Raw genomic sequence first — 57208 nt, forward strand, 5'->3', positions numbered from 1 at the left:
TGCGGCTTCAGCCATGTCGAGTCGACTCAGACGGTCTCGGACGAAGATGTCTCGGCGTCCAACACACTTGAACATCAGGACCCGGTGGTCCCGCACCCGAACGTGACCACCCGGATCGAAGACTCGGTCCTCCGCGTCACGCTCCCCCCCGTGTCCTGGACTGCCATCAAGTTGGTGTGAGGCGAGGCCCGGTACCGAGCGAACGCAGACGAACGTCGTGCCACTGTTGCGACAGACCGAGTCGGCCTATGCGGCGAAGCGGTTTCTTGTCGACCGTGCTTCCAAGGTCACCATCGCACGCGAACTGGGGATGTCCCGGTTCCGCGTCGCCAGGCTCATCGACGAGGCCTACGAGAACGGGCTCGTCGACGTGAAGATCAGCATGCCGGGCGACGTTGATTGGGAACTCTCCAGTGCGATTCAGGAACAATTCGGCCTGGCCTCGGCCTCGGTCGTGCAAGTGACGGCTCAGGACGCAAAGACGGTCCGGAGAGCCCTCGGGCCAGTGGCTGCGCAAGTTCTGCGGGACGAACTCCGAGACGGCGACCTTCTCGGCGTGTCCGTGGGGAGATCGATGCTCGACGTCGCTCTGTCCGCCCGCGGCCTTCCTCATTGCGATGTGGTCCAGCTCACGGGCATCGCCGCCCCCAATCTTGCGTCGGGTCAAGCGATACCGGACATTATGGCGCGAGCCTCCGGAGGCTCTGCCCATCTGCTGCACTCACCGCTGACCCTCCCGGACCCGACAATCGCGGCCGCGATGCGCAACCGCCCGATCAACCGCCGGAGCCTCGCGAAGTTGGATCATCTCGATATCGCCATCGTCACCATCGGCAGCTGGGATCCTCCCCAATCCCAGCTGTTCGAGACTCTGGCCGATGAGGAGTTGCGCCGACGCATCTTGCAAACCGGAGTGCTCGGGGAGGTGGGCGCGACGCTTTTTCTTGGCGATGGCCGACTCTCGGAGGACCTGGCGCCGGTCGCGATCGCCGTGTCCGTTGCACAGCTCGCTCGCGCGCGCTCGGTCATCGCGGTCGCGGGCGGGCCGGGGAAGGCGCGCGCCATCAGGGCGGCCTTGCTGTCGGACATGGTGTCCTCGCTTGTGACCGACGGCCCGACGGCCCGCGAACTTCTCCGACAGCCGCTCACCTGAGCGGTGACAAACCCCGGTCCGGCGAACCGCCCTACCGTGTGGAACGCACACTCGACGAAATGGAAACCACATGACCGACCAGGTAGGTACGAAGGAGCACGAAGTAAGGCGGATGCGCGCAAGCGTGCTGACTGGACCGCGACAGCTGGAGGTTCACGAAGTCCGTGTCCCAGACGTCGGCTCCCGGGACGTACTCGTGCGAGTGGAAGCAGTCGGAGTTTGCGGGTCCGATACTCACTTCTATCAGGCCGGACGGATCGGTGATCTGGTTGTCGAGGGACCGATCATTCTCGGTCACGAGACTGCGGGGGTGATCGTCGACGTCGGTGTTGAGGTTGATCGAGCCAGGATCGGGGAACGGGTGTCCATCGAGCCGCAGCGACCGTGTCGTCGTTGCGATCATTGCCGGAACGGCGATTACAACCAATGCTCGGACATCGAGTTCTACGGCGCCTACCCGATCCACGGCTCGTTCGCCGAGTTCGCTGTCATTCCCGATGATTTCGCATACCGCCTCCCCGATGCCATGACGCTCGAAGAGGGCGCCTTGCTCGAGCCGCTCTCGGTGGCGATCTATGCATGCCGCACTGGACGAATCACGGCTGGCTCGAGGGTACTCATCGCTGGCGCTGGACCGATCGGGTTGCTCATCGCGCAGGTCGCTTTCGCATTCGGAGCAGCCGAGGTGTCGGTGACAGACCCCCAGCGGAGCCGCCGAGATTTCGCGGAGGAGTACGCCGAGGTCCGCGGTATGGTCCCCGCCGCGCTCGAGGGAGTGCCGCCCTTCGCAGATGTCTTCATTGATGCATCCGGAGCTCCATCGGCGATCGTCAGCGGGGTGCTAGCGGTGCACCCGCGCGGAAGGGTGGTCCTCGTTGGGATGGGGATGGACGATGTCACGCTCCCGGTGTCGGTGATCCAGCATCGAGAGCTCATGGTGACCGGAACGTTCCGCTATGCACACACCTGGCCGCTCGCTATAGAACTCGCTTCGACCGGGAAGGTGCGACTTGCGCCGCTGGTGACGAGCAGGCATTCGCTCGACGACGTCGAGAGCGCTCTTCTAGCGGCCTCGACAGATCCATCCAGCATCAAGTCGGTCGTCGTCCCCACTGCGATGAAGGAGTGACTCACGGAACGGGCTCGGGCTCGGGCTCGGCATGTTCGCTGCTGAGCCCGGCCGTCAGAGCTTTCGGGTCGAACCCCGCACGATCAGGGAGCCGAGGAGCGCGGTGCGGGCAGGGCTGACGACTTCTCCGGCGCTGTCCTCAGAACGCTCGATGAGGAAGCGCATCGTCCGAGCGGCTGCTCGACCGAGGTCGAACGTCGGGATGTGATAAGTCGTGAGTGGGGGCGACATGAGCTGACTCTGGTGGACATCATCGGTCGCGACGATCGAGATGTCCTCTGGAATGCGCAGTCCTGCTTCTGCGATCGCCTGATACGCACCAAAGGCGCTCTTGTCGCTCACGGCATAGATGGCAGTCGGCGGTTCAGACAACGCCAAGAGCTGCACGGTCTGGCGATAGCCCTTGAGGACGTCACCCGGTTCTTGACGAGGCATGAGCCCAGGGTCGGGAGTCAAGCCGGCATCTGAAAGCGCCGCCTGATATCCGTACATCCGGTCTCGGAGGCTCACATATCGTCTGGATCCGAGGAGCATTCCGATACGGCGATGGCCGAGATCCAGCAGGTGGGACGTGCTCAGGTGACCCGCCGTGAAGTTGTCGGCCGTCACGGCATGCGTGCTGGCGTCGTCCTCGAGGTAGTTCTCCAGAAGTACGACGGGTATCGAACTCCGAACGACGCGCCTGACCACATCGCCGTCGACATCACCTCCGTTGGCCAGGATGACGCCGTCGAGGCCGCCTCCGGACATCGAAGCGAGGTCGCGGATCGGATCGTCGCCGACGCGACAGAGTTGAAGCAACATCCGCATGCCGTGCTCTCTGAGTCCCTGCTCGACGCCTGAGACGACCTGCGCCATGAAGCCGTCCTTCGCCGCCTCCGGAGAGATAGCTTCCATGACGAGGCCGACCGTGAGCTTCCGCGCCGCCTCACGCGGCCGCTGCACGTGGACGTATCCGATCTCCTCTATGGCTTGCAGGATCGCCGAACGACGTCGATCGGAGACGCCGCCCTTGCCATTGAGGACCAGAGACACCGCTGAAACGCTCGTGCCGGCCCGCGCTGCCACATCACGCATCGTCGCAACGCTCGCGGCGCCAGCAGTTTTGGCCGGATTCAGGTTCGACATGTGGCTCTTCTCGGTCGAAAGGTGTCCCTCATCTAAACACGCCGTCCAAAAAAAACAAACAAGAACAGGACGCTTTGTTGCGGCATGTTCCATCACGCCCATAGAGTGCTGCCATCAGTCCCGTCGATGCGGACGGGCTCACAGAATCAGGAGAACTTCATCGATGACCACTTCAGCGCGAGCCGACATCAGCCTGGCGTCAACTCCGACGACGTACTCCCGGGACATCTTCGGGCACTTCATCGAACACTTCCACCGGCAGGTCTACGGAGGGATCTTCGAACCGGGCTCGCAGCTGACCGACGAGCGCGGATTCCGCCTCGATGTCATCGAGGCGATGCGCGAGTTGCGGCCCTCGGTCGTTCGCTGGCCCGGAGGCTGCTTCGTGTCCGGATACCACTGGGTCGACGGAGTGGGACCGGACCGCGTGCCCTTCTACGATAAGGCGTGGCGCGTCACCGACCCCAACACCTTCGGAACGAAGGAGTTCATCGCGTGGTGCGAGGCCATCGGTGCTGCACCCTACATCTGCACCAACGCTGGAACCGGCACGGCCGAGCAGATGAGCGACTGGGTCGAATACACGAACCTCCCGGCCGGGTCCGGGAAGTGGTCAGATCTCCGAGCAGCACATGGCGACCAGCGCCCCTTCGATGTGCGCTACTGGAGTATCGGCAACGAAAACTACGGTGACTGGGAGATCGGGGCCAAGGACGCTCACGAGTGGTCGCGGCTGGTTGCGGAGTCAGCAAAGATGATGCGCCACGTGGACGAGGACCTCATTCTCCTCACCGCCGCTCGAGCCGACCTGGACTGGATGCTTCCGCTACTCAACGAAGCGGGTCAGTTCCTCGACACTCTGTCGATCCACGGCTACTGGGACAAGTTGTCCCAGGTCGACGAGCCCTCCGACTACCTGACCTCGATCGCACAGTCTGTCGCTCCGCAGGACGACATTCAGCGCACTCGCGAGATCATCGGGGCCGCCGGCCTCACGGGGAAGATCTCAATCGCGTTCGACGAGTGGAACCTTCGAGGATGGCATCACCCGAACGGCAACTCACCCGAGAAGCTCGCAGCACGAGACCGCAACGACCTGAACTCGACCTACACGGTTGCCGACGCCCTCTTCTCGGCAAGCTTCTTCAACACGTGTCTTCGTAACGCGGACATCGTGTCAATGGCGAACATCGCGCCCAGTGTGAACACTCGAGGTCCCCTGTACGTCCATGCCGATGGCGTCGTGCGCCGCACGACATTCCATGTGATGGCCATGTATGCCACTCTCCTCGGCGATCGCGCTCTGACCAGTAGCGCTCAGTCCCGAGAGCTCCCGGGAACCGACATCCCGGTCTTCGATCACCTTGCAACGATCGACGAAGCGACCGGTCAGCTGTCGATCGTGCTCATCAACCGTGAGCCTGTCGAAGACCTGCAGGTCACCCTTTCGATCGGGGGAGTCCCCGTGGACGGCACCTTCCCATCCACCGTCCTGTCGGGTCCCGACGTCGACGCCTTCAATGATGTCGACCGGCCGGACGCGGTCGTCCCTATCGAGCGCCAGCTTGGCTTCCACCAGGGCGTCGTCACCCTCGAACCCCACTCCGTGACGATCTGCCAGATCGCACTGCCACTCGCCCATGGAGCAGGCGCCGTCGAAACGCCGGCGCCTGGGCTCGCTTGGGAGCTCGACGGTCGACTCTGGCACCGCAACGCAACCGCTTGACCCGTCATTCGAACCACCATCGATCAAAGGAGATTTCATGGACATCATCACTGGCGGCCCGGTTATCAGCCGGGCGACGCTGCTCCGGGGGATGGGCGCCGCGGCGCTCCTCTCCGTCACCGGCGTTTCCTTGGCAGCATGTGCCCCAGGAGCCGGCCCGAGCGGCCCAACCTCGGGCAAGCTGGTCTTCGTCGTCTACGGAGACGCGGAGGCTCAGAAGACGTACAACCGTCTTTTCGCGGCGTTCTCGAAGCAATATCCGGGCATTCAACTTCAAGCGCTGGCGATCGCGGCCGACACGTGGGCGGACTTCCTCAACACCGTCTCGACACGGATTGCCGGCGGGCAGCAGATCGATGTCATCCAGGTCGCAACCGAGGGGCAGCGGCTGTTCGCATCACGAGATGTCCTCGAGCCACTCGACTCGTTCATCCGCAAGGACCAGTCGCTGGTCGACGAGTACTACGCCGACACGCCGCCGCAGCTTCGTGAATGGTTGAACACCTACGGCTCGCCCGACGGTCGCACCTACTACATGCCGACCGGCTACAACACGATGGCGCTGCAGGTGAGTACGAAGGTGCTCGCGCAGGCCGGAATCGAACTTCCGGACGCCGGCTGGACGTGGGACGAGTTCCGCGCCGCCGGGCAGACGCTGAAGAGTAAAAACGGTGCGTTCATCGGCACTGCCGGAAGCGGATACTTCATCGATGTCATGCCCTGGCTCGTCAACAACGGTGCCAGCACCATGGACGCGGACTGGACGAAGCCGACCTTCTACACCCCGCAGGCTGTGGAGGCGCTCGAGTTCGTCCGGTCTCTGGTCGTCGACCAACTCGTGCCGAAGCCCGGCGGCACCTTCGACGCCGCATCGCAGATGCAGAAGGGCAAGCTGGCCACGTTTGGTGGCGGACGCTGGCCGACTGCCGCCTTCCAGGACTTGAAGATGTCAGACCAGGTCACCCTGCGTCCCTGGCCTCGGAACCAGGCTGAAGGGACAGTCGTCGGCTGGGAGGGTTGGCCGATCCTGAAGGGGTCGAAGAACAAGGAGGCGGCGTGGACCTTGATCAAGTTCCTCATGTCGAAGGAGTACGGGGAGGCGATCACGACAGGAGGTGCTTCCTTCGTCCCTGCCCGCGTCTCGATCACCACGGGCCCGCTTTTCACGAAGGACGCACCTTCCAACTCCACGCTGCTGTACGAACAGCTGCCCACCGCGGTGCCGCTCCCCGCGCCGGATCGCTCCACCGAGTTTGCTCGCATCGTCGAGGAGGCTTGGTCACAGGGGGTGACCGGCGCGAAGTCGGCTGACACAGCTCTCCGTGACGCTCAGAAGAAGCTGGAGGGGCTGGTGTCGTGAGCGCTTCTCCAGCTGCCGTACGGGTGGGGACTCCCTCATCTCCACCCGTACGGCGTCACCGCCGACGCAACGGCTGGACCGCGGCCGCCTTCATCGGGCCCGCGATGCTGCTGTTCCTGGTGTTCATCCTCGGGCCACTCATCGCGGCGTTCATCCTGAGCTTCTTCCACTACGACCTCCTGACTCCGCCCGAATACGCGGGTCTGGAGAACTTTCAGGCCCTCGCCACAGATCCGCTCCTCCTCCGCGCGTTAGGGAACACCTTCCTCTTCAGCCTCGGTTCGATGGTGACCCACCTCGTCGGCGGCCTGCTCCTCGCACTCGCCGTGAACTCCGGCATCAACAAAGTGCTCGGATACCTTGTGCGCTCTGCAGTCTTCTTCCCGTTCCTCATCTCCTGGGCAGCAGTCGCGCTCATCTGGCAGTTCGTCCTGGACCCGGCCTTCGGACTCCTCAACCACTACCTCGGAACGATCGGGATCTCAGCACCGAACTGGTTCGCGGATCCTGCCTGGGCGTTGCCCGCGATCATCGGAATCGACTTCTGGCATACCATCGGATACACGTTCCTGATCATGCTCGCTGGCCTTCAGACCATCCCTCGTGAGATCAATGAAGCCGCAACCGTCGATGGGGCCTCTGCCGTCCAGCGGTTCTTCCACATCACGCTGCCACTCATGTCACCGACGCTGTTCTTCGCGACCATCGTGACGTTCATCGGCGCTTTCCAGATCTTCGATCCCATTCAGATCATCACCAAGGGCGGCCCGGACGATGCGACTTTGTCCGCCGTCATGTATCTCTACCGAACCGGCTTCCAAGCGTTCGAAATTGGCTACGCCTCGTCAGTCGCGTTGGTGATCTTCGTGGTCATCATGCTCGTCACACTGGTGCAGTTCATCGGACTTCGCAGATGGGTTGACCAAACATGACATCCTCCACAGATCAGACCGGTATCCCGCGGGGCGCCGACGCCCGTGCGACCCGACCCTCTCGGACACGTCGGCGAACGCCCGGTCAACGCGCAGTACGGTGGCTGCTCAACCTGGGTCTCTGCCTCATCATCGTGCTCATGGCAGCACCTCTCGTCTGGCTTGTGTCGTCGAGCCTGACCGCTCCTGAAGCAGCCTTCCAGCTGCCGCCCAACTGGATTCCGATCCCGTTCACCCTGGACAACTTCGTGGCGGTCTTCACCGTCGTTCCTCTCGGACGCATGGCGCTGAACAGCCTCATCGTCGCGGTCATCAGTGTCGGCGGATCGCTGATCATCGCGTCTCTAGCAGCGTATGCGTTCTCACGCCTGCAATTCCGTGGCAAGGAAGCGGTCTTCGTCGTCCTCCTCTCGGCTCTGATGATCCCCGGCCAGCTCACGCTCATTCCCGTGTTCATCCTGATGCGCAACATCGGCCTCATCGACTCGCTGGCCGCCCTCTGGCTCCCTGCCCTCATCAACGTCTTCGCGATCTTCTTCCTCCGTCAGTACTTCAATTCCATTCCCCGCGACCTGGACGAAGCCGCTCGGATCGATGGTGCCGGACACGTGCGTATCCTGTTCCAGATCATGCTGCCGTTGGCCACACCGGCGCTCTCTGCGCTCGCCATCCTCGGCTTCGAAGCATCGTGGAACAGCTACTTCGGACCACTGGTCTTCTTGAACACGCCTGAGAACATGACGCTCCCGATCGGCCTGGTGTCCCTCTCCTCGGGGCTGGGCTCGGCACAACCGACGGTCGTCTTCGCCGGAATCACCCTGGTGGTCCTGCCGATGCTCGTGCTCTTCCTTCTGCTGCAACGGACCTTTGTAGAAAGCGTGGCGGCGGTGGGGGTGCGCGGGTGACGTACAACGCCCTCGCTTCGGTGCCCCGCAACCCCCTCACGAGAGCGGCGGCGGCGATCTGGACGGACCTCCCTGTCCAACTGCTCCTCGGCACCGCTGCCGCCGCTGCGTGGTCCCTTGCGCGCTACTCTGTTCTGTTCACCTTCATTGCACTGCTCATCGTGGTTCCCATTCTCGGACTGCAACTCGCCGTATTCACCGCGTCCTACGACGGTCGGGCAGTCCGGCTGTCTGCGACGTTGGCGCTACTCCCCCGCGCAGCCCTGTCTGCCTGGCTGTTGAGCGGTCCGGGAGTCGCTGCGTTCGCGCTCACCGTCGCGGCGTTCCAGATCTTCGCCGTGAGCGGCCACTCCTGGATGCTCCTGAGCGGGGGTGCCGGCCTCGCCGTCACGGTCGTCCTGACTGCCATCGGTCTCATGGCGGTACCACCGACGTTGGCCGGAAAGCAACCGCGTAGGTCGGCTTGGGCCGATGCATTCATCCAGTTCGTTTCGAGGCCAGCGTCAGGACTTGCTACCGTCTCGGTGTTCGGTCTCGCCGGTTGGGCCAGTTCCGTGTTGGCTTTCCCTCTCCTCATTCTGTTGTCCCTGCCGCTCGTCGCCCTGTGGCACGCCACCACTCGGCCGCTCACGAACTGACGTTCAGGAGCGAGAGGAGAAGTGGGATGGTCACACAAGCGAGGACCGTCTGGACACCGGTGATGGACGCCATCAGCCGCGCGTCTCCGCCCATGCGGGACGCGAGTACATAGGCCGACGGCGCCGTAGGGACGGCCGTGATGAGTAGGATGCTCGTCAGGGTCGGTCCGGTGATCCCGAAGGTGAAGGCGATGGCGACTGCGCCGAGCGGGAGCGCGATGAGCTTCACGATGGCCGTGATGCCGATATCGAGAATGTCTCGTCGGGAGAATGACCAGCGAAGCGCCGCACCGGAGATGAGCGTGCCGCAGACGAGGGCCGGAGCTGCGAGAAGCATGATCGTCGAGGAGACCGGGCCAGGCAGTGATACCCCGGAGAGATTGACGATGAGGCCGAGGGCGACGCCCTGGATGAGTGGGTTCACGAGCATCTCTTTCCACAGTGGCGGTTTGCGGCTGTCTCCTAAGCGGTCACCGAACCTGGACAGCGCACTGACGGAGATCACGTTGACGAGGGGCACGACGACCGCGCTGGCCAGAGCAAAGGTCGCCGTCCCCTCTGCCCCGTGGAGCGACGAGGCGAAGACGAGCCCGATATAGGTATTGATCCGGATCGAGCCTTGCACGAGTGACGTCAGCTGTGGACCGCCCGCGCGCAGCGGCCGCCGGAGAACGACGATCACTCCTGTTGCGACGAGGATGGGCGCAGCGACGCTCACAGCAAGCGGTCCGAGGGGGACCGATCCGAGGTCCGTCGACGCCACAGAGGTGACGAACAGGGCAGGGGTGAAGACCCGGTAACTCATCCACTCGAGGCCGCGCCAGAAGCTCGGGTCGCTGACGAAACAACGTCGGATGGCCGCCCCACCTCCCAAGAGCAGGAGTATCGGGACGATCGCCGTTGCCACACCAGTCATGAGAACCGACTGTGGTGCAATGGGTCAGTGCAGTTCAACCATGACAATATGACCGGCGCCTTCCTCGCCGCGGACCTCGTGAACTTGGCCCATCGACACTGGTCGCGATCAGCCCTCCTCGACGTGCTCACCACGCACGAGATACGTCGTCGCGAGGTCACCGAATCAGGTTCGATGTCTCTTCGGGACTGGACCGGTCGCCTGCGACGAGTGTTCGACAGCGGCGAGGCCGACACACGGTGCACGGCAATCAATGATGTTCTCGATGCGGCGGTCTCCCGTGTCTACGTCACCACCCACAACGAGTTGCGCCCGCACCTGCACTTCGTCTCGGACGAGCTAGATGTCGTCGCGCGTGTCAGAGCCGTCACCGCCGGCGGCCTCGCCATGTTCCTGGTCGAAGCGGGAGGCGAACGCCTCGGTCGCTGCGGCCGTGACGGCTGCGGTCTGGTTTTTGTGGACACCAGCAGAAACGGCCGGAGAGCCTACTGCTCGGCGCGCTGCGGGAATGCAGTCGCAGTCGCTCGTCATCGTGGCCGGGTCGTGCCGAAGGCTGAGACCGAGTCGGAACGACAAACACGCGCGAATCCGGGTTGGCCCTCGAGTCCGGTGAGTGATGACTGCACGCGACGGTAGGCAATGTGGACGGAGCTCTTGACGTGCGAACCCACACTCGGGCACTCTCCAACTGCGCGTTGTTAACGCTCACATTTTCTCAATGACGAGGAGTGCCCCAGATGGCGATACACAGAATCAAGCGCAGGACGAGCCCCGTGGATGGAAGTCATGCGGACCGCGGAGCCGACCCCCGGTCCGATCGAACACGGTCTTCGACGCGTGCGCGGCGTCGCGTCTACAGCATCCTGTGCATGATCGTCGCTCTCGTGGCGTCGCTGGTCGGACCACTCGCCGTCTCGTCCTCTCCGGCCGAGGCCGTCGGAGAGCCGACGTTCAGGAACCCGCTGGTGAGTGGCGCGGATCCCACGATCGAATACGCCGACGGCAACTACTACATGGCCACCACGACCTACGTCAACCGCGTCACCATCCGCAAGGCTCCTACGCTCGCAGCGCTTGCAACGGCGGTGCCTGCGACGGTCTACTCGGACACCGTGCCGGGACGGAACGGGACCATGTGGGCGCCGGAACTCATGCGGCTGCAGGGCCCGAACGGTTGGCGCTGGTACATCATGTACACGATCGGGGCGACGAACACGTTCGCCCAGCAGCACCTCCACGTGTTGGAGAGCGCTGGCGACGACCCGATGGGGCCGTACACCTACCGAGGCCGGCCGGTCCCCACCGACGAGTTCAACATCGACGGTTCGTACCTGGAGCTGGGCGGGCAGCTGTACATGATGTGGTCGGAGGTCAAGCCTGGCTCGCAGAACAACTACATCGCACGCATGTCGAATCCTTGGACCCTGTCGACGGCGCCGGCGATCTTGTCGCAGCCGACCGAGGATTGGGAGCGCGTCGGCTCGCCCGTCAACGAGGGTCCGGTGGCTCTCCAACGGAACGGGCAGACCTACGTGGTCTACTCGGCGAGCTTCTGCGGGACAGAGGACTACAAGTTGGGCATGCTGACCTACGGCGGCGGAGATCCTCTGGTCGCCGCGTCCTGGACCAAGAGTGGACCGGTCTTCTCGAAGGCGAATGGCGTGTTCGGGCCAGGCCACAACGACTTCTTCACCTCTCCCGACGGGACCGAGGTGTGGAACATGTACCACGGGAACGCGGGGCCGAACGACGGCTGCGGCACCGGTCGCACGAGTCGCGCCCAGCCCGTGTCGTTCGCTGCCTCCGGCGTACCGGCGTTCGGACAGCCCGTGTCCACAACCACCGATGTGGCTGTCCCGAGCGGTGAGCGCAGTGGCCGCACGCAGGCCGTCAGAGGTGCGTCGATGGAGCTCGTGAATCGCAACAGTGGACTCTGCGCAGTCATCACCGGTGGGAGTCCCGCTGATGGGGCACTCCTCCAACAGGGTCCGTGCACCGGAGAAGCATCCACGCGGTGGACATGGGATTCGACCGGCGACGGCTTCTTCCGACTGGTGAATGCCTCCTCCGGAAAGTCACTCGACTCTGCCAACTGCGGAACCGCCAATGGCACCGCCGCCCGACAGTGGTCATGGCTCGCCAATGCCTGCCAGCAATGGAGCGCCTCGCCCTCCAACGGAGGCTATTCGGTCATCACGAACCGCGCCAACGGTCGCGTCCTCGACGCCGCGAACTGCAGCACGGCGCCCGGATCGGCAGTCCGTCAGTGGGCGGCGCTCGGAAACGCCTGCCAGGACTGGACGCTCCGACCCGTCGGAGACGTCGCGGTGACCTCGACGGCGAGCGGCAAGTCGGTCGATCTCCCGAACTGCTCGACGGCGGTCGGTGCGGTTCTGCAGCAGTTCGACTGGCAGGCGAGCCCATGTCAGCGCTGGTCGTTCACTGCGGCGCCGGGTGGCGGTGTGCAGATCCATGCCGCTTCAGCACCCGAACTCTGCCTCGCAGTCGCAGGAGGAAGCACGTCCGACGGAGCGGATGTCGCCCAAACCACTTGTGGATCGCCGGGGAGCTCCTGGAGGGTGGATCCTGCATCGGACGGCGCGGTTCGCTTCGTCGCGCTCCACAGCGGGAAAGCCCTCGACCTCGGGAACTGCCGGCTGGACAATGGCGCTCGCATCGGCCAGTGGACAGATCTCGGGAATCAGTGCCAGCGATTCCGTCTGGCTAGCTGACCACCGGTGTGCTGACGGCGGGGTCGTCCGATCGCACTCGGACGGCCTCGCCTTGCGCCATTCCCCGCACGGCGGTGACAGACGGCTTGAGCGGCGAGCACCCGTCCAGACTCCCTACCGGGAGGATCTCAACGGGCAGCGCGGAGCTACCTCAGGTGCAAGGCATCGCGTGAAACCAAGCGATGGGTCGATTCCGTGCCGACGGCGGCACAACGCAGCCTTGGGTGCGGTCCGCAAGACCGCACCCAAGGCTGCGTGCAAAGCCCTACTGGACCGTCGGAACGGTGAACTCATTCACTCCGAAGCGCGAAGGATCGTGGGAGGTCGAGAAGACCCCCGCATCTGGCGCCGTCGCCAGCCCAGGCAGCGTGATGGCACCGCCCACAGCCGCAAAGTTGGATCCATCCGTCGAGTAGTAGCCGGTGACCTGGTTTCCCGACCGAGTCAGCTTCAGCCAGATGGGTCGGCTGGTCGTCAAAGCGACTTTGGACTCGGAGTCGATGTATCCGTCTCCGTCTGAGTCCCACTCGAGGACGACGCCGTTCGACGGGGTGACCGCCAGGACCGCGTAGCCGGGAGAATACCCAGGACTGGAGATCGAATTCTTCACCATGAGGCCCGACTTGGCCCATGCGCTGCTCTCGGCTTGCGAGACCACCTTGGTCGTCACAGACTTCCCGGTCGTCAGCCCGCCAGGAACGTAGACAGCGCCGTAGCCATCGTCGAACTGGGCGCCTCCCTTGAACACATCGTTTCCGTTCGCACCCAGCAGGAGCTGGGTTCCGCTCTGTGCGGCTTCACCTCCGCCGGTCATGAACGAAGACAGTGGAGCGGCAACGCCTGTACTGACCTGCAGGTCGCTGATGAAGTTGGTGGAAGCCCGTGTCGCATCGTGGGATGTGCTGAAGATGCCGCCGTCTGCCGCTCCCGCGATACCCGTCAACGTGACCGCGGAACCGATCTGGCGGTACGAGCTCCCGTCGATGGAGTAGAAGGCTGTGACCTGAGTGCCTGACCGCACCAGGCGGAGCGAGATCGGACGCTGTGTCTCCACAGCAACCTTGGACTCCTTGTCCAGATAGCCGTCTGCGTTCGAGTCCCATTCCAGTACGACACCGTTGGCTGGCGTGACCGCGAGGATCGCGTAACCGGGCGAGGAGCTGGCCTTCGTCATGTCGTTGCGGATCATGAGCCCGGTCTTCGCCCAGGGGTTCGTGTCGTTCTGCGCATCGACCCGAGCCGACAGCGTGGTGCCCGATCGGACGACCCCGTCCTGATAGACAGCGCCGAAGGCATCGTCGGTCTGCGCCCCACCGCGCCACACATCGGCACCCGCCGCGGAGATCGAGAACTGATCGCCGCCCTCCTGCGCGAAGTAGGACGACGTCGCCGAGGTGCCAGTCGTTTGGTAGGGGGCGGCTACATGCGACCCTCCGGCGCCGCAGGAGGGGTAGCTGGTAGCCGAGTAGTTGGCGTTCGCGGGTGTCCGCAGACCGGGTGCAACGCCCGCTTCGCACATGATGACCCGAGCGGTCGTTGGCCACGGCCCGGAAACAGCCTGGTCGTTGGTCACCGTGTTGTTCGTGGTGGAGTTGAAGAGGCCCCAGACCTCACCCCTGTTGTGATAGTTGTTATCGGCGTTGTTGTCTTTCGTTTCGTTCGGTCCTTGATTGCCATTGGTGTTGGCGAAGATCCACTGGCCGGCGTCCTGGATGACGTTGTACCGCGCCGACATGTAGCGCGAGCCCTCGTCGAGATACAGGCCGATTGTTGACTGCAGGTCATAGATGTAGTTGTTGCGGTAGACCGTGCCCGGACTCGCGGAGAGGTTGTAGATCGAGCCCCCGTCGCTGAAGCCCTTCTTGGTCCCGTGCACCAGGTTGTATGCCACGACGTTGTTGGCCAGGGTCGTCTTGGTCGAATACTGCGGGTTGAAGGCGTAGTAGCCGCGGTTGCGGTAGTCCGGCGATCCTCCTGGGTCGTTCACTCCCCAGCCCCAACCAGTGTCGATCCCGTCGTAGGGCACGTCCGCGACCTCGTTCTGCACGATGCGGGCATTGGTCACGTAGGTGGTGAGAATCCCGGAGTTGTCCTTATAGTCCTGGCCGATCTTCGTGACGGTGTTGTTCTGGATCAGAATGTCGCGAACGATCATCTTCGGATCCGACGGGTGGTGGGCGTCTTCACGAATGCCTCCGACAACGACGCCACTTCCGGCGAGCTGGGTGAAGGTGTTGGCCGACACTGTGATGTTGGAGGTGCCGAGGCCGACGCCGGTCGCGTGGGCATTGGCGTCCATGCCGATTCCGAGGCCCGTCTGACCCAGAGCCGTGAACGTGTTCTTCACGAACGCGACCTGGCTCGCCGCCGAAACTTGCACTGCTGCGGGCTCCTGGAACCAGGTGTTGCGAGATCGCTCGAAAGCAGCACAACCCCGATTGCAGGCGGTGAACGCATCGGCCGGTCGGTAGTCGTAGGCGCCCTTGGAGAAGGTGCCGTTCTGCTGGTTCGTGTAGCCGTCAGCGCTGGACGGGCCGAGCCACGATGTTCCCGAGAACTGGATGCCCTGGAAGGTCAGGTTCGACACAGGTGCGTCATAGGTGCCACCGATGTGCACAAGAGACTGCAGCCGCGGGAGCTCAACGGCCAGTGATCCCGGGTCGACTCCGTCAGCCGGCTTGTAGTAGAGCTTTCCTGCCACAGGGTCGATGTACCACTGGCCTGCGGTCCGCACAAAGTTGAGCGAGTTGTTCAGTGTGAGGGTCGGTCCGTGGAAACCGTTCTGGAGCGTGTCCCAGCCCCAGGTGTTGTTGTCCCACCCCGGCTGAGCCATAACCACCGATGTGCCGGAGATCGAGGCGACTCGGCTGTAACGATCGGTCCATGCTCCGGTACCGTTCAGCTCGATGCGATCCTGCTGCGGAAGGGAACTCAAATAGTTGAGGGCCGGGTTGTTGATCGTGAGTCCCGTGGCCGTGAGGGTGACGTCGGTCTTGCTGATCGGGATCGAGGCACGCGGAGCACGCACGCCGTCGACGTACAGCTGTCGTGTATCAAGCCCGATCGGTGTATCGGCAACGTAGATGTTGTTCGCACCGTCGAACTTCGTCCAACCGCTCACAGGCGTCGCGCCGGTGATGACAGGTGTGGTGCTCGTCTGGTTCTGCCAGACCACATGGCGACCCGGTGAACCGCCGTCCGATGCGCCGAAGTTCAGCGGCGCGGAGACACGGTATGTGCCGCCCCCCAACAGCACGGTGACGTCTTCCGAAGATGATGCCAGCGCCGATCTGGCCGCGACCTGGGCGTCCGTGATCGAACACGGTGCAGCGGCAGAACACGCCGTGCCAGTTCCAGTAGGCGACGTATAGATCGTCGTGGATGCAGCGCTGGCCGACGGAGCGGGTCCGGCGACGACGGCAAGCGCGACGAGGACTGTGGCCGATAGCGCGGCTAGAGGTCCCAGCTTCATTGTTGGTCCTTTGTTCGTGCGATCCCCGCGAGGATCTGCCCTCCCATGGCGACAACGCCGTCGCACGGATCGAGCTTCCGACAAAGATTATACATATGATGAAATGCTGTCAACGCGGTCGATGCGCGCTTCGCACGGTCAAACTCATCCGACCTGGCCCGTCGGGATACCGCGCCAGCCCGATAGCAGGAACGGTGAGCACGAGTCAGTCGATACCTGGGTTTCGAGAGTTGGGCGCCGAACGCCTCAGCTTGCGACAAGGATCGAAGCTGGTCAGCTCCAGCGCCCCCGTCGATTCTGGACCGGACCGCCCATGCCTGTTGAGAAGCTCATACTCACTGCCGAAGAGGCTGCAGCGTCCCTCGGGTGGGCCGTTCCACGGGCTACGACCTCAAGAGGCTCGCTGCGCCGTCCGCTGACGGCACTGAGACTCTGGGCGGAGCGACATATCGACGAGGACCTGGAAGCCAGAGACGCCTTCGACGAGCGAGGGCTCGAGGAGGCGACTTCGGCGCTCTGACGCGAGGCGGCTTCGTGCCGCCCCAGGGAGTCTCAGCTATTCGCGCCGCGCGTCGCCGAGCTCGGGAGGTTGTCCTTCGGAAGGCTCGCACCCGCTGCCAAGGCCTCGGTCCAGGCTTCCGTGGTCGAGACCGCCGCGAAGTTGGAGTTGAGCAACGCCATGAGCGTGCCGTGCACGGTCCGGGCGTCCGCAGATCCGGCGTCGTTGGTGATGTTGATGGCCCCGGTCGCGTCGGAGAGGACTTCGGCCTCAAGGCCGAGTGTCTCGGACTGGGCCGCCGACGCGAGGATGCAGTTGTTCGTCATGTAGCCGACGAGTGTGACGGTATTCACATCGTGCTCCTGGAGCCAGTCGAGCAGATCCGTTCCCGCGAAGACCGACCCGTACTGCTTGGTGATCGACTTCCATTCGGGCCGCTGCCGGCGCGCGATCTCGGGGTGCACGTCGAACCCGGTGGTGGCGGGGTTGAAGACCGGGGCGCCCTCGCCCGCCGTGTGCTGGACGACCGCGACGGGCACGCCGGCCGCGACGGCAGCGTCGATCGCCGCGGTGATCCGAGGGAGGGACTCGGCGTGAGGCGGGAATTGGATCTCCAGTGGACCGGAGAAGTACTCCTGCTGGACGTCAACGAGGATCAGCGCGCGTCGTGCGGTACTCATGGTTCATTCCTTACGGTCAGATGGCGCCGTTCTGGCGACCTTCCTAGCCTTCGTTGTCGTCGCATGATCAACAAGTGGCCCAGATACGCAATACTGATGAGATCAGGCCAAGATTGGAGCGCTCGTGAACATCGCTGTCTACGCTTTCGACGGCATTACGCTGTTCCACCTCTCGGTGCCGCAGATGGTCTTCGACGAGGTACGACGACTGGGACTCGGAGACTGGCGGCCAGTCCTGTTCGGCGAGTCCCTTGGCCCGATTCGCACGGCAGAGGGCTACACGATCGAGGGGACTCAGGGGCTGGACGCTGTCGACGCCGCCGACATCGTCGTCATTCCGTCCTGGACGGACGACGCCCGACCCGTTCCGCCGAGCGTGCACGACTCCGTCGTCGGCGCACACCGAAGCGGTGCGATGGTCGTGGGTCTCTGCCTCGGAGCCATCGCTGTCTCCGATATGGGCCTCCTCTCCGGTCGCAGCGCTGCTACCCATTGGCACGCCGTGGAGAGCCTCCGAGCCCGCCACCCCGAGATCTCAGTCGATGCCGACAAGCTCTACGTGGATCACGGCGATGTCCTGACCTCGGCCGGAACGGCGTCGGGTATCGATGCCTGTCTCCACATCGTGCGGACCAGACTCGGCGCGGAGGCTGCCAACCGCGTCGCCCGCAGCCTGGTCGTCGCCCCGCACCGCGAAGGTGGGCAGGCCCAGTACATCGAGCGGCCGATCCCGAGTGACACCGGCGAGGACCCCATCGCCCGGGCGTCCGGATGGGCTCTCGACCATCTCGACGAGGATCTGTCTATCGATCGTCTCGCTGCGGCTGCTCGGATGAGTCGTCGATCATTCGTGCGACTCTTTCGAATGGCGACCGGCGCGACGCCCGCCGCCTGGATCCGCGCGCGACGCCTGGACGAGGCCCGCCGGCTCCTCGAGATGACCGATCTCCCCATCGATCGCATCGCCGCGTCATGCGGATTCACACCGGTCACCTTCCGGCAGAACTTCGCAGCGACCTTCGGCAGCACACCGTCCCGGTACCGTGCCCGGTTCGACGCGCGGCAGGCGGCGGCAGGATAGCCGGCCGGACCCGAACGCCGCGCATCCGGTGACCGTTCACCCACCGCGACCCCAAGCCGCCGAAGTGCTCAGCCGGACCGATCCTCATCGCCTACCGATGAGGATCGGCGAGCCCGTCCGGCTGCCGTAGGCCGTCGCTGAACTCGACTCATCTGATCTCGATCTCGTTCCCACCCTTGACGCGCAATCGGCGCAGGCTTAGTCTCATCTCAAGTACAGACCGTGCGCTCGGTCGGTTCACATTTTGTTCGATAGAGTCATCCATCCGCCCCGCGGAGGGAACTTCAATGAGGAGGTTTCATGTCCATGTCCAACCCGGGCGGTCCGCCGCTCACTGCGGTTGATGCCGTCACCCCAGCACACGAGCGCGTTCCACTGATCGCGCCACCGACCGAGAAGGCGGCGCCGCGCGTGATCGCGGCGATGGTCGGAGCACGCCTAGGACTGATGGTCGCATTGTCGACGCCGCTGACCGCGGGCCTCGTCCTCAAGCTCCAGACCCTGGTCGACCCGGATGCCATCGTCGGCACCCTCGGCCTCGTCACGTCACTCGGGGCGCTGTCCGCCCTCCTGTTCGATCCCATCTTCGGCCGACTGAGCGACCGGACGACCAGCCGGTTCGGTCGACGCCGCCCGTGGATGCTGATCGGCGCGGCGGGTCTCATCGTCGCTCTCGCGATCATCGCGCTCGCGCCGAACGCCGGAGTGGTCGCACTCGGATGGGTGCTCGGCCAGATGCTCGCTAATGCAGCGGTCAGCGCACACACCGCCACACTCGCCGATCAACTCCCTTCTCGCCAGCGCGGCAAGGTCAGCGGCATGATCGGCATCGCGCAGCAGGCGGCAGCGCTCGGCGCCGCCTACGCCGCCCAGTTCCTGGGGACCCAGCTCCTTCTGCTGTTCCTGGTGCCCGGCGTGATCGGCTTCATCCTTGTGGCCGTGTACGCCTTGGTGCTGCCCGATCAGCAGCTGCCGAAGCGGCCGCGCAGCGAGGGCGGGTTCCTCACGGTCCTGAAGACGTTCTGGGTCAACCCGCTCAAACACCCCGACTTTGCACTCGCGTGGGGCTCGCGGTTCCTGCTCGTCCTCGCGAACTTCATGTTCATCACCTTCCGCCTGCTCTGGATCCAGAACGAATTCGGCCTGACACCCGCCAAGGCTGCCGAGGTGATGGCCACCGGTGTGCTCTGCTACACGATCTCGCTCATCGTGGCCGGCCAGATCGCCGGCTGGTTGTCAGACAAGATCGGCCGTCGCAAGCCGTTCATCGTGGGTTCCGCGCTGATCTTCGCCGTCGGGACGTACATGCTCACCCATGTCGAGAGCAACCAAGGGTTCTTCCTTGCCGAGGTCGTCCTCGGCATCGGTTTCGGCATCTACGTGGCCGTGGATCTGGCTCTCGTGCTCGACGTGCTGCCGAGCGCGAACGACGCCGCGAAAGACCTCGGCGTGTTCAACATCGCGATGGCGGGGCCGCAGGTGCTCGCCCCTGGCGCGTCGGCGATCCTGATCGGTCTTGGCGCCGGGCAGAACTTCGACCTGATGCTCGTCGTCGCCGCCGTCATCGCGATCCTCGGGGCCGTGATGATCCTGCCCGTCAAAACCGTCAAGTAGATCGAAAGAGCTCACAACATGTCACGAACAGCTGAGGACCTCCGCTCGATGGTCTCAACGATGACCCTTGACGAGAAGGTGCGCCTCCTTTCCGGAGACGGGATGTTCATCCTCGCCGCGGACGAGCGCCTCGGCCTCGAAGCGATCGTCCTGTCGGACGGCCCGACGGGTGTTCGTGGCGAGATCGTCGTCGGGGGCAGGCAGGCGTGCCTGCTCCCCAACGCCAGCTCGATCGCGCAGAGCTGGAATCGGGAAGTCCTGGAGGAGGTCGGCGGCATCCTCGCCGAGGAAGCGCTGCTGCAGCGGATTCACGTCGTCCTCGGCCCGACGATCAACTTGCACCGCTCCCCCCTCGGCGGACGCCTCTTCGAGGCGTTCAGTGAGGACCCGCTCCTGACCGGCCACCTCGCGTCGGCCTACATCCGCGGCCTGCAGCGCCACGGTGTCGGGGCGAGCGTGAAGCATTTCCTCGCCAATGAATCGGAGACGGAACGCACGACCGTCGACTCCGTCATCGACGAGGCAACCCTCCGCGAGGTGTACCTCGCTCCGTTCGAGATCGCCGTTCAGGATGCCCAGCCATGGACACTCATGGCCGCCTACAACCGGGTGAACGGCGTGCCCTCCACGGAGCAGCAGGAGCTGCTGGCCGACATTCTGAAGGACGAGTGGGGCTACGACGGTGTGGTCATGTCCGACTGGTACGCGACCTCGCGGACCGCAGAGAGCGTGACCGCGGGCCTCGACCTCGTGATGCCGGGGCCGAGCACACCCTGGGCGGATTCCCTGGTCACCGAGGTGCGCGGCGGCAACGTTCCCGAATCCGTCGTCGACGACCATGTCGTGCGCATTCTCCGTCTCGGTGACCGGGTGGGCGCGCTCGGCGAGCAGCGCAGCTGGCCCGCGCACCTCCCCTCCCCGGACGCGCCCGAGCGGCGGGAACAGCTCCGCCGGATCGCCGCATCGGGAATGGTGATCCTGAAGAACAACGATCACATCCTCCCTCTGTCCAGTGACGCTGCGGAGACGCTGTTCGTGACTGGCCGTCACGCCCATGACACGGTCGCTCAAGGCGGCGGGTCCGCTCAGGTGCGTCCTCCGCACGTCGTGTCCATTGAGGCCGGGCTCCGAACCATGTTCGGGTCGCAGCGGGTAACGGTCCTCGACGGCGTGGAGACGCGCGCTACGCTCCCTGCCATTGACGGGAGGTTGATCAGCGATCCTGTCACCGGAGCCCAGGGCATGCGGATCCGTGTCTTCGACGATGCCGGGGCCGTGCTCCACGACCGAGTGGTCGATGTCGCAGAGGTCGAGGACAACAAGACCGGGTGGCTCGAGCACGCTGCGGCCATCGAGCTCAGCGCAAGACTGAACGTGCCGTCCGGCGACTACCAGATCGGGGTGCGAGGACCAGGCGTCTGGGAGGTCCACGCGCCAGGCCACCGGGAGGAGTTCGAGATCCCGTTCCACCCGGGCCCGGGAGGCGGCTTCTTCCGACCCCGCAGTCACTCGTCGGCCATCCGGTTGGAGACCGGCTCGATCGTCACCGCCACCGTGCAGCGAGCAGGCATGGCGAGGATCCTCGGGCTCGTCCTGAGCGATGCCGCTCGTCCGGCTGCCCAAGCGATCGCCGCGGCCGCGGCAGGCGCTCAGCGCGCCGATGTGGCGATCGTCGTCGTCGGCCTGACCCCGGACGAAGAGACAGAGGGACAGGACAAGCGCACCTTGGCGCTCCCCGGCCACCAGGATGCGCTGGTGACCGCGGTGGCTGCAGCGGCCCACCGAACGATCGTCGTCGTCAACGCTGCGACTCCGGTGCTCATGCCATGGATCAATGACGTCGACGCCGTCCTCGTCGCCGGGCTTCCCGGACAGGAGGCGGGCGACGCTGTCGCGGCCGCGATTTCGGGCCTGGTCCCGCCGGAAGGCCGACTCGTGACGACGTACCCGGCGGCGAACGGCCAGGGTCCTGCCTGGAGCACCACGCCGCAGCACGGCCGTCTCGAATACCGGGAAGGTGCGTTCGTCGGGTACCGCGGGTGGTTGAGGACGGAGGACGAACCGGCTTTCTGGTTCGGAGCCGGCCTGGGATATACCGAATGGGCCTATGGCTCGATCGAGGTGTCGAGCGCCGGCCCGGCCGGAGTCCAGGAGGTGTCGGTCTCTGTCACGAATGTCGGCGAACACGTCGGCCGCGAGACCGTCCAGGTGTATCTCGAACCCGCTTCGGCCGAGCTCCCCACACGTCTGATCGGTTGGTCCTCGGTCGAGCTGGTCCCCGGTGAGAGTGCATCCGTGTCGGTCGAGTGCGACGTGCGCTTCCAGCGCCGGTGGCAACCGTCGCACCAGGCATGGACGCCACTCGTGGACGGCCGGCTCATCGTCGCCCGGGGTCTCGGAGACGTTCGCGCTAGTCTTCCAATCGGACCCGCCGCAGCAGGCGGTTCACTGAACATGTCGAGAACCAGCGTCACAGCAGAGGTGTGAATCCATGTCGTTTCCCGCGAACTACCTGATCGAAGCCCAGACCGACAAGCTTAAGCGCGACGGTGATCTGACCCGGATCACAGCGCTCCAGGCGGCGGCCGCTCAGATCTCGGAAGTCGGATTCCACAAGACGACCATTTCAAACGTCGCGGCACGGGCGGGCATCTCCCAGTCCGGACTGTTGCACCACTTCCCCTCCAAATCGGCACTCCTGGCAGCGGTCCTCGACCAGCGAGAACAGGACGACAGCGACTTCCTCTTCGGCGAGGGTGTCACACCCATGGGCTGGGCAGCGTTCGACTCGCTCGTCGCGCTCACCGCTCGGAACGCCACGCGACCTGAGTGGGTGAGGCTGTTCGTCCTCGTCGCCGCCGAGGGCACAGCGCCGAGCCATCCCGCGCACGATTGGGTGACCAGGCACTATCGCAGCATGCGGTCCTGGCTCGCCGACGCCATCCGTGACGGTGTCGCGAACGGCGAGATCAGTGAAGCGGCGCCCATCGACGCCCTCGCTGCGGGAACCATTGCTTTGCTCGACGGCGTGCAACAGCAATGGGTGCTCGACCCGCAGGCGGTGCCACTCGTGCAGACCGTCCGCGTGCACGTCGAGGGGCTCAAACGCCTCTGGACCCCGGGCAGCTAGGACACCGTTCGCCTGCAGGGGAGCCGCATGGCTTCATAACAGACCGAGCGCTCGGCCTGCCTCCACGATTCGATCCATAACTCAGAGGACCCCGCATGATCTTCGGCTTGATCGCCTTTGGCCTCCTCGTTGGAGGTCTGACCGGGATACTCGGCGCCGGCGGCGGCATCATCGCCGTCCCCGCGCTGGTCTACATCGTCGGGATCCCCCTGGAGACGGCTATCTCGACATCACTTCTGATGGGCGCGGTCGGACCGATCGCCGCCCTGATCCCACGTATCCGGACTGCCGTCGACTGGCGCATGGTCGGCGCCGTGGCCATCGCGGGAATCCCGATGGCGTTCATTGGAACCGCGGTCGGTTCCCTGCTTCCCGAGCAGGTGATCTTGGTGGTGTTCGCGGCGCTCATGTTCGCGTCGGCCGTCCAGATGCTCCGACGCCGACCCACCGAAGCCGTCGACGACTCCCGGCCGCCGCTCTGGATACTCCGTGGCTTCGCGGTCGGACTACTAGTCGGATTCCTGACCGGCCTGCTCGGTGTCGGAGGAGGCTTCATCACGGTACCGGCCCTCGTGCTCGCGCTGCGTCTCCCCATCAAGAAGGCCATCGGAACGTCACTCGCAATCGCCGTCCTGAACTCCGTCGCGGGGATCGTGGCACACGTCGGGATCACCCGCCCGGACTGGGGGGTCGCCCTGGCCTTCGGACTACCCGCGATCGCCGCATCCTTCGTCACGGCGCGATTCGCCCACCGGATCAGTGGTCGAGTACTGCAGACGGGGTTCGCGGTCCTCTTGTTCGTCGTCGCAGGCCTGACGATCCTCCAAGTCCTGACGCGATAGAACCGCACCGGTAGTCACCCCGGGGCGACCCGTCCGGCCCCGGGGCACCAGGTCAGACGCCGAGCGCGCGGAGCCACGAGTTCGAGCGCCGCGAGCACTCCTGGCACGTAAGAGCACTCCGGACGCGCACGCCCTCCACACCGCTCGGCGGCCGACCTGGATGCCGCAGCCCACCCATGACGCCGCCTCAGGCGCCGACCGGGAGGGCGAAGCGATCGGCGACGAGTTCCACCGTCCTGGTCTGGATTTCACGGGAGTGGCCGCCAGTAACAAGCATGATCTCGTCGGCGGACGTCTGCTCGTGCAGGCGTTCCAGCGCCAGTCCGACCTCGGAACCGGTTCCGTGCAGGGTGTTCGCCATGTACATGTCGAGCACTTGACGCTCATCGAGTGTGGCCGGATACGCTGCGACCTCGTCCGGGGAGAGCAGAGCGTAGGGCTTGCGCTGGAACATCCGCAGCATTGCCATCGCCGTCGAACTCGTCTGTCGACGCGCCTCTTCCGGATCATCGTGAGCCGCAACCGAGACACTGACCATGACGCGTGGTTCGGCTAGCGCCGGAGAGGGCCGGAAGGCGTCACGGTAGATCCGCAGGGCGCTGGTGACATCAGCCCGACCGAACTGCAGGGCGAACGCGTAGGGGCGCCCGAGCCGGGCAGCCAGATGAGCGGAATACGTGGAGGACCCCAAAGTCCAGAGCTCAGGGAGCCCCTCGGTGTGCGGAACCCGGTTCTGTTCAGCCTGCCAAGGCCCTGGCACGGCATGCACAGCCCGGTACGGGTGCCCCTCCGGGAAATCATCCTCGAGGAAGCCGACGAGTTCCCCGATCTGCTCCGGAAAGCGGTCGTCGTGATCGTGCCGTCGGCGCAGCGCGGCAGCCGTTGCTTGATCGGTACCGGGAGCGCGCCCCACGCCGAGATCGATACGACCGGGCGCGAGCGCGCTCAGCATGCCGAACTGCTCCGCGATCAGGAGAGGTGAGTGATTGGGGAGCATGATTCCACCGGCTCCGAGCCGGATGCGTTGCGTCTCGCCCGTCAGCCGAGCCAGCATCATCTGGGGAGAGGAGGTGGAGGCGCCAGGCATCGCGTGATGCTCCGACATCCAGTAGCGCTGAAAACCGCGTCGATCAGCCAGCTGCGCCAGGGCGATCACCTCACGGTACGCCTCACTGGCCGAGGTACCGATACCGGTCAGCGCGTTGTCCAACACGGACAGGCCGAACGGTGCGGTTCCAGAAGAGCTAGCAGCAGTCATCATTTCATCTCACTTCTCATGGCAAAAGGCCGTGAATAACGTGATGATGAGCCTAACACGTTCTCACGGCATCCCTTCTTTGCTACCGTGAGAACATGACGAGGATCACCCTTCCGCCTGCCCCAGGCGAATCTGAGCACCCCAGCCTCGTACTTGCGAACAGCAGGGTGCTGCTCCCCGGCGGTCGCCGAGTCGATGAGCTCGAGAGTCCTGATACAGCCACCGCCTGGCTCATCGAAAATGGTCTTGTGCCCTCGGACACCACGCTCCTCCCGTACTGCCAGAACCAGCTGGCCGGATTCCGAGAGGCGCTCCGAGACCTGTTCCGAGCACAGGTGGAAGGGCAGGCTCCTCCAGCTGTCGCGCTACAACACCTGAACTCGGGGTTGATTGCAGCACCAGCGGTCCCGATCCTCAAGTATGCGCCGAACACGGGCTTCTCCCGCGTGGCGGAGCACCCGACGACGTTGCTGGTTGAGCACGCAATCGCCCAGCTCGCGGAGGATGCAGCGGCGATGTTGAGCGACCAGCAAGTGTCGCGGTTGGCGCAATGCGCCGCAGCGCCATGCGACCGGTTCCTCCTCCGCACGCACGCTCGGCGCCATTGGTGCTCGACCCGGTGCGGCGACAGGGTTCGCGCAGCGCGCGCCTACGAGCGTCGGCAGCGCGCAACCGCGCCGGCGTGAGCGGGTCGACGTCTCGACGGCGAGTGCGCACTGGCTCGAGAGCGCGGACTAGCCGCGTTGACGACGTCTCTCTCAACCGTCGAAGTTTAGAATCCAACCTGCGGTGCGCGCGTCTGGCCGCGACTTTGGGACTGGTCGTCGCGTTCACACACGAACACTGCCGGGACGCCCTCAGTCACGCCACGCACCCCGCGGCAGGGCCTGGGCCTTGGTCATCCATCGGACGCCGGACCGTCAATTGATACCCGGCCTGCTCCTGCCTACCCCGACGTCGGACGCCCTCGTTTTGGTGCTGAGGGATGAATGATGGTCGACTGGCTTCTGTGAACGACACCCATCGCAGATCCGGCCGCCCTGCCCTGACGGCTCCTCGATCCCGGGGATGGCGAATGCTCGCCTTCGCGGTCGCGGGGGCGATCGCCTGCGGTGCCGCACCGGCCGCCGGATCGGCACTGGCGGTAGAACCCGCGGAGTTGACGCCTCAGAGCGAGACGGCCGCCTTGACCTCGCAGGACACGACCGACTGGCTCGACGGGCTGCTGCCCGCCGCGCTCGAACGTGAGGGGATCGCCGGCGCCGTCGTGTCGGTGGTGAGCGGCGGCGAGATCGTGGCTGAGCGCGGCTACGGCGTGTCGAAGGCCGCCACCGGGACGGCCGAGCCCGCGACGGTCGACGTCGACCGGACGCTGTTCAGGATCGGCTCCGTGTCGAAGCTGATCACGGCGACCGCGGTCATGCAGCAGGTCGAAGCGGGTGCCGTCGATCTGGACGAACCCGTCCAGTCCTACCTCGACTTCACCCTGCCGGTGACGTTCGACACCCCCGTCACCCTCCGTCACCTCCTGACGCACACTGCCGGCTTCGAGGATCAGCTGGGCGGCCTCATCGCCTCCGCGCCCGCCGAGCCGAAGCCCCTCCGCGACACGGTGTCCATCGATCCACCCGTGCAGCTGTTCGAGCCGGGCACCACACCGTCCTACTCCAACTACTCCAACGGGCTCGCCGCCTACGTGGTCGAACGCGTCACCGGACGACCGTTCGAGGAGTACGCCACCGAGCACATCCTCGACGCAGCCGACATGGACGGCGCGACGTACGAACAGCCACTCTCACCCGAACGGCAGCAGGACATGTCGGCCGGGTACCGGTTCGCCGGATCACCGGAGGTGCCCTTCGAAGTGGTCAGTCCGTCGCCGGCGGGTGCCGTCAGCGGAACCGCTGGAGATCTGGCGAACTTCATGAACGCACAGCTCGGTCACCCCGCCGCCGACGGGCACACTCTCCTCTCCCCTGAGACGCTCGACGAGATGCATGCCCCGGCGCTCGGCGAGGAACAGTTGGGGAACCTGGTGAACGGTCCGCAGATGACCCTCGGTTTCTTCGAGCGAGACCGGAACGGACACCGCGTCCTCAGCCACGCCGGCGACCTGACCGCCTTCCACGCTCAGCTCGAGATCTACCCCGACGACGACGCCGGGATCTTCATCTCCCTCAACAGCACCGGCATCAACGGTGACTCGACGACGGCGATCCGCGATGCGATCACAACCGGGTTCGCCGATCGGTACTTCCCCGAGGAGCGGCCGGCCCCCGCGGCCCTCGAGACGGCGGCGGATCACGGCGCCGCGCTGGCCGGTACGTATCAACTGTCCCGACGAGGCGAGTCGACGTTCGTGCGCCTGTTCTACATCCTCTCGAGCGTGGAGGTCACCGCCGAGCAGGACGGGGTGGTCACGATCTCCGCGATCACCGACAGCGCCGGGACACCGCTCCGCTTCACGGAGGTCGAACCGTGGGTCTGGCAGGAGATCGGCGGTCAGCGCCGGGTCGCCGCTACAACGGACGGGGACGTCGTCACGGCCGTCGGGTTCGATCCGGCGTTCACGATGCAGCCCATGCCGACCGAGCGTGCGCTGGTCCCGACCGTCGCCGCCCTGTCGCTGATCATCCTCGTCCTCGCCCTGATCGCGTGGCCGCTCGGAGCCCTGCATCGCGCGGGCCGCGATCAGCCCATAGCCTCCGATCGACGTGGACGCGTGCTCACCTGGTGGACGCGGGGATCGATCCTCGCTCTGATCGCCGCGGCACCGTTCTGGGCCGTCGTCGCGCAGGCGCTCATCTCTGACGGACCGGCGCCGTCGGCGATCGTCATCCGGATCGCGCAGATCCTGACCGCCGTCGCGGTGCTCGGGTGTGTTCCGAGCGCTTGGCGGGCGATCCGGGCGGCGCGCGGCGTCGGGTCGCTCGAGGACCGTCGTCACCGTCGGACGTCGACACTGCTCCGCGTCACCGGCGCGACGCTCGTCTCGCTCGCCTTCATCGGCCTCGGCATCGTCGCGATCGTCGGAGGGCTCCTCCTCCCCGACCTCAGCTACTGACCACGGCACTCACCAACGAGGTTGGCCTGCCACTCGATGATCCTGAACCATCGGACGTCTGGACAACCGCCGCTGGTCACCGCTCCGACCCAGTGATGTGAGGCTTCGTCGACAGCTGAATGAAACCCGTTGCGCGACGGTTGGGAGCGAGTCACCCGGAACGACCGTGCGCGGGGTCGACTGGAGCCTGCGCGCGCTCGACGGGCCAGGGTCTCTTGAACCTCTACGAAACGGCGCTCGGGACACCGGCCGGGTCTCTCGTTCATCCGAATGCGTCAGCCGAGATGGATGGACCCTCGAAGCACTCGGGGTCCATCAGGGTGTCGTGGGCCTCCTGTCCGTCACAGCACTCCCGGCGAACCTGGGGCTGTGCCATGAAGGACCTGGAGATCCCCCGGCATCACCCTCGCTCTCAGATTGTTGGGATCGACTCAGCCATACGATCGTCTAGCTCAGACGATCGACTAAGCAAGCCGTATGAGATCAGGAGCATCCGCTCCTGGCCATCCGACGATTCATTGCATATCGAACGGAGCCTCATGAGCACCACGCCAATCCGCTGGGCCGGCGGCACCCCAACCGAAGCGGTCGAGCTTCTGTCGGGAGCAGGCGGTATCGCGGTCGTCCCAACGAAAGTCGGGTACATCATCATGACGAGCGATCGTCGAGGGCTCGACCGCAAGTTCGACGCCAAGGAGCGCCACCGGAACAAGCCGGGCGTCGTCCTGGTGAGCTCACTCGACATGCTTCGCGAACTCGCCCAGCTCACCCCGGAGATCGACTCCCTCTACGAGCGGTGCTGGAACGAGGACGTGCTGCTCGGCTGCATTCTCCCGTGGAGCGACGCCGGGAAGAAGGCCATTCCGTCCGATGGGTCCCACCAGCTCATGATGGACGCCCGCGGCACGTCCTGCTTCGTCATCAAGTTCGGTGTTCCCGCCGAGAACGTGGCCCGCCAACTCTACGAAGACCACGGCAAGATCGCATTCGCCAGCTCCGCGAACCCGTCTGGCCAAGGGAACCGCGGGCTCGTCGAAGGAATCGGTGATCGCATCACGGAAGCTGCCGACGTGATCATCGAAGCCGACGACTACGTCGCCTCGATCCAACCGGACACGAGCGTGGACACTCGCTATGAGCAAGGCGTCATGGTGTCCATGGTCGACCCGTCGGGCGCCCTTGTACCCGAACAGAACGGCCAGCGATCGATCGCTCCCTGCCCGACGCTCATTCGCAAAGGACTCGCCGTCGACCGCATCATGATGCTTCTGGCCGACACCTTCACCAGCTGGGACTATCGCCAAGGCGAGTACTACTAGGCCTGGAACAACGCGGGCCCTTCCGCTCCAGACGACTCACCCATGCGCAGCACATCCGACCATCCTGAGGAGTTCCATGCGACGCTGCAGCCTGCGATCACGAACCGCCGGGATCACCCCGTTCCGGTGGATGGCATGACCGAACCTCAGGTGCCCTCGGGGCCGAGGCTGTCTCGGGAGGACGCCTCCAGCCGGATCACGGCCTACGTCTACGGCAACATCGTGATCCTCGCCACGATCGCACCCCTCACGGCGGTGAACGCCGAGAACGGCGGCAGCTTCTGGTACGTGCTCGCCACGGCGTTCACCACCTTCCTGGCGCACACGTTCGCCGAATCGATCGGGCGACGCGCCAGGAGCGACGAACGGTTGACGCCTGCGATCATCCGCGCTGAGCTGCGCGACTCCCTCCCGGTGCTGACGTCGGCCTTCTTCCCGGCGGCGGTGTTGGGCCTGGCCTGGGTGAGCAACGTCTCCGGCTTCGTGGCGGAGGTCACCGCCCTGGCTTACCTGATCGTCCGGCTTGCGCTGATCGGCCCGGTCGTCGCTCGGATCCGGCAGGAGCGCCCGTCGTTCCGCACCTTCGCTGCCGGGATCCTGCTCGCCATGGTCGGTGCCGCGGTGGCGCTCGTCAAGGTCGTTCTCGGGTCCTGACCATCGGCTCCCCGATCACGAGCAAGGTTGGATGCCTCGGTATCGCATGTGGTCATGGACCGGCATCGCCGAAAGGGGGTCGCTGTGAGCCTCGGTGACCATCTGAGACGAACGCCGCGGCGCCCCCAGGGCATACTGACCCGTTCGGACTGAGAACGCACCTCGGCGGGTCAGTGTCCTGACTTTGCGGCACTCGCGCTGCAGTCAGCGCTCGGATCGGCGCGGACGGAGGCAGCGGGCCCAGTCCGCTTTGTGATCCGCCCGGCCAGGAATCGGAACTGCTGCCGGCGATGCCGTCGGTGCATGAGGTTCCGGCAACCTGCCGGAACCGCTGGCGCGCAGCCGCGCGAAGGGCCGGGCGGAACGGCATTCGGTCGAGCAGTCGACTCGATTTGGGCAGCTTCCCCGGAGAAATCGTCTTCGAAGTGGAAGTGGCGTCTGAACGCTCACTAGCTGACGCAATCCGCTGAAGTCCGCCGCTTCGTTCGCTAGGCAGCAAGAGCAGCCAAAGGGCATCCACTCGGCAGCCCAATGACTGATCGGATCATGATGCCAATCGACAAGCTCTTGCTCACCGCCGAAGAAGCAGCGGAATCGCTCGGGGTGGGACGATCCACCGTCTACGACCTCATGAGGTTGGGTCACCTTTCCAGCGTCAAGATCGGTCGCGCCAGACGCATCCCCGTCGCAGCGCTGCACCGCTTTGCCCAGCACCTCGCAGGTGAAGACCAGGCGTGAGTCAGCGGGCAAACGGCGAGGGGTCGATCTACAAGCGCACCGATGGGAGATGGACAGGTGCCACCTATGTGTTGGCGCCGGACGGATCACAGAAGCGCCGACAGGTCTACGGTCGCACCAAGGCAGAGGTCGCGGCCAAGGTCCGTGACCTCATCACGCAGACAGACAGCGGTGTGCCGACGGCAGTGTCGGGCTGGACGATGCAGACGTACGCGGCGCACTGGATGCAGCACGTCGCTCCGACCGCGCTCCGCCCGACGACACGCGCCAACTACGAATGGATCCTTGGGAAGCACATACTGCCCGCGCTCGGGACAAAGAAGCTCGAGCAGATCACGCCAGCGCACGTGCGCGAGATGCACACCGCCATCGCCCGCACCGGCGTATCAGCGCACACCGTGCGACTCGCCCACGCAGTGCTGAGAAGCATCCTCGCCGAGGCAGCCAGAGAACAACACATTGCTCGGAACGTCGCCTCGCTTGTCCGAGCACCGAAACTCGATGACTCAGAGGTTGAGCCCTGGACTGCCGAGGATGCCTCGACCTTCCTCGAGTCCAGTCGTGAGTCGCAGTTCGCCGAGATCTATACCCTGGCGCTCACCCTCGGTCTGAGGCGAGGCGAGCTCTTGGGCCTGCGCTGGATTGACATCAACGCCGAACGAACAGAGCTCCGGGTTCGTCAGACGGCACATCGCGCCGGCGTCGGCCAGGGCATGAGCATCGGCCCCACCAAGACCAAGCGCTCCCGACGAACACTCCCCCTGCCCGAACGTGCCGCCGATGCATTGAGACGGCGGCACGCGATCCAAGATGGCGACCGCCGATCTGCAGGACCAGCGTGGGACGACACTGGGCTGGTCTTCACGACGAAGATCGGCACACCGATCGAGCCCAGCAACCTGCGTCGAACCTTCGACAAGGACATCGCGGCCGCGGGCGTCCGCCGCATCCGTTTTCACGACATGCGCCACACCTGCGCATCCCTGCTCCTCTCGCAGGGCGTGCAGATGCGAGTCGTCATGGAGATCCTTGGACACTCGAACATGGCGATCACCTCCGACATCTACTCGCATGTTGCCCCGGCGACGCTGAAGAGCGCTTCTGCGGCGATGAACTCCGCGCTCACCGATCGAGGCCCGAGCCTCGACTGACCACTGTCGTGCGCCGCGGTTCGTCGGCGTCCGTGGGCGTTGCTGTCAGCCGTTGCTGTCAGCGTTGCTGTCAATCGGGCCCAAAACCACACCTGCCCGCCAGAATTGCGAGGCGATCGTGGATAGATCGAGGCAAGAAAAAAGCCGCTGACCTGGGTTTTCCAGGACAACGGCCGGGTGATGCTGGTGGAGCCGCCCAAGGGAATCGAACCCTTGACCTTCTCATTACGAGTGAGATGCTCTGCCGACTGAGCTAGGGCGGCGCGTGCGCTGGTCGCCCGGCGCACGAGTATCCATGTTAGCGCAGCTTTTGGACCGTCGTGTACAGCTCGGCGAAAGAACGACGGATCCGCTCGGCGAGGGACCCGGGGGTCGGCGCATCGGCCCAGCAGCGCCAGGCGTGACGCAGGCCGGCGAAACCCACCATCGTCACCATCCAGCAGCGGTCGAACAGCGCCTCCGCGTCCTCCACGAGCGTCGGGTCGTCGTTCAGCACCCGGCGCTCGACGACCTTGTAGAGGCCCTCCTCGAAGCCGCGCATGCTCGCGATCCGCGCACCGAGCAGGTGCGGGTGGTCGCGCAGGACGTCCTTGCGGAGATGGTGGATCTCGATGTCCTCGTCGGCGTCACCCACGGTCCGGGCCAGGAGCTCCCCCAGATCGGTGAGTACATCGGTGGCGGGCCCCGCGGTGAGGAAGGCGTGCAGGGCGTCTCCATCTGGGATCAGCGGGATGTCGCCGATCAGCGCCTCCTCCTTCGTCCCGAAGTAGTTGAAGAAGGTCCGCGGCGAGACCTCCGCCCGACGGCTCACCTCCTCGACCGTCACGTTCTCGAGCCCCTGCTCACTCGCGAGCGTCAGCACCGCGTGCTGGATCGCCCGACGCGTCGCGAGCCGCTTCCGCTCGCGGAGCCCGAGTTCAGCCGGCGCCGTCATGGTCATCAGGATCCCGCCGTCAACTGCACATCGGGTCCTTCGACGGCACCGTGCCGTCGATGAGGTACTGATCGACCGCCTGGTTCACGCAGTCGCTGCCCTTGTTGTAGCCCGTGTGACCCTCACCCTTGTAGGTGATCAGCTGACCCTTGACGAGCTGCTCCGCGAGGTTCTGCGCCCAGACGTACGGCGTGGCCGGGTCGTTCGTCGTCCCGACGACGAGGATCGGCGCAGCACCCTTCGCGTGGATCTCCCCACGCTCGGTCCGCGTCTGGTACGGCCAGTTGGCGCAGAACGTGTCGCCGTAGGCCATGTACTCGCCGATCACGGGAGCCGCCTCCTCCAGCTGCTTCGCCTCGTCGGCCATCTTCGTCTTGTCGTCGTCGTAGCTGTAATCGAGGCAGTTGATCGCGTTGAAGGCCTCGGTCTGGTTGTCGGCGTACTTGCCGGACTCGTTGCGACCGTTGTAACCGTCGGCGAACTGGAACGCGATGTCGGTCCCGCCCTGCATGACCTCGTCGAACATCTGGCTGAGGTAGGGCCAGGCATCGGCCTGGTACAGCGGGTAGATGATCGCCGTGAGCAGGGTGTTGCCGCCCAGCTCACGTCCGTCGTCGCCGGGGATCGGGTTCGCGTCGACCTCGTCGAGGAGCGTCTTGATCTCGGTCATCGCGCTGTCGACGGAGCCCTTGAACGGGCAGTCCTTGCCCGTCATGCAGTCCTCGAGGTAGGCGCGCAGAGCACTCTCGAAGCCCTTGGCCTGCTCCTTGACGACCTCGAAGTTCGACGTCGACGGGTCGATCGCACCGTCGAGCACGAGGCGCCCGACGTTCTTCGGGAAGAGCTCCGCGTACGTCGCGCCGAGGAAGGTGCCGTACGAGTAGCCGAGGTAGTAGAGCTGCTTGTCGCCGACGGCGGCGCGCAGCATGTCGAGGTCCTTCGCGGCGCTCTGCGTGTCGACGAATTCGAGCATCTTGCCCGTCTCCTCCGCACACGCGTCTCCGAAGTCCTTCGCGGCCTTCTCGTTCGCGGCGATCCACTCGTCGGAGCCGCGCTTCCCTGGCGTCACGTCGTACAGGTACGCGTCCATCTCGGAGTCGGTCAGGCAGGTCACCGGCGTCGACTTGCCGACACCGCGCGGGTCGAAACCGACGACGTCGAAGTTCTCCTGGAGGTCCTTGTCGACGGCGAAGTCGAGGCTGTCGGCGACGAGGCTGTAACCGGAACCACCCGGTCCGCCGGGGTTCATGAAAAGCGAGCCGATCGGCTTGCCGTTCGTCGCCTGGTGACGCACGAGCGCCAGGGAGAGTTCGCCGTCCGAGGGGTTGTCCCAGTCGATGGGCGCCTTCGCCGTGGCGCACTCGAAGCCGTCGGCACAGCCGCTGGTCTTCCAGTCGAGCTGCTGCTCGTAGAAGGGCTTCAGCTCGGCGTCGACGTCGCTCGTCGCCGGCGAGGAGGACGACGTCGTCGGCTCGGCGGCCTTCGGCGGCAGGAAGGCCGTCACGCACCCGCTCAGGGTGAGTGCCGCGACCGCGAGACCGGCCACCAGGGCGACCCGCGCCGTACGGCGCGCACCGGGACCCCTGCGACGGGGTGCACCGGTCGATCCCGTCGAGTCAGACGGCTGCTGCCTGGGCGAAGTCACAGAGGCTCCCTACCGGACCGCCGACACGAGCATGGCCTCCAAGGCCAGCGCCGGGGCGACGTTCCCTTCGATTCGTGTGCGGGCGACGGAGATCGCCTCCAAGGTTTCGATCGTAACCGCAGGCGTCGTCCGGCGAGCGGCTTCCTCGAGTTCCGGACGCAATTCACGGTTGATGATCGTGGCGTCGTGCCCCAGCTGCAGGAGCACGATGTCGCGGTACAGCGAGAGCAGGTCGACCATGATCCGGTCGAGCCCGTCGCGCAGGCTGCGGGTGGCGCGCCGCTTCTGGTCCTCCTCCATCGCCCGGACCTGCGAGCGGAGGGCCGGCGGGACCGACTGACCGGGCTCGACGCCGAGTGAGCGCAGTGTGCTCTCCCGCTCGGCCTCGTCGCGGAGCGAGGTGTACGCCTTCGCGTCGTCGCCCGCCAGCTCCAGGAGGCGACCAGCGGTGACGACCGCCTGGCCGGCACTCCGGATGTCGAGCACGGCACGGAGCGTGGACTCGCGGCGCTGCCGTGCGCCGGGGTCGGTCGCGAGGCGGTGGGCCATGCCGACGTGGCTCTGCGCCTCGCGGGCGGCGCGTTCGGCGAGTTCGGGCGCCACGCCGTCGCGCCGTTCCAGCAGCTCGGCGACGTCGTCGATGGTGGGGACGCCGAGGCGGACCGAGCGGACGCGCGACCGGATGGTGGGCAACAGGTCGGCCTCGCTCGGCGCGCACAGCACCCAGATCGTGCTGCTCGGCGGTTCCTCGAGCGACTTCAAGAGCAGATTGGAGGTGCGCTCGGTCATGCGGTCGGCGTCCTCGACGACCATGACGCGGAAGCGACCGACGGATGGCGCGCGGTAGGCGTTCCGGACGAGGTCGCGGACCTCGTCGATCGTGATGATGACGCGATCGGTACTCAGCGCGGAGAGGTCGGGGTGGGTGCGCGCCTCCACCTGACGACGGGTGACGTCGTCGCCCCCGGGCTCGCGGCTGAGGAGCGCGGCGGCGAACGCGTAGGCGAGGGTCGACCGCCCCGAACCGGGCGGCCCGGTGATGAGCCAGGCGTGGGTGAGGCCCTTGGGCGTGACCGGGTCCGACGCCGACTGGAGGAGCTCGATCGCGTCGCGTTGACCCGTCAAGTCGGTCCAGGAAGCCATGCGTCTACGATACCGGGCGGTACCGACCTGAGCAGGCGGGGCCCTTCGACAAGCTCAGGGACCGGGGAGATGTGCGCTCAGGGACCGGAACGGTGTTGGCTCAGGGACCCGGGAGGGTGTGCCCTTCGACAGGCTCAGGAACCGGAGTGGGGTGCGCTCAGGGACCGGGAGGGGGTGTGCTCAGAGGAGCGGTGCGATGCGGGCCTGGATGTCGGCGGCGAGTTGCTCGGGTGGGAGCGACGCGTCGACGATGAGGAACCGCTCGGGCTCCGCTGCCGCGAGGGCGAGGAACGACTCCCGCACCCGGGTGTGGAAGTCCTGCGCCTCGGCCTCGAGCCGGTCGAACCGCTTGTTGGCGTTGTCGAGACGACCACGGGCGACCGCGACGTCCAGGTCGAGGAGCACGGTCACGTCGGGCAGGAGGTCCTCGGCGGCCCAGAGCGAGATGCTGCGGATCTGCTCGGCGTCGAGCACGCGTCCGCTGCCCTGATAGGCGACCGACGAGTCGAGGTACCGGTCCTGCAGGACGACCTCGCCCCTCGCGAGGGCCGGGCGCACCACGGTGGCGATGTGGTGAGCACGGTCCGCTGCGTAGAGCAGGGCCTCGGCACGCGGGCTGATGTCGCCTCGGTGATGCAACACGATCTCGCGGATCTCGACACCGAGCTCACTGCCGCCCGGCTCACGGGTTCGGACGACCGTCCGCCCCTGCTGCTCGAACCAGTCGCTCAGGAGTCGAGCCTGCGTCGACTTCCCGACACCGTCGCCGCCCTCGAGGGTGATGAACAGGCCCCGAGGGCGTTCTCCCTCGCTCACGTGACGGCGTCGGCCTTCGCCGCAGCCGCCTTGTTCGCGGCGCGGGTCGCGGCAGCCTTCTTCGCCGCTTCCGAACGGGCGGTCGACGTGGCCGTCGCGGACTTCGTGGCCGCCGTCTTGGCGGTCCCCGTCTTCGCCGCGGCAGTCTTCTTGGCCGGAGCCTTCTTCGCAGGGGCCTTCTTCGCGGGAGCCTTACGACCGGCCTTCGGCTTCGCCGGGCCCTTCGCGCGCTTGTCCGCGAGGAGCTGGACCGCTCGCTCGAAGTCGACGTCGTCGACCTCCTCGCCACGCGGGATCGTCGCGTTGGTCACGCCGTCGGTCACGTAGGCGCCGAAGCGGCCGTCCTTGATCTTGATCGGCTTCCCGCTCTCGGGGTCGGCCTCGAACTCCTTGAGGGCGCTCGACGCCTTCCGGGCTCCGTACTTGGGCTGTGCGAACAGCTCGACGGCACCGGCGAGGTCGACCGCGAAGATGTCGTCCTCGGAGGTGAGCGACCGGGTGTCGGTGCCCTTCTTCAGGTACGGACCGTAGCGACCGTTCTGCGCGAGGATCTCCTCGCCCGACTCGGGGTCGGCGCCGACGACGCGAGGCAGGTCGAGGAGCTTGAGCGCGGTCTCGAGGTCGATGGTCGCGAGGTCCATCGACTTGAAGAGCGACGCGGTGCGGGGCTTCTCGGCCGCCGCCTTCTTCTTGGCGGGGGCCTTCTTCTTGGCACCCGCAGCAGGCTCGGTCACCTCGCCGGTCGCCGTGTCGACGGAGAGCTCCGCCTCGGGCTCCGGGTCGACCTCGGTGATGTACGGGCCGAAGCGTCCGTCCTTCGCGACGATCTCCTTGCCGGTCGTCGGGTTCACGCCGATGACGCGATCGCCGACGACGGGTGCGTCGATGAGCTCGTGCGCCTTCGCTGGTGTCAGTTCGTCGGGCGCGAGATCCTCGGGCAGGTTGACCCGACGCGGCGTCGGGGCTTCCTCACCCTCGGCCGGCGGCGGACCGTCGGGCGTGACCTCGAGGTACGGGCCGTACTTGCCGATGCGGAGCGTGACCCCGTCGTCGATGACGATCGAGTTGATGCGGCGGGCGTCGATGTCGCCCAGGTTGTCGATGACCTGACGCAGGCCGCGACCCGAGTCGTCACCGAAGTAGAAGCCCTTGAGCCAGTCGACGCGGTCGACCGAGCCGCCGGCGATCCGGTCGAGGTCGTTCTCCATCTCCGCGGTGAAGTCGTACTCGACGAGCTCCTCGAAGTACTCCTCCAGGAGACGGACGACGCTGAACGCCACCCAGCTGGGGATGAGCGCCTGGCCGCGCTGCGTCACGTAGCCGCGGTCGATGATCGTGGAGATGATCGATGCGAACGTGGATGGTCGCCCGATGCCGAGCTCCTCGAGTCGCTTCACCAGGCTGGCCTCGGTGTACCGCGGGGGCGGCGAGGTCTCGTGCCCCTTCGCCTCCGGGTCCTCGATGCCGAGCTGCTGGCCTTCGGTGAGGGGCGGCAACTTCGCCTCGGACGCGTCGTCCTGCGAGTTGCGGTCCTCGTCCTGGCCCTCTTCGTAAGCGGCGAGGAAGCCGCGGAAGGTGATGACGGTGCCGGAGGCGGTGAACTCGGCGCGGCCCACGTCGGTCTTCGACTCGAGCGTGATCGTCGCGGTGGAACCCTTCGCGTCGGCCATCTGGCTGGCGACGGTGCGCTTCCAGATCAGGTCGTACAGCTTGAAGTCGTTGCCGCGGAGGGTCGACGCGAGCGAGGACGGCGTACGGAACGTGTCGCCCGAGGGACGGATCGCCTCGTGCGCCTCCTGCGCGTTCTTGCTCTTGCCGCTGTAGAGGCGCGGCTTGTCGGGCACCGTCTCGGCACCGTAGAGCGCAGCAGCCTGCTTCCGGGCCGCGTCGATCGCCTGCTTGCTCAGCGAGGGCGAGTCGGTACGCATGTAGGTGATGTAGCCGTTCTCGTACAGCGACTGCGCGACGCTCATCGTCTGGCGTGCGGAGAAGCGGAGCTTGCGACCGGCCTCCTGCTGGAGCGTGGAGGTCGTGAAGGGAGCCGCCGGACGGCGGGAGTACGGCTTGGACTCGACGGAGAGGACGGTCGCCTTCGACTGCTCGAGTGCTGCGGCGAGCGCCGTGGCCCGCTGTTCGTCGAGCGGGACCGCACTGCCCTTGAGCTGTCCGAGGTCGTCGAAGTCGCGGCCGGTGGCGACGCGGTCGCCGTCGAGCCGGACGAGGCGCGCGGTGAACGGCGCTCCGGTGGCGTCTGCCTCCGGGAGGAAGCGGGCGACGACGTCCCAGTAGGAGGCGGCGCGGAAGGCGAGGCGTTCGCGCTCCCGGTCGACGACGAGTCGGGTGGCGGCGGACTGCACGCGTCCGGCGCTCAGTCCGGGGCCGACCTTGCGCCAGAGCACGGGCGAGATCTCGTACCCGTACAGGCGGTCGAGGATCCGGCGGGTCTCCTGGGCGTCGACGAGGTCGGTGTCGAGGGGTCGCGTCTTGTCCTTCGCGGCGAGGATGGCGTCCTTGGTGATCTCGTGGAAGACCATGCGGCTGACGGGGACCTTGGGCTGCAGGACCTGCAGGAGGTGCCACGCGATGGCTTCGCCTTCGCGGTCCTCATCAGTCGCGAGGAGGAGTTCGTCGGCGTTCTTGAGTGCGCGCTTGAGGTCCGCGACGGTCTTCTTCTTCGCGTCGGAGACGACGTAGTACGGCTCGAAGCCGTTGTCGACGTCGACCGAGAACTTGCCGAGCGAGCCCTTCTTGAGCTCGGCGGGAAGGTTCTTCGGCTCGATGAGGTCGCGGATGTGACCGACCGAGGACAGCACCTCGTAGTCGTCACCGAGATATCCGGCGATCGACTTCATCTTGGTCGGTGACTCTACGATCACGAGTTTCTTGCCTGCCACGAGGCTCCTTCCATCAGGCACACCATACACACGTGCACAGCAGGCTTGTCCAATCGTGGGGCGGCCACGCGCGTGTCCATCCCCTTGCGTTCTGCGGCGTTCGGAGCAGAATGTCTGCCATGAGTACCCAGACGAGTTACACCGTGAAGTTGACCGACGGTCCACTGGAGGGCAAGACGATCAGCGCCCGACTCAGCGACCACGGATCACCGACGCCCACCGTCGACGTGCCGAGCGGCACCGCCGGCAAGGTCTACCGGTACGCCCGGACGACCGGCGAGGAGTACGACGACTCCGGTGCCCCGAGCGCCGTCGACTACCGCTTCCTGGAGGCGGTCTTCACGACCGACTCCGGTCAGGGCTGACCGTTCTCACCGCTACCTCTTAATAGGTGGCGGTCACGGGCACCCCGACGACGGTGCCGGATGCCTCCGGAGGAGGTCCGGCTCTCGCGGCGACGGTGATGGCGCCGAAGGCCGTGTCGACAGTGGCGTCGACGAGGACGGTGACGCCCTCCACACTGCAGGTGCCGAGCGACGCCGCATTGCGCGCCGCGACCATGCGAGCAGTTTCGCAGGGGAAGCCTGGGAGGCGGCCGGACGCGGTGTCGGCTGCCGCCAACGCGGCTGCGTCGGCTGCATTCGCCGCTCGCTGATGAGCGGCGAACAGCGTCACCGCGGGCAGCGTCGCCAGGAGGACGGCGACCAGGGCGCCGAGGATGCCTGCCGCCAGAACCGACCCGGCTCCGCTCTCCTCCTGGATCCCGTCCTTCGTGCGGAGGACCAGGAGGCGCCACCTCACGCTCATCGGCCGCCGCCCATGGCACACGAGGACGCCGACACCGGGACGACGGCGGCCAGGCCGGATCCGCCCACCGCGTCGACCCGCACGCAGACGAGGTCGCCTTCCGCCCCACTCGTCATGGTGGCCCCCGGGAGGACGCGCGCGACCCGGCCCGCCGCAGTCCCGGCATCGTCGCCTCGCCCCAGACTCCGGGCGGCGTCCGCCGCCGCGTCGGTCGCACGGAGCTGGGTCAGCCCGACCTGCACCGCGGAGAGCCCCATCGCCAGCACGAGGACGACGGCCGGGACGACGACCGCGAACTCCGCCGTCACCGCGCCGTCCTCCGAACGCCATGCCGGCACCTTCAGCCGCACGACTCAACCGTTCGCCGTCAGGGCTCGTCGGATGAGGTCGGTGAGGATGCCCCGCACCTCGTCTCCGCGGAGGATGGCGACGAGGAGCCCGGCGAACCCGACGGCCGCCATCGTGGCCACCGCGTACTCCGCCGTGGCGGACCCCCGTTCGTCCTGCAGGACGCGCCGCACCTCGCGCGTGACACGCTGCTCGACTCGACGACCGATCGTGATCATGATGTTCCTTCCCCGCACCGGAGTGCTGCGCTCGTGGCACGAACACCTCCATGTTCGGCGACCGCGTCCAGCGACGCGCGGGCGGAGCCGATGTCGGCGACGGGCCGCGTCGACCGGCCGGTTGTGGAGCGAACTCGCCTTGCACCCAGTGGCTATTCATGCTTGAGTAATAGTCATGGATGAACAGTTGGCGGCGCGCGACTCGCAACTCCTCCGAGGCGTGTTGCCGATGCTCATCCTGTCCACCGTGCACCGCGGCGAGACCTACGGATACGAGCTCGTCGAACGGCTCCGAGCCCTCGGTCTGGCCGACCTGGCGACCGGCGTCGTGTATCCGGTCCTCAGCCGGTTCGAACGCGACGGACTGGTGACCGCGCGTCGGGTCGCCTCCTCGGGCGGCCCAGCACGGAAGTACTACGCGATCACCGAACGAGGAGACACGGCGAGGCTCGACGCCATCGCCCGCTGGAGGGCGATGACCGACATCGCCGAACGAGGAATCGACCCTGAAGGAGCATCAGCATGATCGATCAGAAGCGCCCCACAGCGGACGACCTGCTCGCCGAGCGCGCTGCACGCGGACTGAGCGTCGCGGACCGCTGGCGACGAGACTCGTACCTGCAGCGCCTCGACTGGCACCTCGAGGCCGTGGTCACGGGGCGGGAACGCCGTTCGATCATCCGTTCACTCCGGGACGAGCTCTCGGTCGATCAGCGACCGATGACGATCGCCGTGGCCGACCTCGGCTCACCACGCGCTCTGGCCGCCCGCTACGCCGACGACCCGGCCCGCTTGCGACCGACCTGGTCGATCGGGGTCATCTGGGGCGGTGTCGCGATCCTCGCCTACTGGTTCTCGTTCGCCCTGTTCACCCTCGGGATGCTCTCGGTGGTCGAGCAGTCGACACTCGATGAAGCGCACGCACGGTTCTTCTTCGTCGACGTGCTCGCCTTCGCCAACGGAGACGGCATTGGCGTCGGCTGGTCCGGCGACGTCGCGTGGATCCTCGTGCCGATCGTGATCATCGCCGTCGCCGTGCTCGTCGGAGCACGCTGCTGGCGCGCACTGCCACGCTCCCGCGGCTGAAGGAGACCCGCGACTGCAGCAGGGCGGGTCGGCGGCGGCCAGGGCCTCAGAAGCCGAGCGTCGTCGACGTGACGACGCTGAGGAGGAGCGGAGCAACACCGACGAGGAGGAAGGCCGGCAGGATGCAGACCCCGAGCGGGATCATGAGGCGGGTCGCGAGGATCGCGGCTGCCCGCTCACCGTCGGACCGCGCCTGATCACGCTGCTGCTCCGCCTCGCTGCGCAGCAGCTCACCGGCGGGGATGCCCGCCCTGGCCGACAGGGCGAGGACGCTCGTGATCGTGGCACCGTCGTAGGGGACGGCGAACCGCTCGCACGCCTCCTCGACGATCGACCGGGCCGCCGGCGCCGCTCCCCCACCCGCCATCGCCACCGCGACGAGGTCGAGCGACAACCCCGGTGCCGGGTCGCGCCTGGCCGCCCGTGCACTGAGCGCCGAACTCCAGCGCGCACCGAGGATGAGGAACACCACGCCCGCCGCGAGACAGCAGAGCCCAGGAGGCGTCGCGAAGAGCGTCCGCAGTGTGTCGAAGCCGAGGGCCATCCCGAGGAGGACGGCGACGAGCGGCAACCAGAGCACCAGCCTCGCCGTCGCGGACGGTCCGGCGAGCGCTGTGCCGACGTCGCGACCGATGCGGTCCAACTCGCGCAGCGACCCGGCGAGGTCGCGCAGACAGACGCCGAGTGGTGCGCCGCTGATCGCAGCGACCTGCCAAGCGGCTGCCAGGCCCGCCCAGGCTGTGCGCGCGCCAGCACCCGTCTCCTGATCAGCGATGGCGGCGATCGCCGCCGGCAGGTCGCCGCCGTGCGTTGCAGCATCGGCCACCGCTGACAGCACCGCCGCGTCGGCCCGATGATCGCTCGTCGGGCCGGCTTCGTCGTCCGGTTCATCCGTCGCGAGCCCGACGGACCCCGCTGCTGATCGCGTCCGCGCATCGGCGTCCGCTTCCAGGGCCAGATGCCTCCAAGCGCTGCCGGGTGCGACGCCGGCACCCAGCAGCACGGCCAGACGACGGGTGGTGCGCGCCACGCGTGCCGGGCCGTCGTCATCGGGTTGGGCCGCACCGGGAAGCGCGGCGAGCACTCGCCGCAGGACCCGTAGCCGGGTCACGGTAGCTCCTCGACGGAGAGGCGATCGTGTTCGTCGATCAGGAGGCGGCCGACCGCGACCACCTGTCGGCCGACCGGGAGCCGTGCCAGGTGCACGATGAGTCCGATCGCGCTCGTCGCCTGACGGGCGACGGCCTCCTGACTCATGCCGGCGAGCGCACCGAGCGCCTCCAAACGGGCGGGCACGTCGGTCACGGAGTTCGCATGGAGAGTGCCGGCACCACCGTCGTGCCCGGTGTTGAGCGCCGACAGCAGCTCGCGCACCTCGGGCCCCCGGCACTCGCCGAGGACGAGCCGGTCGGGACGCATGCGGAGGGCCTCGCGCAGGAGGCGTTCGAGGTCGATGCCGCCGGCCCCCTCCAGGTTGGCCTGGCGCGACTGGAGTGCGACGACATGCGGGTGGAGGACCCTCAGCTCCGCGACGTCCTCGATCACGACGAGCCGCTCGGCGGGTGAGGCGAGGCCGAGCAGGGCGCCGAGGAGCGTCGTCTTGCCGGAGCCACCCGCGCCGGTGATGAGGATGTTCGTCCGGGCCGCGACCGCGTCGCGCAGCAGCTCGGCGACCGCCGCCGGGAACATCCCGGCGGCCTGCAGCGCATCGAACCCCAGCGCCTCGTCCCGCGGCACCCGGATGGACAGCAACGTCCCCCGGGTCGACACCGGCGGGAGGACCACGTGCACCCGCACCCCGTCCTGCAGACGCACGTCGACGCACGGGGTCGCCTCGTCGACGTGCCGCCCGCCCCTCGCCACCAGGCGCACCGCGAGCGCTCGGATGGTCGCCTCATCGGAGCGCCACCCCGCCTCCCGGACGAGCCCGGCACCGTGGTCGAGCCAGAGGCCGGACGAACCGTTCACGAAGAGATCGGTGACCCCCGGATCGGCGAGGTAGGGAGCAAGAGCCCCGAAGTCGGCGAGCGCCGTGACCCCGCGCGACTCGGCCGCACGCGCGGGCTCGGTGTCGGCCGCCGCCCCCGGCGGGTCGGGCGGAGCGGCATCGGGCGGGACGGAGACGACGAAGCGATCGGACATGCGGCGAGCGTAGGCGCGCCCGTACGAGCACCGCAGTGTGGAGGCGCGGACCACACGACGTCACGCGAACGGTCGCGGTTGTGGAGCGGGGTCAGGCGGACGTCGCCCCGCCTCAGCGACCGATCGTCGAGGCGCGGATGACGAGGTCCGCAGCGATCACCGGGGCGGGTTCCACCGTCCGGCCCTCGATCCGGGCGAGGAGTTGCTCGGCGCCCGCGCGACCGAGCGCCTCACCGGGCAACCGCACACTCGTCAACGGCGGATCGCTCACCACCGACGACGCCAGGTCGTCGAACCCGACCACCGCGAGCTCCCCCGGCACCGGCATGCCCATCGCCCGCGCCGACTGCAGCACCCCGTACGCGTGCGTGTCGGTTGCGCAGACCAGCGCGGTCACCCCGGAGTCGCGCCACCGCGGCCAGCTGTCGACGAATGCCGCGGCCGCCGCTTCGAGATCGATGATGCTCTCCGCGCGATCGTCGGCGTGCACCCGCATACCGCGCACGGCAGCCTCGCGCTCGAGCAGCAATCGACGCAGGAGGAACGTGTCCGTCGCCGTGCGGCCGCCGAGGTACCCGAGCTGCCGGTGACCCAGGACGTGGAGGTGGTCGAGGAGCGCTCGGACACCGCCGAGGAGGTCGAAGTCGACGGAGACGGCACGTCGGTCGGCGGCGACTGCACCGGACGCGGCCTCCGCCGTGGTCGTCGGAAGGCGGGGTGCGTCGAGCAACACGAGCGCGGTGTCGAGCCGGAGCTCCTCGAGGAAGGCCTCGCTCGGCGCGTCGACCACGACCCCGGCCGGCCGGAGGGCCGCCAAGCGGCCGAGCACCGCTGCCGTGGGCACGTCGCCCTCCCCGGTCACCGACACGAGCAGCTGGTACGCGTCGCCGAGGCCGGCCCTGAGCCCCCGGATCACCGCACCGAAGTAGGGGTTCGACGCGTCCGGGGTCACGAAGACGACCAGGTTGCTGGACCCGCTCGCGAGCGCCCGCGCGGCGTGGTCGGCGACGTAGCCGAGCTCCGCGATCGCCTGGCGCACCCGTTCGGCGTTCTGTGCCGACACATGCCCGGCATCCTTGCCGTTGGCGACGAGTGACACGGTCGCGACCGACGTCCCGGCCCGCTCTGCCACCATCGCCGCCGTGACGCGACGGGCGGCACGGGGCTGGGGATCGTTCGGTTCGAGGGGCACCCGTCGATCGTATCGGGACGGCTGAACCCTGGGCCGAACGACCCGGTTTGGCGAACCTAAAGCGCTTGACGTAGGCTGCTCCCGGCGGACCTGAAGCGCTTTACGCGCGTCGACGCCGGACTCCCCCAGCACCCCAACGATGTGGAGAACCATGCCCCGCAAGATCATCCTCGACTGCGACCCAGGCCACGACGACGCGATCGCCATCCTTCTGGCACACGGCAACCCCGAGATCGAACTGCTCGCCGTCACGACCGTCGTCGGCAACCAGACGCTCCCGAAGGTCACCCGGAACGCCCTCGCCGTCGCCCGCATCGCCGGGATCACCGACGTGCCGTTCGCCGCCGGCGCCGACCGCCCGCTCGTACGCCCGCTCGAGAACGCGCCGGACATCCACGGTGAATCGGGCATGGACGGCCCCGTCCTCCCCGAACCGGCGATCGCCCTCGACGACCGGCACGCCATCGACCTCATCATCGACCTCGTCATGTCGCACGAGCCGGGCGAGATCACCCTCGTCCCGACCGGCGGCCTGACGAACATCGCCCTCGCAGCCCGCAAGGAGCCGCGCATCGTGGAGCGTGTCAAGGAGGTCGTCCTCATGGGCGGCGGCTACCACGTCGGCAACTGGTCGGCGGTGGCCGAGTTCAACATCAAGATCGACCCCGAGGCCGCGCACATCGTCTTCAACGAGAGCTGGCCCGTCGTCATGGTCGGCCTCGACCTCACGCACCAGGCCCTCGCCACCCCGGAGGTCGTCGAGCGGATCGCTGCGATCGGCACCGGCCCGGCACGCTTCGTCGAGGAACTGCTCGAGTTCTTCGGCACCACCTACAAGGACGCACAGGGCTTCGACAGCCCGCCCGTGCACGACCCGTGCGCGGTCGCCTACGTGATCGACCCGACGATCGTGCGGACCGTCAAGGTGCCGATCGACATCGAACTCACGGGCACGCTCACCCTCGGCATGACGGTCGCCGACTTCCGCAGCCCGGCGCCGGACGACTGCAGCACCTGGGCCGCGACCGAGCTCGACCACGCACGCTTCTGGGGCCTCGTCACCGACGCCCTCGAGAACATCGGGGAGATCGAGCTGTGAGCGACCTCCTGAACTCCACGAAGCCCGCCGTCCGCATCGGCGCCCTCATGACGGCGTTGCTCGCCGCGTGCGTCGCGTTCCAGCTGAACGCCAGCATGCTGAGCCCCGCACTCGTCAGCATGGCGCGCGAACTGCAGACCGACGACGCCACCATCGGCCTGTCGCAGACCATGTTCTTCACCACGGCGGCGCTGTTCTCCGTCTTCCTCCCCCGTCTCAGCGACATCATCGGCCGAAAGCGTGTCCTGACCGGCATGCTCATCATCATGCTCGTCGGCACCGTCGTCGCGGCCCTCGCCGTGAACGTCGAGATGCTGTTCGTCGGCCGCATCATCCAGGGCGTGTCCGGGCCGGTCGTGCCCATCACCCTGCTCATGCTGCGCGCCGAGGTCACCGACCCGAAGCGGTACGGCGCCATGATGGGCCTCATCACCGCGGTCAACGGCGGCATCGCCGGGATCGACGCCCTCGCCGGCGGATGGCTCGTCACGAACCACGGCTTCCGGTCCGTCTTCTGGACCATGGCTGTCGTCGCAGCCGTCGCGATCGTGTTCGTCGTCCTGTGGGCCGCGAACTCGCAGCCCTCGAAGGGCACGAGGATGGACTGGTGGGGCGTGCTTCCGCTCGTCGTCTCGATCGCCGCCTTGCTCACCGCGTTCAACGAGGCCGGGAAGCTCGCCGCGGCGAACTGGCTGCTCGTCGGCGGGTTCATCGTCGTCGCCCTCGTCGCGTTCGCGATCTTCTGGACCGTCGAGAACCGGGTCGCCGAACCGCTGGTCGCCACGAAGTACCTCCGCCAGCGCAGCACCTGGGCGCTCCTGCTCACGACGCTGCTCACGATGACCGGTGTCTTCGCCGTCGCCAACGGCCTCGTCACCTCGATCGCCCAGAACACCGACGCGGGGTTCAGCATGGAGGCCGACCTCGCCTCCCTCGCATTCCTGACGCCGTACGCCCTCGTCGGCTGGCTCGTCGGCCCGTTCGCCGGTCGCCTCGCGCCCACGCTCGGCTACCTGAACGTGCTCCGCATCGGCCTCATCGGCAGCATCGTCTCGATCGTCATCATGGCGCTCGTCGGCGTGCACTCGCTCCCCGTCCTCATCGCGACGACCGTCCTCATCGGTGCGACCTACGCGGGCATCGGCAACATCATGCTCAACGGGCTGGGCATCGTCCTGTCGCCGAAGGAGAACCCGGGCTTCCTGCCCGGACTGAACGCGGGCGCCTTCAACCTGGGCGCAGGCCTCAGCTTCGTCGTCCTCCCCGCCGTGCAGATCGCCGTCGCACCCGCCGGAGGGACGTCGACGGCCGGGTACACGAGTGCCATGCTGGTCGGCGCGGGCATCACCGCTGTCGCCCTGCTGGTGTCGTTCCTCATCCCGAAGCCCGCGGGCGCCGAGGTCCGTCCGGCCGAGACCGCCTCGGCAGCCTAGGAGGGTCACCATGCAGAGTCCACGCATCGTCGTCGTCGGGTCCTTGAACGCGGACCTCGTCGTCCGCACGGCACGCTTCCCGCAGCCCGGGGAGACGCTCACGGGATCCGAACTCGCCGTCATCCCCGGCGGCAAGGGCGCCAACCAGGCGGTCGCCGCGGGCAGACTCGGCGGCGACGTCACCATGGTCGGCGCGGTCGGCGACGACGCGCACGGGTCCCTCCTGCTCGAGTCGCTCTCGACCTCCGGGGTCGACGTCACCCGGATCGCCCGACGTGACGACGTCGCGACGGGCACCGCGGTCATCACCGTCGACGACGCCGGGGAGAACACGATCATCGTGTCGCCCGGGGCGAACGGCACCCTCACGCCGGATCGGATCGGCGGGGCGTGGACGGCGCTCGACGGTGCCGGCGTCGTCTGCCTGTGCCTCGAGGTGCCGATCGACACCGTGCTCGAGACGGCCCGGCGGGGCGCTGCGGCCGGCGCGCTCGTACTCCTCAACCTCTCCCCCTACGGTCCGGTGCCGGAGGAGCTGCTCCATGCGACCGGTGTCCTCCTCGTGAACGAGCACGAGGCGGCCGACCTCGCAGGGGTCGACCCGGAGGAGGCCGGGTGGGAGGCGACCGCCACGGCATTGCGCAGCCACGGCATCCGCCGAGCCGTCGTCACGACCGGGGCCGCGGGCAGTGTCGTGATCGACGGCGAGGCCGCCCCGACGCCGGTTCCGTCGCCGACGGTGGACGCCGTCGACACCACCGGCTGCGGCGACGCGTTCATGGGCGCCCTCGCGCTGCGACTCGCTGCCGGCGACGAGCTCGTCGACGCGGCTCGATTCGCCTCGACCGTCGGCAGCTACGCGGCGACCGGGGCCGGCGCCCAGGCGTCATACCCCGATCAGGAGCAGCTCGCGTCGTTCCTCGAGCAGCGATGAGACCCGGGGTCCCGCGTGAACCAACGCGGGACCCCGTGGCGCCTCACCCGGCGGCGATCACCCAGAGGTAGAGCACCGCAGCAGCGGCGATCGCCCAGCTCGTGAAGCTGCCGACGAGGAATTCCTCCGCCTTGCCGCCGACCCCACGGTCTTCGGAGATCTCCGGGAAGCGCACGATGCCCTTGGCCGCGACGAGGGCGGCGATCACCATACCGGTGCCACTCAGCGCGAGGACGACGATGAAGACCCGTTCGAGCGGGCCGATGAGTCGGCCACCGAGCAGCTGCGTCGTCGGACGCAGCGGCGTGCCGCCCTGCTCGACGCTCCCCCACTCGCGGCCGCGGATCTTGACCGTCCAGGCGGAGGCGGGCGTCGCAGTCGGCTGCGGCTCATCGTCCTCACGAGCGCGACGCAGCGATGCCCGCACGATGAGGTTGCTGCTCCGCGTGAGGAAGACGAGGGTCGACCCGGCTGCGACGGCGAGGGCCAGAGGCACCTCCTGCAGCACGCCGAGGTCGAAGCCCGCGTAGACCTGCGCTGCGGCGCTGTCGGCCGTCCCGCCCGCCCCGAACACGAGCGTGGAGGCGACGACGAAGAGACCGAGCAGCAGCACGGGCCAGAGTCCGCGTGGTCGCGAGGTGTCCGAGGACGGCATGGCCACGATCCATCCGAGGGCGACGAGGCCGGCCAGCGTCGGCCACCACCAGTCGAGCCCGAGGCTCAACACGGCGAACAACCAGACCACCACCAGCCCGAACGCCGGGGACCAGCGCGGGCCGCGGACCACACCACGACAGATGTCGGCGACCCCGATCATGAGCAGCAGGACGGCCGTGATCATCGAGTCGGCGCTCCGGCGAGCAGGTCGAGGGCCGAGACGAGCGCGGCACCACCCGATCGTTGCAGGTTCTGCGACACCGCGGACTGCGAGATGCCGGCTTCGGCAGCCATCGACTCCTGCGATCGGCCGAGGAGCGCGCCCGCGGCGAGCTGTCGCTGTCGGGGGTTCCGCATCTGATCGATCGTGTGGTCGCGCAAGGTGAGGAGTGCGTTCACGATGGCGTCTCCGTCCTGGGGCGCTTCGCCCTCGAACCACGATCGCAGGTACGGCTGACGTTTGTCCTCCCGACGATGCGCCTCGTCGATGGCGGCTCGGGCCCGCCACCAGGCGGAGCCGTCCTGGATGATGGCGTCCTGCCCGGCGTCGATGTCCGTGACCTCGCCCCAGCCGAGGCCGAACCGGCAGTCGACCCCCTCGGGGAACAGGAGCCGCGCGAGGGTGGTGGCCCGCAGCGCGGTCGCGACGTCCGCGTACACGACCTGGAACTCGTCGCCGACCGTGGGACGCAGTGGCTGCTCGGCAGGCCACGTGGCCTCCACCTGGAGGAAGACGTCCTGGATCGCGCGTTGAGCGCGGTTGCGATCGTCGAGACGGCGGGAACCGACGATGTCGACGACGACGGCTAGCAGGAGATCGGTCATGTCAGAAGCATAGAGCTGATAGTGGCAGAACTATAAGCAATATTCCGATGATCGACCTCGGTCGCTTGCAGCCGGCGCCGGAGACAGAAGAAGGCGGCACCCATTGGGGGGAATGGGTGCCGCCTCTACAGTGCCGGATTGGGGGGAATCGCTGGCACTGCATGCACGAATGTGTATTCGGCCGGGTCCAAGTGTACGCCAGTGAACGGTGAACACAAGCACTCAGACGACCCCAGATCGAGTGGTTTCCCTACCATGCCCAGATCATTCACAGACTGGGCCCACGAGTTTGTTCGGATGAGTGACAAATCCGCAACCGAGAACGCGCTACGCTCGTGCATGGCACGGACTCGACCCGCCTCGGCAGGTCGGGTCAGGAACGCGGATTCGCAAGGGAGCGAGACACACACGATGAGCACTCAGATCGACAGCCTGCTGCACGAAGACCGACGATTCCCACCGTCGGAGGAGTTCGCCGCGCAGGCGATCGCCAGCGCCGAGCTCTACGAGCGGGCGTCGAGTGACCGGCTCGCCTTCTGGTCCGATCAGTCCCGCGAGCTCCTCACGTGGAGCAAGCCGTTCACGAAGACCCTCGACTGGTCGAACCCTCCCTTCGCGACCTGGTTCGACGACGGCGAGCTGAACGTCGCCTACAACTGCCTCGACCGGCACGTCGAGGCCGGCAACGGCGACCGCGTCGCCCTCCACTGGGAGGGCGAGCCCGGCGACACCCGCACGATCACCTATGCCGAGCTCACGGCCGAGGTCAAGCGCGCGGCCAACCTGTTCACCAGCCTCGGCGTCGAAGCCGGCGACCGGGTCGCCATCTACCTGCCGATGATCCCGGAGGCGATCGTCTCGATGCTCGCCGTCGCGCGCATCGGCGCGGTCCACTCGGTCGTCTTCGGCGGGTTCAGCGCCGACAGCCTGCGCTCCCGCATCGACGACGCGGAGGCCAAGCTCGTCATCACCGCCGATGGCGGGTACCGCAAGGGCAAGGTCTCCGCGCTCAAACCCGCCGTCGACGCGGCACTCGCGAGCCGCGGCGAGCTGCCCGAGCAGGCGACCGTGGACCACGTGCTCGTCGTCCGTCGCGGCGAGAACGAGGTCGACTGGACGGCCGGACGCGACCTCTGGTGGCACGAGGCCATCGCCGACGCCGAACCCGAGCACGAGGCGCAGCCCTTCCCCGCCGAGCAGCCGCTCTTCATCCTCTACACCTCCGGCACCACCGGGAAGCCGAAGGGCATCCTGCACACCTCGGGCGGCTACCTGACGCAGACGGCGTTCACCCACAAGAACGTCTTCGACCTGCACCCCGAGACCGACGTGTACTGGTGCACGGCCGACATCGGTTGGATCACCGGTCACAGCTACGTCACCTACGGACCCCTCGCGAACGGCGCGACGCAGGTGCTCTACGAGGGAACGCCGGACGCCCCACACCCGGGACGCTGGTGGGAGATCATCGAGAAGTACGGCGTGAGCATCTTCTACACCGCTCCGACGGCGATCCGCTCCTTCATGAAGCTCGGTCGCAAGATCCCGAAGCAGTTCGACCTGTCGTCGCTCCGCCTGCTCGGCTCGGTGGGTGAGCCCATCAATCCCGAGGCGTGGATGTGGTACCGCAAGATCATCGGCAACAAGGTCGCGCCGATCGTCGACACCTGGTGGCAGACGGAGACCGGGGCGATCATGGTGTCGGCCCTCCCCGGTGTGACGTCGACCAAGCCCGGCAGCGCGCAGGTCCCGATCCCGGGCATCGCCATCGACGTCGTCGACGACGCCGGTGACGCGGTCGGTGCCGGCGGCGGCGGACTCCTGGTCGTGACCGAGCCCTGGCCGTCGATGCTGCGCGGCATCTGGGGCGACCCCGAGCGGTTCAAGGAGACCTACTGGGAGAAGTTCTGGGACGTCGAGGGCGGTCCGTTCTACTTCGCCGGCGACGGCGCCCGGCTCGACTCGGACCGCGACGTCTGGCTGCTCGGCCGCGTCGACGACGTCATGAACGTCTCCGGGCACCGACTCTCCACCGCTGAGATCGAGTCGGCGCTCGTCGCCAACGAGATGGTGGCCGAGTCCGCCGTGGTCGGTGCGGCCGACGAGACCACCGGGCAGGCGGTCGTCGCCTTCGTCATCATCAAGGAGTCCCACCTCGAGCAGGCGTCCGGACTCGCGGACATCACCGGGGCACTCCGCAGCTGGGTCGGCGAACAGATCGGTCCGATCGCCCGCCCACGCGAGGTCTACCTCGTGAACGAACTGCCGAAGACGCGCTCGGGCAAGATCATGCGTCGTCTCCTGCGCGACGTGGCCGAGGGCCGCGAGGTGGGCGACACCACGACGCTCGCCGACACCACGGTCATGCAGATCATCACCGACAAGATGGTCAAGAGCACGTAAGTCCTCGCAGCGTCGCAGCAGGAGATCCGCTCCGCAGCAGGAGAACGTAGTCACGTTGGTCCTGCTGCGGGGCGGATCTCCTGTGCTCCACAGGGCAGACTCGCGGGCACCTCATCCCCAGCACTCCTGAGTGGGGCATGTGGCCGCCCCCGGCCCGCGAAGCTGAGGTGATGGACCTCACCCCGTGGATCGACCGGCGCGACGGGATCGTGCATCGTCTCGACGCGCTCGATGCCGGAGCGACCAAGCACGGTATCGAACAAGCAAAGCAATCAGGCTCGGTCCGAGTCGTGAGACGTAACTGGCTCGTGACCGAGGCGTGTGATCCTCAACTCCTCTTCGCGGCGACGCGCGGAGGACGATTGACGTGTCTGACGATCGCCGGTCGTCGCGGCTGGTGGAACCTGGCTGACGGGTTCGTCCACCTCTCCGTCCCTTCGACGTCTGCAGCGACGACTGAAGCAGGGCTGCGGCTCCATTGGAGCGCGACACCGGCGCCGGTGTCCACCCGCACACTGGTGCAGCCACCGGTGAATGCGCTCGTCCACATCGCCGAGTGCCAACCGTTCGAACGCGCGCTCGCGGTCTTCGAATCGGCTGTCCGCGTCGGCGACGCCGACCTCGACCGACTCAGACTCATACCGATCCGTTCCCGACGGTTCAGCAGAGTGATCGACCGCGTCAGCCACCTCTCCGACTCGGGCATCGAGTCGATACCGCGCATCCGTCTCGCGCGGATCGGCATCCACATGAGCCAGCAGGTCGTGGTCGACGGTCACCGGGTCGACGGACTCATCGGCGAACGCCTCATCCTGCAGTTCGATGGACACGCTCCTCATCAGGATGCGTCACAACGGAGCCGCGATCTCGCGCAGGATCGCCGTCTCGCGCTGTCCGGCCACACCGTCCTGCGGTTCAGTTACCGGCAGGTCATGCACGAGTGGACACTCGTCGAGCGCGAGATCTCAGACGCGATCGCGCAAGGCAGGCATGAGTGGTGAACGCAGGAGATCCGCTCCGCAGCAGGATGAACGTGGTTACGTTCTCCTGCTGCAGAGCGGATCTCCTGTTGTGACGCCGCGCGCTACGCGAACTCGACGATGAGCTCCACCTCGACGGGCGAGTCGAGCGGCAGGACGGCGACGCCGACGGCGGAGCGGGCGTGCACGCCGAGGTCGCCGAAGATCTCGCCGAGGACCTCTGACGCACCGTTGATGACGCCGGGCTGGCCGGTGAACGCCGGGTCGGAGGCGACGAAGCCGACGACCTTCACGATGCGGGTGACGCGGTCGAGCGAACCGATCTGGCTCTCCACCGCGGCGAGCGCGTTGAGGGCGCACGTCCGGGCGTAGGTCTTGGCGTCCGCAGGCGAGACGAGCCCGTCGCCCTCACCCACCTTGCCGGTGGCGGGGAGCTTGCCGTCGGTCATGGGCAGCTGGCCCGAGGTGAAGACGTGCTCGCCGGAGACCACCGCTGGGATGTAGGCGGCGACGGGCGGGACGACGGTGGGCAGGGTGATACCGAGCTCGGCGAGTCGGTCGGCGATCTGGGACATGGGGGTTCCTCCGGGACGTCGGGTCAGTCGGCGATGGGGCGCTTGAGGTAGGCGACGAGCCCACCCTCCGGACCGGTGACGACCTGGACGAGCTCCCAACCCTCCCCGCCCCAGTTGTTCAGGATGGCAGCCGTGTTGTGGATCATCAACGGCGTGGTGAGGTACTCCCAGCGGGTCATGTCTCTCCTCGATCGGGCGCTCCGCACGGAGAGGCGGAGGCGCAGGGGATGTTCATGGCGAGCCCCAAGTGAAGCTCGCTCACAGTTTCCCCGCTTACCTTCGATCCTATGCCTGAACCACGTACCCCCGCGAAGACGGTCGCGCAGAGCGTCCTCGGCTTCGTCGGCTTGAGCGTCGCCGCCGGTGTGCTCGCCACCGCCGCGGTCACCCCTGCCATCGCGATGACCGGTCTCGCCACCTCCACGGGCATCTCCGTCTTCGACGGCCTCCCCGACTACCTCCAGCTCGACTCGCTCGCCCAGAAGTCGAGCATCTACGCCAAGGACTCCGCCGGCAACCCGGTGCTCCTCGCCTCCTTCTACGACCAGAACCGGATCGAGGACAGCTGGGACCAGATCTCCCAGTTCGCGAAGGACGCCGCGGTCTCGGCTGAGGACCCCCGCTTCTTCGAGCACGGTGGCATCGACCTCGCGGGCACCGTCCGCGCGGTCGTCAACAACGCCGCCGGTGGATCGACGCAGGGTGGCTCCTCGATCACACAGCAGTACGTGAAGAACGTCCTGGTGCAGAAGGCCGAGGCGATCCCCGACAAGAAGGAGAGCGACGCGGCCTACGAGGAGGCGACCGCGACGACCCCGGAGCGCAAGCTCAAGGAGATGCGACTCGCGATCGGCCTCGAGAAGACGTACGGCAAGGAGGACATCCTCCGCGGGTACCTCAACATCTCCGGTTTCGGCGGACGCGTCTACGGGATCGAGGCGGCGTCCAACTACTACTTCAACACCACGGCCGCGAACCTCACGCTGGAGCAGGCGGCGACGCTGCTCGCGATCGTCAACAACCCCGAGAACCTCAGGATCGACAAGCCCGACAGCGCTGACAACGGCGCGGCGAACGGCTACGCCCTGACGAAGACGCGACGGGACTACGTCCTCGACCAGATGCTCAAGGAGCAGAAGATCTCGCAGGAGCAGCATGATGCGGCGGTGGCGATCCCGATCACCCCGACGATCGTGCCTCCCGTCACCGGCTGTTCCGCGGCCGGGTCGTCCGCCTACTTCTGCGACTACGTGACCCAGGTGCTGCAGAACAACGAGATCTTCGGCGCCACCCAGGACGAACGGTGGACGAACTTCAAGCGCGGCGGGTACAGCGTCTTCACGACCCTCGACCTCGACCTCCAGAACGCATCGCAGGCGGCCATCGACGAGTACGTCCCGAAGACGACCACGGAACTCGACCTCGGCGCCGTCTCGGTGAGCGTGCAGCCCGGGAGCGGGCGGATCCTCGCCATGGCCCAGAACAAGGACTACTCGCAGGATCCCGATGTCCTCGCGACAGGCTCCAACTACAGCGCGATCAACTACAACACCGATCAGGCCTACGGTGGATCGGCGGGCTTCCAGCCCGGGTCGACGTACAAGATCTTCACCCTGACGGACTGGCTGAAGTCAGGCAAGGGCGTCAACGAGTCGATCAACGCGAACCGCAGATCCGACTGGGGCACCTTCACCAACAGTTGCGTCCCGGGTGGGACGGAGCAGGCGGAGGCCGGGTGGAGTCCGCGGAACGACGAGGGCGAGTCGGGGTCGTACACCGTGAGACGCGCCACGCAGCAGTCGATCAACACCGCGTTCATCGCGATGGCGCAGGAGCTCGACCTCTGCGACATCAGCAAGACCGCCGAGTCGATGGGCGTGCACCGTGCCGACGGCGCGCCACTGAACAACTCCCCCGCCACCGTGCTCGGCACCAACGAGGTCGCTCCGCTGAGCATGGCGACCGCCTTCGCGACGCTCGCCGCCGGCGGCAAGACGTGCGACCCGATCGCGATCGACTCGATCACGAAGCCCGACGGGTCGACTGCCGAGGTCCCCTCCGCGAACTGCCGCCAGTCGGTCGATGCGAAGGTGGCGGCCGCGGCCGACGACGTCCTCCAGGGCGTCGTGTCGAGTGGTACCGCGTCCGCCTCGGGCGCCCGCACCGACGGCGTCGGTGAGTTGATCGGCAAGACCGGCACCACCGACAACGCCGAGGCGACCTGGATGAGCGGTGCGAGCACGACCGTCGCGACGGTCGTCGGCACCTTCAACGTCAGCGGACACGTCAACCTCCGCGACACCTACATCGACGGCACCCAGGTCGCGTCCATGCGGCACTACATCTGGCCGGAGGTCATGTCGGCCGCGCTCGCCAAGTACCCGGGTGGCGACTTCCCCGCGGCCGATCGCGCCACGCTGCAGGGCGACGGTTCCGGCAGCAGCGGCGAGGACTCGACCCCCGCTCCGACGCCGACGAGCGACCCGACGCAGGCACCGAGCGAGGCGCCGACACCAGCGCCGGGCGACGGCGGGGACACCGACGGTACTGGCGAGAACGGCGGCCCAGCAGCCCCGGGGAACGGTAATGGGAATGGCGGCGGTGGCGGGAACGGCAACGGGAACGGCTCACCCGGGTGATCGAATGCGGCTGCCGGTCTGACGCCGACCGGCAGCCACCCCGCGCCGTCCGGCGGCAACGATCGGGTTTCAACGCGGCGCTGAGCGGGCCTTTTTCAGGATTGTCGCTTAGCATCGATCCATGCCTCAACAACATCGCACGGCCACCGGTGTGCTCGGCGGCTTCCTCGGCTTTCTCGGCCTGAGCGTCGCAGCGGGTGTCCTCGTCACCGCCACGGTCACCCCGGCCCTCGCCGTCACGGGGATGGCGACCAACAGCACGATCAACGTGTTCGACGGTCTGCCCGACTACCTGGCGCTCGACGAGCTCGCGCAGA

General features: G+C 66.9%; 50 protein-coding genes, 1 tRNA gene and 1 pseudogene (1 of these 52 cut by a window edge). 31 read left to right on the plus strand and 21 right to left on the minus strand.

All coding sequences use genetic code 11. The features are described 5' to 3' along the window. The 3 genes and pseudogenes from IFU11_RS14015 to IFU11_RS14025 form a co-directional block, all read left to right on the plus strand. Positions 1-180: pseudogene (locus tag IFU11_RS14015) on the plus strand (alpha-L-arabinofuranosidase); the annotation flags it as partial. A 37-nt stretch (positions 181-217) separates the two neighbouring features. Continuing rightward, positions 218-1153, plus strand: a complete 936-nt coding sequence (locus IFU11_RS14020) for a sugar-binding transcriptional regulator (protein WP_192019333.1) — start codon at positions 218-220, stop codon at positions 1151-1153. A 70-nt stretch (positions 1154-1223) separates the two neighbouring features. Beyond that, positions 1224-2282, plus strand: coding sequence for an NAD(P)-dependent alcohol dehydrogenase (locus tag IFU11_RS14025; protein WP_192019334.1), 1059 nt, complete (start codon positions 1224-1226; stop codon positions 2280-2282). A 54-nt stretch (positions 2283-2336) separates the two neighbouring features. Here IFU11_RS14025 and IFU11_RS14030 read toward each other — a convergent pair whose 3' ends face one another. Beyond that, positions 2337-3410: a LacI family DNA-binding transcriptional regulator gene (locus IFU11_RS14030; protein WP_192019335.1), complete on the minus strand. Its 1074-nt coding sequence runs from the start codon at positions 3408-3410 to the stop codon at positions 2337-2339. 385 nt (positions 3411-3795) lie between these two features. On the opposite strand from IFU11_RS14030, the gene IFU11_RS14035 reads away from it, so the two are divergent. The 5 genes from IFU11_RS14035 to IFU11_RS14055 all read left to right on the plus strand — a co-directional run bounded on the left by IFU11_RS14035 (position 3796) and on the right by IFU11_RS14055 (position 8971). Continuing rightward, positions 3796-5136, plus strand: a complete 1341-nt coding sequence (locus tag IFU11_RS14035; protein WP_199862307.1) for an alpha-L-arabinofuranosidase C-terminal domain-containing protein — start codon at positions 3796-3798, stop codon at positions 5134-5136. After that, a complete protein-coding gene (locus IFU11_RS14040; RefSeq protein ID WP_197977586.1) occupies positions 5051-6496 on the plus strand; it encodes an ABC transporter substrate-binding protein in 1446 nt (481 codons plus the stop codon). Before IFU11_RS14035 ends, IFU11_RS14040 begins: the two co-directional genes overlap by 86 nt. A gap of 104 nt (positions 6497-6600) precedes the next feature. Then, a complete protein-coding gene (locus IFU11_RS14045; protein ID WP_137243674.1) occupies positions 6601-7428 on the plus strand; it encodes a carbohydrate ABC transporter permease in 828 nt (275 codons plus the stop codon). Positions 7429-7568: 140 nt separating this feature from the next. Continuing rightward, the gene (locus IFU11_RS14050) at positions 7569-8333 is read left to right on the plus strand and encodes a carbohydrate ABC transporter permease (protein ID WP_197977588.1); all 765 of its coding nucleotides are present in this window, start codon (positions 7569-7571) and stop codon (positions 8331-8333) included. Then, positions 8330-8971 carry a hypothetical protein gene (locus IFU11_RS14055; protein WP_192019337.1) on the plus strand — a complete coding sequence of 214 codons (642 nt, stop codon included), beginning with the start codon at positions 8330-8332 and terminating at the stop codon, positions 8969-8971. Before IFU11_RS14050 ends, IFU11_RS14055 begins: the two co-directional genes overlap by 4 nt. On the opposite strand, the gene IFU11_RS14060 is transcribed toward IFU11_RS14055, so the two are convergent. After that, the gene (locus IFU11_RS14060; RefSeq protein ID WP_192019338.1) at positions 8961-9887 is read right to left on the minus strand and encodes an AEC family transporter; all 927 of its coding nucleotides are present in this window, start codon (positions 9885-9887) and stop codon (positions 8961-8963) included. The genes IFU11_RS14055 and IFU11_RS14060 overlap by 11 nt on opposite strands. A gap of 48 nt (positions 9888-9935) precedes the next feature. Between IFU11_RS14060 and IFU11_RS14065 the strand changes: the two genes are divergently transcribed. After that, positions 9936-10523, plus strand: coding sequence for a CGNR zinc finger domain-containing protein (locus IFU11_RS14065; protein WP_199862308.1), 588 nt, complete (start codon positions 9936-9938; stop codon positions 10521-10523). 233 nt (positions 10524-10756) lie between these two features. Continuing rightward, on the plus strand, positions 10757-12619 hold the full coding sequence (locus IFU11_RS14070) for an RICIN domain-containing protein (protein WP_137243679.1): 1863 nt from the start codon (positions 10757-10759) through the stop codon (positions 12617-12619). Between the two features lie 265 nt (positions 12620-12884). Here the strand turns inward: IFU11_RS14070 and IFU11_RS14075 are convergent, their stop codons facing one another. Further along, the gene (locus tag IFU11_RS14075) at positions 12885-16091 is read right to left on the minus strand and encodes a right-handed parallel beta-helix repeat-containing protein (RefSeq protein ID WP_192019340.1); all 3207 of its coding nucleotides are present in this window, start codon (positions 16089-16091) and stop codon (positions 12885-12887) included. Between the two features lie 552 nt (positions 16092-16643). After that, complete coding sequence (locus tag IFU11_RS14080; RefSeq protein ID WP_137243680.1) at positions 16644-17270, minus strand: isochorismatase family protein; 627 nt, start codon at positions 17268-17270, stop codon at positions 16644-16646. 124 nt (positions 17271-17394) lie between these two features. Here IFU11_RS14080 and IFU11_RS20815 point away from each other — a divergent pair, with 124 nt between their 5' ends. The 5 genes from IFU11_RS20815 (at position 17395) to IFU11_RS14105 (ending at position 23937) form a co-directional block, all read left to right on the plus strand. Further along, complete coding sequence (locus IFU11_RS20815) at positions 17395-18351, plus strand: GlxA family transcriptional regulator (RefSeq protein WP_192019341.1); 957 nt, start codon at positions 17395-17397, stop codon at positions 18349-18351. Positions 18352-18651: 300 nt separating this feature from the next. Then, positions 18652-19965 (plus strand): MFS transporter, encoded by a 1314-nt coding sequence (locus IFU11_RS14090; protein ID WP_137243682.1) that lies wholly within the window; start codon positions 18652-18654, stop codon positions 19963-19965. A 60-nt stretch (positions 19966-20025) separates the two neighbouring features. Further along, positions 20026-22452, plus strand: a complete 2427-nt coding sequence (locus tag IFU11_RS14095; protein ID WP_244631809.1) for a glycoside hydrolase family 3 protein — start codon at positions 20026-20028, stop codon at positions 22450-22452. 4 nt (positions 22453-22456) lie between these two features. Beyond that, entirely contained in the window at positions 22457-23095 is a 639-nt protein-coding gene (locus tag IFU11_RS14100; RefSeq protein ID WP_192019342.1) for a TetR/AcrR family transcriptional regulator, read from the plus strand. A gap of 95 nt (positions 23096-23190) precedes the next feature. Next, positions 23191-23937 carry a sulfite exporter TauE/SafE family protein gene (locus IFU11_RS14105; protein WP_192019343.1) on the plus strand — a complete coding sequence of 249 codons (747 nt, stop codon included), beginning with the start codon at positions 23191-23193 and terminating at the stop codon, positions 23935-23937. A gap of 187 nt (positions 23938-24124) precedes the next feature. Here IFU11_RS14105 and IFU11_RS14110 read toward each other — a convergent pair whose 3' ends face one another. Next, positions 24125-25198, minus strand: coding sequence for an LLM class flavin-dependent oxidoreductase (locus IFU11_RS14110; RefSeq protein ID WP_244631810.1), 1074 nt, complete (start codon positions 25196-25198; stop codon positions 24125-24127). Positions 25199-25290: 92 nt separating this feature from the next. Between IFU11_RS14110 and IFU11_RS14115 the strand changes: the two genes are divergently transcribed. The 6 genes from IFU11_RS14115 (at position 25291) to IFU11_RS14140 (ending at position 32121) form a co-directional block, all read left to right on the plus strand. Further along, positions 25291-25881 (plus strand): CGNR zinc finger domain-containing protein, encoded by a 591-nt coding sequence (locus IFU11_RS14115; protein ID WP_175117481.1) that lies wholly within the window; start codon positions 25291-25293, stop codon positions 25879-25881. A gap of 389 nt (positions 25882-26270) precedes the next feature. Next, positions 26271-28259 carry a serine hydrolase domain-containing protein gene (locus tag IFU11_RS14120; protein WP_192019344.1) on the plus strand — a complete coding sequence of 663 codons (1989 nt, stop codon included), beginning with the start codon at positions 26271-26273 and terminating at the stop codon, positions 28257-28259. A 374-nt stretch (positions 28260-28633) separates the two neighbouring features. After that, complete coding sequence (locus IFU11_RS14125; protein WP_244631811.1) at positions 28634-29578, plus strand: L-threonylcarbamoyladenylate synthase; 945 nt, start codon at positions 28634-28636, stop codon at positions 29576-29578. A gap of 135 nt (positions 29579-29713) precedes the next feature. Beyond that, entirely contained in the window at positions 29714-30232 is a 519-nt protein-coding gene (locus IFU11_RS14130) for a hypothetical protein (protein ID WP_124769876.1), read from the plus strand. A gap of 531 nt (positions 30233-30763) precedes the next feature. Further along, the gene (locus tag IFU11_RS14135; RefSeq protein WP_197977590.1) at positions 30764-30970 is read left to right on the plus strand and encodes a helix-turn-helix domain-containing protein; all 207 of its coding nucleotides are present in this window, start codon (positions 30764-30766) and stop codon (positions 30968-30970) included. Continuing rightward, the gene (locus tag IFU11_RS14140) at positions 30967-32121 is read left to right on the plus strand and encodes a site-specific integrase (protein ID WP_192019345.1); all 1155 of its coding nucleotides are present in this window, start codon (positions 30967-30969) and stop codon (positions 32119-32121) included. The genes IFU11_RS14135 and IFU11_RS14140 overlap by 4 nt, the downstream gene beginning before the upstream one ends. Positions 32122-32308: 187 nt before the next feature. Here the strand turns inward: IFU11_RS14140 and IFU11_RS14145 are convergent. From IFU11_RS14145 to topA, 6 genes are all read right to left on the minus strand, one after another. Then, positions 32309-32384: transfer RNA gene (locus tag IFU11_RS14145), tRNA-Thr, on the minus strand. Positions 32385-32419: 35 nt separating this feature from the next. Beyond that, entirely contained in the window at positions 32420-33055 is a 636-nt protein-coding gene (locus IFU11_RS14150) for a TetR/AcrR family transcriptional regulator (RefSeq protein WP_192019346.1), read from the minus strand. Between the two features lie 19 nt (positions 33056-33074). Continuing rightward, positions 33075-34601: an alpha/beta hydrolase gene (locus IFU11_RS14155; protein WP_371742788.1), complete on the minus strand. Its 1527-nt coding sequence runs from the start codon at positions 34599-34601 to the stop codon at positions 33075-33077. A gap of 108 nt (positions 34602-34709) precedes the next feature. Continuing rightward, a complete protein-coding gene (locus IFU11_RS14160) occupies positions 34710-35843 on the minus strand; it encodes a DNA polymerase III subunit delta' (RefSeq protein ID WP_137243700.1) in 1134 nt (377 codons plus the stop codon). 180 nt (positions 35844-36023) lie between these two features. After that, the gene (gene tmk, locus IFU11_RS14165; RefSeq protein WP_192019348.1) at positions 36024-36659 is read right to left on the minus strand and encodes a dTMP kinase; all 636 of its coding nucleotides are present in this window, start codon (positions 36657-36659) and stop codon (positions 36024-36026) included. After that, a complete protein-coding gene (topA, locus tag IFU11_RS14170; RefSeq protein ID WP_192019385.1) occupies positions 36656-39511 on the minus strand; it encodes a type I DNA topoisomerase in 2856 nt (951 codons plus the stop codon). The genes tmk and topA overlap by 4 nt, the downstream gene beginning before the upstream one ends. A 161-nt stretch (positions 39512-39672) precedes the next feature. Between topA and IFU11_RS14175 the strand changes: the two genes are divergently transcribed. Further along, on the plus strand, positions 39673-39918 hold the full coding sequence (locus IFU11_RS14175) for a hypothetical protein (RefSeq protein WP_064294660.1): 246 nt from the start codon (positions 39673-39675) through the stop codon (positions 39916-39918). A gap of 19 nt (positions 39919-39937) precedes the next feature. On the opposite strand, the gene IFU11_RS14180 is transcribed toward IFU11_RS14175, so the two are convergent. Genes IFU11_RS14180 through IFU11_RS14190 form a run of 3 tightly spaced genes read right to left on the minus strand, consistent with a single transcriptional unit; the run spans position 39938 to position 40926 of the window. Then, positions 39938-40360 carry an Rv3654c family TadE-like protein gene (locus tag IFU11_RS14180; RefSeq protein ID WP_192019349.1) on the minus strand — a complete coding sequence of 141 codons (423 nt, stop codon included), beginning with the start codon at positions 40358-40360 and terminating at the stop codon, positions 39938-39940. After that, positions 40357-40710, minus strand: coding sequence for a TadE family type IV pilus minor pilin (locus IFU11_RS14185; protein WP_192019350.1), 354 nt, complete (start codon positions 40708-40710; stop codon positions 40357-40359). The genes IFU11_RS14180 and IFU11_RS14185 overlap by 4 nt, the downstream gene beginning before the upstream one ends. A gap of 3 nt (positions 40711-40713) precedes the next feature. Further along, a complete protein-coding gene (locus IFU11_RS14190) occupies positions 40714-40926 on the minus strand; it encodes a DUF4244 domain-containing protein (protein WP_121293956.1) in 213 nt (70 codons plus the stop codon). A gap of 175 nt (positions 40927-41101) precedes the next feature. Here IFU11_RS14190 and IFU11_RS14195 point away from each other — a divergent pair, with 175 nt between their 5' ends. After that, on the plus strand, positions 41102-41452 hold the full coding sequence (locus tag IFU11_RS14195; RefSeq protein ID WP_192019351.1) for a PadR family transcriptional regulator: 351 nt from the start codon (positions 41102-41104) through the stop codon (positions 41450-41452). Beyond that, on the plus strand, positions 41449-42012 hold the full coding sequence (locus IFU11_RS14200; protein ID WP_244631812.1) for a hypothetical protein: 564 nt from the start codon (positions 41449-41451) through the stop codon (positions 42010-42012). Before IFU11_RS14195 ends, IFU11_RS14200 begins: the two co-directional genes overlap by 4 nt. A 46-nt stretch (positions 42013-42058) precedes the next feature. Here the strand turns inward: IFU11_RS14200 and IFU11_RS20820 are convergent, their stop codons facing one another. The 3 genes from IFU11_RS20820 to IFU11_RS14215 all read right to left on the minus strand — a co-directional run bounded on the left by IFU11_RS20820 (position 42059) and on the right by IFU11_RS14215 (position 45346). Continuing rightward, positions 42059-43123, minus strand: coding sequence for a type II secretion system F family protein (locus tag IFU11_RS20820; RefSeq protein ID WP_192019352.1), 1065 nt, complete (start codon positions 43121-43123; stop codon positions 42059-42061). Continuing rightward, entirely contained in the window at positions 43120-44154 is a 1035-nt protein-coding gene (locus IFU11_RS14210; RefSeq protein ID WP_192019353.1) for a TadA family conjugal transfer-associated ATPase, read from the minus strand. Before IFU11_RS14210 ends, IFU11_RS20820 begins: the two co-directional genes overlap by 4 nt. Positions 44155-44266: 112 nt before the next feature. Beyond that, on the minus strand, positions 44267-45346 hold the full coding sequence (locus IFU11_RS14215) for a LacI family DNA-binding transcriptional regulator (RefSeq protein WP_371742789.1): 1080 nt from the start codon (positions 45344-45346) through the stop codon (positions 44267-44269). Between the two features lie 151 nt (positions 45347-45497). Here IFU11_RS14215 and uriH point away from each other — a divergent pair, with 151 nt between their 5' ends. From uriH to IFU11_RS14230, 3 genes are read left to right on the plus strand one after another with little or no spacing between them, the layout of a single operon-like run. Further along, entirely contained in the window at positions 45498-46445 is a 948-nt protein-coding gene (gene uriH / locus IFU11_RS14220) for a uridine-preferring nucleoside hydrolase UriH (RefSeq protein WP_079003118.1), read from the plus strand. Continuing rightward, complete coding sequence (gene uriT / locus IFU11_RS14225) at positions 46442-47878, plus strand: uridine transporter UriT (protein WP_371742790.1); 1437 nt, start codon at positions 46442-46444, stop codon at positions 47876-47878. The genes uriH and uriT overlap by 4 nt, the downstream gene beginning before the upstream one ends. 10 nt (positions 47879-47888) lie before the next feature. Next, positions 47889-48812, plus strand: coding sequence for a ribokinase (locus IFU11_RS14230; RefSeq protein ID WP_192019354.1), 924 nt, complete (start codon positions 47889-47891; stop codon positions 48810-48812). Positions 48813-48855: 43 nt separating this feature from the next. On the opposite strand, the gene IFU11_RS14235 is transcribed toward IFU11_RS14230, so the two are convergent. Continuing rightward, positions 48856-49653 (minus strand): hypothetical protein, encoded by a 798-nt coding sequence (locus IFU11_RS14235; protein WP_192019355.1) that lies wholly within the window; start codon positions 49651-49653, stop codon positions 48856-48858. Next, positions 49650-50294: a SatD family protein gene (locus IFU11_RS14240; RefSeq protein WP_192019356.1), complete on the minus strand. Its 645-nt coding sequence runs from the start codon at positions 50292-50294 to the stop codon at positions 49650-49652. The genes IFU11_RS14235 and IFU11_RS14240 overlap by 4 nt, the downstream gene beginning before the upstream one ends. A 411-nt stretch (positions 50295-50705) precedes the next feature. Here IFU11_RS14240 and acs point away from each other — a divergent pair, with 411 nt between their 5' ends. Together acs and IFU11_RS14250 are read left to right on the plus strand one after the other, a co-directional pair. Further along, positions 50706-52697: an acetate--CoA ligase gene (gene acs / locus IFU11_RS14245; RefSeq protein WP_192019357.1), complete on the plus strand. Its 1992-nt coding sequence runs from the start codon at positions 50706-50708 to the stop codon at positions 52695-52697. 170 nt (positions 52698-52867) lie between these two features. Continuing rightward, complete coding sequence (locus tag IFU11_RS14250) at positions 52868-53698, plus strand: endonuclease domain-containing protein (RefSeq protein ID WP_164486979.1); 831 nt, start codon at positions 52868-52870, stop codon at positions 53696-53698. A gap of 83 nt (positions 53699-53781) precedes the next feature. Here the strand turns inward: IFU11_RS14250 and IFU11_RS14255 are convergent, their stop codons facing one another. Together IFU11_RS14255 and IFU11_RS14260 are read right to left on the minus strand one after the other, a co-directional pair. Further along, the gene (locus tag IFU11_RS14255; RefSeq protein ID WP_079706877.1) at positions 53782-54252 is read right to left on the minus strand and encodes a RidA family protein; all 471 of its coding nucleotides are present in this window, start codon (positions 54250-54252) and stop codon (positions 53782-53784) included. Between the two features lie 23 nt (positions 54253-54275). Then, entirely contained in the window at positions 54276-54431 is a 156-nt protein-coding gene (locus tag IFU11_RS14260; RefSeq protein ID WP_162852301.1) for a hypothetical protein, read from the minus strand. 108 nt (positions 54432-54539) lie between these two features. On the opposite strand from IFU11_RS14260, the gene IFU11_RS14265 reads away from it, so the two are divergent. Further along, positions 54540-56891 carry a transglycosylase domain-containing protein gene (locus IFU11_RS14265; protein WP_191941636.1) on the plus strand — a complete coding sequence of 784 codons (2352 nt, stop codon included), beginning with the start codon at positions 54540-54542 and terminating at the stop codon, positions 56889-56891. A 121-nt stretch (positions 56892-57012) separates the two neighbouring features. After that, on the plus strand, positions 57013-57208 hold the beginning of the coding sequence (locus IFU11_RS14270) for a transglycosylase domain-containing protein (RefSeq protein WP_191941637.1). The gene runs 2357 nt beyond the window's last position; only the first 196 of its 2553 coding nucleotides appear in the window; the start codon lies at positions 57013-57015; the stop codon falls past the right edge of the window.

Source organism: Plantibacter sp. CFBP 8804 (genome assembly GCF_014841225.1).
GTDB classification, from domain to species: Bacteria; Actinomycetota; Actinomycetes; order Actinomycetales; family Microbacteriaceae; genus Plantibacter; species Plantibacter auratus.

What these genes read in the sequence shown, in the direction of transcription:
- IFU11_RS14050 (WP_197977588.1), top strand. Translation starts at nt 7,569, where the DNA reads ATGGCAGCACCTCTCGTCTGGCTTGTGTCGTCGAGCCTGACCGCTCCT.
- IFU11_RS14180 (WP_192019349.1), bottom strand. Translation starts at nt 40,360, where the DNA reads ATGAGCGTGAGGTGGCGCCTCCTGGTCCTCCGCACGAAGGACGGGATC.
- IFU11_RS14080 (WP_137243680.1), bottom strand. Translation starts at nt 17,270, where the DNA reads ATGAGTACCGCACGACGCGCGCTGATCCTCGTTGACGTCCAGCAGGAG.
- IFU11_RS14150 (WP_192019346.1), bottom strand. Translation starts at nt 33,055, where the DNA reads ATGACGGCGCCGGCTGAACTCGGGCTCCGCGAGCGGAAGCGGCTCGCG.
- IFU11_RS14040 (WP_197977586.1), top strand. Translation starts at nt 5,051, where the DNA reads ATGGAGCAGGCGCCGTCGAAACGCCGGCGCCTGGGCTCGCTTGGGAGC.
- uriH (WP_079003118.1), top strand. Translation starts at nt 45,498, where the DNA reads ATGCCCCGCAAGATCATCCTCGACTGCGACCCAGGCCACGACGACGCG.
- IFU11_RS14025 (WP_192019334.1), top strand. Translation starts at nt 1,224, where the DNA reads ATGACCGACCAGGTAGGTACGAAGGAGCACGAAGTAAGGCGGATGCGC.
- IFU11_RS14125 (WP_244631811.1), top strand. Translation starts at nt 28,634, where the DNA reads ATGAAGGACCTGGAGATCCCCCGGCATCACCCTCGCTCTCAGATTGTT.
- IFU11_RS14250 (WP_164486979.1), top strand. Translation starts at nt 52,868, where the DNA reads ATGGACCTCACCCCGTGGATCGACCGGCGCGACGGGATCGTGCATCGT.
- IFU11_RS14175 (WP_064294660.1), top strand. Translation starts at nt 39,673, where the DNA reads ATGAGTACCCAGACGAGTTACACCGTGAAGTTGACCGACGGTCCACTG.
- IFU11_RS14105 (WP_192019343.1), top strand. Translation starts at nt 23,191, where the DNA reads ATGATCTTCGGCTTGATCGCCTTTGGCCTCCTCGTTGGAGGTCTGACC.
- IFU11_RS14060 (WP_192019338.1), bottom strand. Translation starts at nt 9,887, where the DNA reads ATGACTGGTGTGGCAACGGCGATCGTCCCGATACTCCTGCTCTTGGGA.
- IFU11_RS14120 (WP_192019344.1), top strand. Translation starts at nt 26,271, where the DNA reads ATGCTCGCCTTCGCGGTCGCGGGGGCGATCGCCTGCGGTGCCGCACCG.
- IFU11_RS14130 (WP_124769876.1), top strand. Translation starts at nt 29,714, where the DNA reads ATGACCGAACCTCAGGTGCCCTCGGGGCCGAGGCTGTCTCGGGAGGAC.
- IFU11_RS14240 (WP_192019356.1), bottom strand. Translation starts at nt 50,294, where the DNA reads ATGACCGATCTCCTGCTAGCCGTCGTCGTCGACATCGTCGGTTCCCGC.
- IFU11_RS14110 (WP_244631810.1), bottom strand. Translation starts at nt 25,198, where the DNA reads ATGATGACTGCTGCTAGCTCTTCTGGAACCGCACCGTTCGGCCTGTCC.
- IFU11_RS14195 (WP_192019351.1), top strand. Translation starts at nt 41,102, where the DNA reads ATGGATGAACAGTTGGCGGCGCGCGACTCGCAACTCCTCCGAGGCGTG.
- IFU11_RS14065 (WP_199862308.1), top strand. Translation starts at nt 9,936, where the DNA reads ATGACCGGCGCCTTCCTCGCCGCGGACCTCGTGAACTTGGCCCATCGA.
- IFU11_RS14210 (WP_192019353.1), bottom strand. Translation starts at nt 44,154, where the DNA reads ATGTCCGATCGCTTCGTCGTCTCCGTCCCGCCCGATGCCGCTCCGCCC.
- IFU11_RS14115 (WP_175117481.1), top strand. Translation starts at nt 25,291, where the DNA reads ATGACGAGGATCACCCTTCCGCCTGCCCCAGGCGAATCTGAGCACCCC.
- IFU11_RS14095 (WP_244631809.1), top strand. Translation starts at nt 20,026, where the DNA reads ATGACCCTTGACGAGAAGGTGCGCCTCCTTTCCGGAGACGGGATGTTC.
- IFU11_RS14265 (WP_191941636.1), top strand. Translation starts at nt 54,540, where the DNA reads ATGCCTGAACCACGTACCCCCGCGAAGACGGTCGCGCAGAGCGTCCTC.
- IFU11_RS14070 (WP_137243679.1), top strand. Translation starts at nt 10,757, where the DNA reads ATGATCGTCGCTCTCGTGGCGTCGCTGGTCGGACCACTCGCCGTCTCG.
- IFU11_RS14075 (WP_192019340.1), bottom strand. Translation starts at nt 16,091, where the DNA reads ATGAAGCTGGGACCTCTAGCCGCGCTATCGGCCACAGTCCTCGTCGCG.
- IFU11_RS14200 (WP_244631812.1), top strand. Translation starts at nt 41,449, where the DNA reads ATGATCGATCAGAAGCGCCCCACAGCGGACGACCTGCTCGCCGAGCGC.
- IFU11_RS14235 (WP_192019355.1), bottom strand. Translation starts at nt 49,653, where the DNA reads ATGATCACGGCCGTCCTGCTGCTCATGATCGGGGTCGCCGACATCTGT.
- IFU11_RS14190 (WP_121293956.1), bottom strand. Translation starts at nt 40,926, where the DNA reads ATGATCACGATCGGTCGTCGAGTCGAGCAGCGTGTCACGCGCGAGGTG.
- IFU11_RS14260 (WP_162852301.1), bottom strand. Translation starts at nt 54,431, where the DNA reads ATGACCCGCTGGGAGTACCTCACCACGCCGTTGATGATCCACAACACG.
- IFU11_RS14160 (WP_137243700.1), bottom strand. Translation starts at nt 35,843, where the DNA reads ATGGCTTCCTGGACCGACTTGACGGGTCAACGCGACGCGATCGAGCTC.
- IFU11_RS14100 (WP_192019342.1), top strand. Translation starts at nt 22,457, where the DNA reads ATGTCGTTTCCCGCGAACTACCTGATCGAAGCCCAGACCGACAAGCTT.
- IFU11_RS14230 (WP_192019354.1), top strand. Translation starts at nt 47,889, where the DNA reads ATGCAGAGTCCACGCATCGTCGTCGTCGGGTCCTTGAACGCGGACCTC.
- IFU11_RS14135 (WP_197977590.1), top strand. Translation starts at nt 30,764, where the DNA reads ATGACTGATCGGATCATGATGCCAATCGACAAGCTCTTGCTCACCGCC.
- IFU11_RS14030 (WP_192019335.1), bottom strand. Translation starts at nt 3,410, where the DNA reads ATGTCGAACCTGAATCCGGCCAAAACTGCTGGCGCCGCGAGCGTTGCG.
- IFU11_RS14090 (WP_137243682.1), top strand. Translation starts at nt 18,652, where the DNA reads ATGTCCATGTCCAACCCGGGCGGTCCGCCGCTCACTGCGGTTGATGCC.
- topA (WP_192019385.1), bottom strand. Translation starts at nt 39,511, where the DNA reads ATGAAGTCGATCGCCGGATATCTCGGTGACGACTACGAGGTGCTGTCC.
- acs (WP_192019357.1), top strand. Translation starts at nt 50,706, where the DNA reads ATGAGCACTCAGATCGACAGCCTGCTGCACGAAGACCGACGATTCCCA.
- IFU11_RS14045 (WP_137243674.1), top strand. Translation starts at nt 6,601, where the DNA reads ATGCTGCTGTTCCTGGTGTTCATCCTCGGGCCACTCATCGCGGCGTTC.
- IFU11_RS14255 (WP_079706877.1), bottom strand. Translation starts at nt 54,252, where the DNA reads ATGTCCCAGATCGCCGACCGACTCGCCGAGCTCGGTATCACCCTGCCC.